The sequence below is a fragment of the Thermobrachium celere DSM 8682 genome (assembly GCF_000430995.1).
Classification (GTDB): Bacteria; Bacillota; Clostridia; order Clostridiales; family Caloramatoraceae; genus Thermobrachium; species Thermobrachium celere.
In genome coordinates, this window is sequence record NZ_HF952018.1 from 744,386 (window position 1) to 802,056 (window position 57,671).

The following is a 57,671-nucleotide window of genomic DNA, read 5'->3' on the forward strand; positions in this document are numbered from 1 at the left end:
TAGAATATGGTATAGAGGTATACTATACTCACCCTTATTCTTCCTTCGAAAGGGGTACTAATGAACGTCATAATGGTCTTATACGTCGTTTTATCCCTAAGGGTAAAAGCATCAAAGACTTATCTTTTGATACAATTCAAAGGATTCAAAATTGGATGAATAGGTTGCCACGTAAATTGCTAAATTACAAAACCCCAGAAAAATATTTTTATGAAGAACTATCGAAGATTGCTTAATCCCATATTTTGAATATTATAGATGTCGCTTGTGGTTTATCAAGGGTAAAGCTCCGCCTGCTACGCAGCCCTTGACAAACCCATGCACTCCATCTCCTGTTATTATTAAGATGGGCTTAAGGCTGATTTTGACTATTGTCAGTCCTATTCTACATGATTTTTCACAGGGGTGTTGCATTTAATATTGCAATTTAAGTACATAAAAAATGATAAATAGTTACTTGACATAAATTTTTATTTATTGTATATTAATGGGTAAATATAAAAAAGACGATGAAAGGGACGAGTAAACAAAGGATGTTTTACAGAGAGTGGGGGTAAGGTGAGAGCCCATAAACTTACTTTGTTGAAAATCACCCTTGAGTCGCAGGCTGAAATTCAGTAGGCCGAGCCGGTGTATGCCGTTATCTAAATGAGTTATAAAAATGGGTGGTACCGCGGACAGACCTTCGCCCCAGGGCACGGTCTGTCCTTTTTTATTGGAAATAATTGATAGGGGAGGTAATATAAATGGATTATAGTAAAACACTAAATCTTCCACAAACAGAGTTTGCTATGCGTGCAAACCTACCACAGAAGGAACCATTAATGCTAGAGGAATGGGATAACAAAAACATCTACAAACAGGCATTAGAAAAGAATAAAAATAAACCATCTTTTATATTACATGATGGTCCTCCATATGCAAACGGAGATATACATTTAGGACATACATTAAATAAAGTTTTAAAGGATATAATAGTTAGATATAAGACTATGAAGGGGTATTATACTCCATATGTTCCAGGTTGGGATACTCATGGTTTACCAATTGAGCTTCAAGCTATTAAAAAGCTAGGAATAAAGGTACATGATGTTGATCCTGTTAAGTTTAGAAAAATGTGTAAGGATTATGCATTAAGCCAAGTAGAAAGACAAAAGGAGCAGTTTAAGAGACTTGGAGTTATAGGAGATTTTGAAAATCCATATTTAACTTTAACTCCAGAATTTGAAGCAAAACAAATAGAAGTATTTGGTGAAATGGCTAAGAAGGGATATATATATAAAGGATTAAAGCCAGTTTACTGGTGTCCTTCATGTGAAACAGCCTTAGCAGAAGCTGAAATTGAATATTCAGACGAGACTTCAAATTCAATATATGTAAAGTTTAGAGTAAAGGACGACAAGGGTCTATTTAAGAATTTGAATGTTGATTTAAATAACATTTATTATGTAATCTGGACAACAACTACATGGACACTTCCTGCAAACCTTGCAATATGTTTAGGTCCAGAATTTGAATATGTATTAGCAAAATTTAATGATGAAGTATATGTTATAGCGAAGGAACTTCTAGAATCAGTAAAGAAGGCAGCTAACCTTGAAAATGAAGAGATTATTGCTACATTTAAGGGAAGTGAACTTGAAGGTCAAGTTTGCCATCATCCATTCTTTGATAGAGAATCCCTTGTAATTGTTGGAGAGCATGTAACTTTAGAATCAGGTACTGGATGTGTTCATACTGCCCCAGGACATGGTCAAGAAGACTTTGAAATAGGAATGAAGTATAAGCTTGATGTATTAAATCCTGTAGATGAGAAGGGTAGATTTACAGAGAAGGCTGGAAAATATCAAGGTTTAACATATAAAGAAGGAAATAAGGTAATTTTACAGGATTTAAAGGATTTAAACATGCTTTTAGCAGAACAGAAGATAACTCACTCATATCCACATTGTTGGAGATGTAAAAATCCTATTATATTTAGAGCAACAGAACAGTGGTTTGCTTCCATTGACGGTTTTAGAAAAGAAGCAGTTGAAGCAGTAAAGGATGTTGAATGGATACCAGCTTGGGGAGAAGATAGAATAGCAAGCATGGTTCAAGACAGAGGAGATTGGTGTATATCAAGACAAAGAATATGGGGTGTTCCAATTCCAATTTTCTACTGTGAAGACTGTGGAAAGGAATTGATAACAGAAGAGACAATTGCTAAGGTAGTTGAAATATTTAAAGAAAAGGGTTCAGATGCTTGGTTTGAAATGGATGCAAAGGATCTTCTACCAGAAGGAATTAAATGTGAATGTGGTGGAACAAGCTTTAGAAAAGAAAAGGATATAATGGACGTATGGTTTGATTCAGGTTCAAGCCATGCAGGAGTTCTTGAAACAAGAGATGATTTAAGCTGGCCAGCAGATATGTATCTTGAAGGAAATGACCAATATAGAGGTTGGTTCCAGTCATCACTATTAACAGCAGTTGCAACAAGAGGAAAAGCACCATATAGAACTGTTATAACTCACGGTATGGTTGTTGACGGTGAAGGAAAGAAGATGTCAAAGTCTTTAGGAAATGGTATTGACCCAATGGATGTTATTAAGGAATATGGTGCCGATGTATTAAGACTTTGGGTTTCATCAGCAGATTATAAGAGTGATGTAAGAATTTCCAAGGATATATTAAAGCAGTTATCAGAAGTTTATAGAAAGATAAGAAATACTGCAAGATACATGATAGGAAATCTATATGATTTTGATCCAAATAAGGATATGGTTGACTATAATGAAATGAATGAACTTGATAGATGGGCACTATTAAAGTTACAACACTTAACTAAGGAAGTTACAGAGGCTTATGAAAGATATGAATTCCACGTATTATATCATGCTATTCATAACTTCTGTGTTGTTGATATGAGTAACTTCTACTTAGATATAATTAAGGATAGATTATATACAGAAAAACCAGATTCAAAGGAAAGAAGAGCAGCACAGACAGTTATGTACAGAATACTAGTGGCACTTGTGAAGATGATAGCTCCTGTTCTTTCATTTACAGCAGATGAGATCTGGAAGTATATGCCACACATTGATGGAGAAAAGGTTGACAGTGTTCTATTATCAGATTGGCCAAAGGTATTAGAAGAATATGTTGATGAAGAACTTGAAAAGAGATGGGATAATATACTAGAAATAAGAGGCGAAGTATCAAAAGCACTAGAAATTGCAAGAAATAATAAATTAATAGGACACTCACTAAATGCAAAGGTTGAAATATATGCAGAAGGAGATACTTATAAGTTCTTAAATGAAGTAAGAGACTATCTACAAACTGTATTTATAGTATCAAAGGTAGAACTTTACGAAGGAATTAAGGAAGATTTAGAATACACATTTAGAAGTGAAGAAAATAAAGATTTAGCTGTAGTAGTTTCAGTAGCTCCTGGTGAAAAGTGTGAAAGATGTTGGGTATATAGTGAAACAGTTGGTCAGGATAGTGAACATCCAACATTATGTTCAAGATGTGTAAGTGTTTTAAAATAAAATATATTATTGTATAATAAGGATAGCATGTAAATGCTATCCTTATTTTTGAGGTGTTGTTATGAAGGAAATAAAGGTTAATGCTTTGAGCCCCTATAGTGTTATTGTTACGTCAACAAATTCACAGCTGAATTTTTGGTTAGAGCATAAAAAATTAAATAGACTATTTGTAATAACAGATGATAATGTAGATTTATTATATGGTGATTATTTTAATAGTATAAAGAGCAAAATAATAGGTAAGTATGTGCTTAAAGCTGGAGAAGAGAGCAAGAAAATAGAAACTGTATTAGATATTTACAGATGTCTTTTAAAACATAATATAGATAGAAAATGTACAATATTAGCCTTTGGTGGTGGTGTTGTAGGGGACATAACAGGGTTTGTTGCATCAACATTTAAAAGAGGTACAAATTTGGTATACATACCTACTACTTTGATAGCTCAAACAGATAGTAGCGTTGGTGGAAAGAATGGATTTAATTTAGATGGAATTAAGAATGTTATAGGCACATTTTATCAGCCTTCGCTTGTTTATGTAGATGTAAATCTTTTAAAAACTCTAGATGCTGATAATTTTAAAAATGGTATGGCTGAAGTTATAAAATATGGATTTGTATTAGATGACAATCTTTTTAGATATATAGAACAAAATAAAAGAGCAATTTTAGAGAGAGAAATAGATAAATTAAAATATATAGTAGCAGAGTGTATTAAATTGAAGGCGGCAGTTGTGGAAAAGGATGAGCTAGATTTAGGTGGAAGACATATTTTAAATTTTGGACATACGATAGGGCATGCTTTAGAAACCATAAGTAATTTTAAAATAATGCATGGAGAAGCAGTTGCATTAGGAATGGTTTATGAGAGCTATATAGCATTAAAGAGAAATTTAATTGATCAAGATTTACTTGAAAGGTTAATTAAAATACTGAAATATTTTGATTTGCAAACAACAGCCGATATTGAAAACTATAATGATTTTAAGCAGGCGATATTAAAGGATAAGAAAAATGTTGATAGTCTATTAAAAATTGTTTTGCCAGTAGGTTTAGGTCGTGCTATAATAACAACTGATGTTAAAGTTGATACAATTATACAAAATATGAAGGAATTAAGTAGGAGGTAGCTATGAGAATAGGTATTATAGGTGCTATGGATGAAGAAGTTATTAAAATAAAGGAATCAATGGAAGTAGAAAGAATAGAAAAGAAGGCCAATATGGAATTTTACATGGGAAAATTTTTAGGTAAAGAAGTTGTCGTTGTAAGAAGTGGAATAGGTAAGGTTAATGCTGCAGTATGTACTCAAATTTTAATTGATGATTTTAATGTGGATGCGGTAATTAATACTGGAATTGCAGGTGGAGTTTATAGCGAAATAAACGTTGGAGATGTGGTAGTATCAACAGATCTAGTTCATCATGATTTTGACACAACTGCATTTGGTTATGAAGTAGGCCAAATACCTAGAATGGAAGTATATTCATTTAAAGCTGATGAAAAACTTATTAATATTGCAATAAGAAGTGCAGAGGCTCTTAAAGATTTTAAAGTCTATAGTGGTAGAATTATTTCTGGAGATCAGTTTATAAATTCAAGAGAGAAGATTAGTTATTTTAGAGAAAAGTTTAATGCATATGCAGTTGAAATGGAAGGTGCAGCAATTGCACATGTATGCTACTTAAACAATGTTCCTTTTGTAGTTATAAGGTCAATATCAGATAAAGCTGATGGAAGTGCACATGTAGATTATCCAACTTTTATGAACAAAGCGATAGAAAATTCCATTGGTATATTATCTAACATGATAAGAGCAATGTAGGTGAAAATATGAAATTAAAAAGGGTTTTAAGAGATAAAAATACTGATGTTTTCCAAGAAAAGCCTTTAATAATTGCAGGACCTTGTAGTGTTGAAGATTACGACACAATGGAGGAAATAGCAGTAAACCTAAAAGAGTTAAATGTTGAATATTTAAGGGGAGGAGCTTTCAAGCCTAGGACCTCCCCATATAGTTTTCAAGGTTTAAAAGATGAAGGAATTGAGATTTTAAAGGACATAAAAAATAGATATGGTTTTAAGATTGTTTCAGAGGTACTAGATATAAGAGATATAGAATATATGATTGATGTTGTTGATGTATTACAGATAGGTACAAGGAATATGTACAACTATCCTTTGTTGAAGGAAGTTGGTCAAACTAAAAAAACAATTCTTTTAAAGAGAGCATTTAGTGCAACAATTGAAGAGTGGTTAAATGCTGCTGAGTATATTGCTCTTGAAGGAAACAGTGATATTATACTTTGTGAAAGAGGCATTAGAACCTTTGAAACATATACAAGAAATACATTAGATTTAAATGCAATACCAGTGGTTAAACAAAAAACAAAATTAAAGGTAGTGGTGGATCCAAGTCATGGAACTGGAAGAAGAGAACTTGTAAGACCAATGAGTAGAGCTGCAATTGCTGCAGGTGCAGATGGCCTAATTATAGAGGCACATATTGATCCTGATAGAGCATATTCAGATTCTGAGCAAACAATTGATCTAAAGGAATTAAAACTTATTATTGATGATGTAAATAGAATATATAGATGTATTAATAAAAAATAACTTTATATTAAAACCAAAACCCCAAGTTAAGGAATTAAAGCTTAACTTGGGGTTTTTTATTTTAATATTAAAGTCATAAGTAATATTATCATAAATGATATAGTGAATAATTTACAACATTCAATAAAAAATAAATGTATGGAGGGAATTATTATGGGAGAAGATAATAAAAAAACAGAAGAATTGTTAAATAAGATTTCAATACAGCTTGAAAAAGCAAGAATAGGAGATTATGTAGATCTTATGCAAAATCCATATAGAATGATAGCATTAAATTTCTTTTCAGGGGTTGCAAGAGGATTTGGGATTGCATTTGGTTTTACTATTTTAGGTGCATTTGTTATTTACTTTTTACAAAAGCTGGTGGTACTTAACTTGCCAATAATAGGAGGATTTGTAGCAGAGGTTGTAAAGTTAGTACAGCTAAATATTAAATAAGGAGATGATGATATGCAAAAGGATAAGTATGCTAAATATAAACAATTACTTTTGAAAAAGAAGGGGGACATATTACATACAATAAATCAGATGGAAGAGAATGGGGTAAAAGAAGGACAGAGGGAGGAATTGAGTGAACTATCAACAATTGATAATCATCCTGCGGATATGGCAACAGAAGTATTTGATAAAGAAAGAGGTTTTGCTCTTTTTGAAAATGAAAAGAGTATCTTGGCAAAAATAGATCAGTCGCTAAAAAATATGGAGGATGGAACCTATGGTTTATGTGAAATCTGTGGAGGAGAAATAGAAGAAGATAGGCTTGAAGTTATACCTTATGCTTCAACATGTAAGAATTGTATGAATGATAAACTTGGATATAGTACGTTTAAACCAGATAGGCCTGTAGAGGAAGAGGTATTAGGTTTCCCATTTGGAAGAAGTTTTAGAGATGTAAGTGATGAAAATGAATATGATGGAGAGGATGCTTGGCAGGAAGTAGGGAATTTCAATAGAATGAAGCATGCAAAGTTGAATTATGATGATGAACAAATTTCAGGTACAGTTGAGTGGGTTGAAAATATAAGCAATCAACAGTATAAAAATCAACTTCCATAAGAATAGTGTGGGCTGCATCTTTAAGGTGCAGCTTATTTTTTTTATTATTTTAACAATATATTATCATAATGAAATAAGCATTTGACAATAACCAAAATTAGGTGTATTATAGTTATAAGCAAATGCTAATAATATAATATGGAGGGGTCAAAATGATTAATCCAGACATTTTAGTAATAGGTGGTAGTGCAGGAGGTATTTTAACAGCAACTACTTCAAGAAGAATGTATCCAGATAAAAAGGTTGTTATGGTAAGAAAAAATAAGAGTGTTATGGTTCCATGTGGTATACCTTACATATTTGGAACATTAGATGATACTGCTAAAAATAGAATACCAGATGAGATGGTTAAAAATGCAGGTGTTGAACTTATAATAGATGAGGTATTAAACATAGATAAAGAAAACAAAGTGGCTAGATTAAAAGGTGGAGAAGAAATAAAGTTTGATAAATTAGTTTTAGCAACAGGATCACTACCTATAGTGCCTAAGTTTATAAATGGATATGATTTGGAAAATGTATTTCCTATTATTAAAGATGAGGAATACCTTGGAGATATATTAAATAGATTAAAGGAAATGAAGGATGTTGTAGTAATTGGTGGTGGATTTATAGGTGTTGAATTTGCAGAACAGCTAAAAATTAATGGCAAGAATGTTACATTGATTGAGGTTGCAGATAAAGTATTATGGCAAGCTTTTGATGATGAATATGCAGACATAGCACAACAAGAAATGATAAATAATGGCATTAATTTAAAAGTAGGAACAAAGGTTAAGGCTATTTTAGGAGATGGAAAGGTTGAAGAGGTTGAATTAGAAAATGGAGAAAAAATAAAAGCAGATGCTGTAATTTTAGGAATGGGTGTAGTTCCAAATACTGATCTTGCAAAACAGCTAGGCTTAAAATTAAATGAAAAAGGTGCAATTGTTGTTGATGAATACATGAGAACAAGCGAAAGGGATATATTTGCAGTTGGAGATTGTGCCGAAAAGAGATGCTTCTTTACTAATAAAAATGTTCCAATTTTATTAGCATCAACAGCTGCCATGGAAGCAAAGGTTGCAGCAACTAACCTTTATGGCATTAAGTTTGTAAGGGAAAATAGAGGAACTATAAGCGCATTTTCAACAAAGGTGTTTAATAAGACATTAGCAGCAGCAGGACTAACAGAACGTAGAGCAAAAGAAGAGGGATTTGACTATGTTATAGGTAAATTTGTAACTATGGATAAGCATCCAGGTTCACTACCAAATACAAATAAAATTGAATTAAAACTTATGTTTTCAAAAACTTCAGGGGTTTTAATTGGAGCACAAGTAGTAGGTGGAGAAAGTGTTGGCGAAATGATAAATATATTAAGCCTTGCAATACAAAAGGGATTAACTGCAAATGAGTTAAACACATTCCAAGTGGCAACACATCCACTATTAACATCTTCACCAATTGCTTATCCAATAAATGCAGCATCGCTTGATGCATTGACAAAAATTAATAGCAAATAAAGGAGATGTGAAGATGAGGGTAGTTATATCTGCTACAGGAAAAGATATTAATGATTTAATGGATGTAAGATTTGGAAGATGCAGATATTTTCAAATTCATGATACTGAAGCTGGAGAATTTAGAGTATTAGAAAATGAAGGACAAAAATCTGGTGGAGGAGCAGGAATTGCAGCTGCTCAACAAATTATAGATGAAGGAGTAGATGTAGTAATAACTGGTAGCTTAGGACCTAATGCCTTTGATTTAATAAATAAGGCAGGCATAAAGGCTTATAAGTGTAACGAAATGAGAATAAAAGAGGTTATTGATAAGTTTAAAAATGGAGAATTAGAAGAGATAAATATGGCAGGTCCAGCTCATCATGGTATGTGATTGGAGGTAATTGCCTTGAATATTGCAGTATTAAGTGGAAAAGGTGGAACGGGAAAGACCACCGTTTCCACTAATTTATCAATTGCTTTAAATGCAAACTATGTTGATTGTGATGTTGAGGAGCCAAATGGATTTTTGTTTTTAAAACCAAACATAGAGGATGTTAAAGAGGTAGAGGAAGAATATCCTGTTATAAATAAAGAGAAATGCGTTGGTTGTGGTATGTGTGTTAAAGCATGTAATTTTAATGCGCTTGCCAAGGTTAAGGATAACATACTTGTCTTTGATAAGCTATGTCACAGCTGTGGTGCATGTCAATATGTTTGTAAATTTGGAGCAGTAGAATATGCAAAAAGAGTTATTGGAAAAATAGAATGTGGTACCTCTTATGGTTTGAGTGTTAAACAAGGGATACTTAATATTGGAGAACCTATGGCTGTTCCAGTTATTAAGAAGTTGCTTAATTCTATTGATAGAAATGAATTGAATGTAATAGACTGTCCTCCTGGTACCTCCTGTAATGTTGTTAATACATTAAAGTATTCAGATTTTGCAGTTTTAGTAACTGAACCATCTAATTTTGGATTGCATGATTTAAAACTTGCTATTGAACTGGTTAAGAGTTTTAATATTCCCTTTGGAGTTGTAATTAATAAGGACAATGGAGAGGATAACATAATAAAAAAATATTGCAGGGATAATAGTATAAAGATTTTAGGCACTATACCCTTTAATAAGAAAACTGCAGAATTATATTCAAGAGGGGAAATTCTCTATTTTGATAACCAGCACAAAAATATTTTTGATGAATTGGTAAACAATATAAGGGAGGTGCTATCTTGGAATTAGTTATTTTAAGTGGGAAAGGAGGCACGGGTAAGACTACAATTGCAACTGCTCTTTCAGAACTGGCAAGGGATGTAATGAGGGTGGATTGCGATGTGGATGCACCTAACTTTTATTTATACTATAAGGGTGAAGATATAGAGAGAAATGATTTTATAGGTAGCAAAAAGGCTGTAATTGATAAAAATAAATGCGTAAAGTGTGGTAAATGTAAAGACGTATGTAGATTTGAAGCAATTGATTATATAAATGGTGAATTTACAGTAGATTCCTTTAGCTGTGAAGGTTGTGGCTTATGTAGTATAGCTTGTAATTTTAAGGCAATATCCTTAGAGGATGAGAAAACAGCAGATGTTTATATTACAAAGATAGAGAGTGGCTTACTATCAAGGGCTGAAATGGAAATAGGAGCTGATGGTTCAGGAAAGCTTATAACTCAGCTTAGAGAAAATGCAAAAAGATATAATAGGGAAAATAAGCTAACTATTATAGATGGTTCTCCAGGTATAGGATGTCCTGTTATATCTTCTATTACTGGAAGTAGTGCTGCATTAATTGTAACAGAGCCAACTAGATCTGGATTAGAAGATTTAAAACGAGTTTATTCTCTATGTAAACATTTTGGAATAAAGACATTTGTATGTATTAATAAATTTGACATAAATTTAGAAGTTACAGAGGATATTGAGGAATTTGCTAAGAATAACAATTTAATAATTGTGGGTAAAATACCCTTTGATGAGAAGGTTATGGAATCTATTAATAACTTAAGGCCTATAACCTATTATGAAGATAGTGTTGCTAATAAAGCCATAAGAAAAATGTGGGATAATTTAAAAGAAAAACTAAATTAAAGGAGGATATAGTATGAAGATAGCTGTAGCCTGTGAAGGAAAAAATGTTAGTGCTCATTTTGGACATTGTGAAGGATTTATGATATATAATGTGGAGGATAACAATATAGTAAATGCTGAATTTAGAGAGAATCCAGGACACAGACCAGGATTTTTACCAGTATATTTAAAGGATTTAGGAGTAGATGTTATAATAGCAGGGGGAATGGGAGAAACTGCACAGATGCTATTTAATGAAAATGGTATTGAAGTTATAGTTGGAGTTTCAGGTTTATGTGATGATGCAGTGTCAAAATATATTAAGGGAGAATTAAAATCTACTGGAAGCATATGTAGAGAACATCAGCATGCTGGACATTGTCATTAATTTTAATGTGATGTGATGTTACGATGGAGAGTTTAATTGAAAGATATAAAAAAATAATTGAAGAGGCAGGACAAATATTTACAAGACAAAAGAAAATAATATTAGAGACTATTTTAGATGCAAACAGACATATGTCAGCAAATGAAATCTATAATTTAGTAAAAAATAAGAATATAGGGCTTGCAACTGTATATAGAGCACTTAATTCCTTTACCGAGCTTGGTATATTAAAGGAGATGAAAGTAGATAATACCAGCTATTATGAACTAAAAATTTATAGTGGTAAAGTAATGCATGTGCATTTTAAATGTATTAATTGTAAAAATGTATTTGATTTAGATGATAAAAATTTAGTTTTAGAATATATTAAACTAAACAATTCAATTGAGAAGAAGTTTGGAGTTGAAATAAAAGATTCTGATATAATGCTCATAGGATTGTGTAGTGACTGTAGTAGAAAAAAAGGGAGTTGATAAAAAATCAACTCCCTTTTTTATAACTTATTATTGACATATGCCCAAAATAATTTTATAATTAAAGCGTAATGAACATATACCCAAAAAAGGAGGTTAATTGTATGCCAAGAAGAGATGGAACAGGTCCAGATGGAAGAGGACCAAGAACAGGAAGAGGATTAGGAAGATGTGGAAACAATAGAGCATCTCAAAACGAAGGAACTATGAGAGGCAGAGGATGTGGCAGATTTTGTAGAAGAAAAAATAACGAATAATAGGGGGAATACCCCCTATTATTTTTATTTAATTATAATATCAAATATTTTATGATAAAATATAAATTAAGTTTGAAAGGAGGGGTAGAATGCCAAGACCAAGAAAATTCAGGAGAGTGTGTTGTTTACCTAAAATAAGTGAATTTGGCCCAATTAATTTAAATAGAGAAAATGAAGTTATATATATGACTGTTGAGGAGTATGAAACCATTAGATTGATGGATCTAGAAGGTTTAAGTCAAGAAGAGACGGCTGAAAGAATGGGGGTTGGACGTTCAACAGTACAGAGAATATATGAAGAAGCAAGAAAGAAGGTTGCTGATTTTATTGTTAATGGTAAGGTTTTAAAAATTGAAGGTGGAGATTATAGTATTTGTGACTTTAATGAAAATAATGTAGGATGTAAAGTATGTAGGCGCAATGGAAAAAAGTATGGTTTTGGTAATAGAGTAGATTTTGAATAAAAGTAATAGACATATTTTGGCTTTTATTTTAAAATAATTAAATGTGAATATTATAAAATGGGGTGGATGTAGTGGAATTTGTTATAATAAGCTTATTAGTATTAATTGACCAGATAACAAAATATATTGCAAAAAATTATCTTATAATAAGGCAACCTATTAATATTTTAGAAGGATTTTTAAATTTAGTTTATGTTGAAAACAGAGGAGCTGCCTTTGGCATTTTTAGAGATAAAAAGATAATTTTAATAGGTTTTACTTCACTTGTAATAGTTGGACTTATATATTATCTATATAAAAATAAGGGAAAGGATAAAATAATTGATATTTGTCTTATTCTTGTTATAGCAGGTGCAATTGGTAATTTGATAGATAGAGTTTTTTTAAGCTATGTTGTTGATTTTATACATTTTTATATAAGAGATGTATTTGACTGGCCAGTATTCAATTTTGCGGATATATATGTTTCCATAGGTGCTGTGCTATTGTCTATAAAATTGATATTTTTTGATAAATAGAGGTGATAAGATAGATGCAGACTAAGTCAATGAATTTTGTAGTTGACGTTGACGATATAGGAAAGAGAATAGATGTTTATCTTGCTGAGATGATTGATAATATGTCTAGGTCTCAAATACAAAAGATAATAAATAACGGAAATGTTACTGTAAACGATAAGGTAGTTAAAAATAATTATAAATTAAAAGAGGATGATGAAATAGTTTTAAATTTACCTGAACCGGTGACTTTAAAGGTTGAACCAGAAAATATACCAATTGAAATAATGTATGAGGATGATGATATAGTTGTAGTAAATAAGCCTCAGGGGATGGTTGTTCATCCGGCACCAGGAAATTACTCTGGAACACTAGTTAATGCACTATTGTATCATTGTAAAAACTTATCATCAATAAATGGTGTAATTAGACCTGGTATAGTTCATAGAATTGATAAAGATACCTCTGGTGTTTTAGTTGTTGCAAAAAATGATTTAGCCCACAGAAGTTTGGCAGAACAAATAAAAGAACACTCTGTAAATAGAATTTATTTGGCCATAACAGAGGGTGTTATAAAGGAAGATGGAGGAACAATAAACAGACCTATTGCTAGACATCCAGTTGATAGAAAAAAGATGGCTATAGTTGAGGGTGGACGTGAAGCAATAACACATTTTAGAGTTTTAGAGAGGTTTAAAGAAAATACATATATTGAATGTAAGCTGGAAACAGGTAGAACGCATCAAATTCGTGTACATATGAGTTCAATAGGACATCCGTTAGTTGGAGATCCAGTTTATGGCTATAAAAAACAAAAATATAAATTGCAAGGGCAAGCTCTTCACGCGACTACATTAGGATTTATACATCCTACTAAAAAACAATATATGGAGTTTACAGCAACTCCACCAAGTTATTTTTTAGAGTTGTTAGAAAAATTAAGAAACAATAGTAAATAGGTGGTGAAAATATGCAGGTAAAGGCTAGGTTATTGGATGAAAACTCTATTAAAAGAACATTGATAAGATTATCCCACGAAATTATTGAAAAAAATAAGGGAGTTTCAGATGTCGCTTTAATTGGGATAAAGACAAGAGGTGTTCCTATAGCAAAGAGGATAGCAGAATATATAAAACAATTTGAAGGTGTTGAAGTTCCAGTTGGAGTCTTGGATATAACTTTATATAGAGATGACTTGACGGAAAAATACGAGGATCCAAAGTTAAATGAAACTAAAGTTGATTTTGACATAAAAGATAAAAAGGTAATATTGGTTGATGATGTTCTATTTACAGGAAGAACTGTAAGAGCAGCACTTGATGCTATAATGGATTTAGGAAGACCAAGACTAATACAGCTGGCTGTATTGGTGGATAGAGGACATAGAGAACTTCCAATTAGAGCAGATTATGTTGGAAAGAATGTTCCAACATCTTTATCTGAGATAGTTCATGTTCATCTAAAGGAAATAGATGGAGAAGATGTTGTACTTATTGCTGAAAAATAAACGTGTAAGGCTTAAAATATACAGATAACCCCATGAATGGATTTTAAGGCCTATGAGCTTAATCCATCATGGGGTTATATTATTTAACTCTTTTTAATTTCTCTATTTTATCAGAAGATGGTGTTACATATATTGTTTTATTTGTATAGTATATAACCATACCTGGTTTTGCACCATTTGGTTTTTTTACATTTTTTCTTTCTGTATAGTCAACAGGCACATTGGTTGAATTTTTAGCTTTACTATAGTATGCAGCAAGTAGTGCTCCTTCTAATAGTGCAGTGTCTGAAACAGTTCCATTTTTTGATTTAATAATTACATGGGAACCAGGTATATTTTTTGTGTGCATCCATATATCATTTTGAGATGCAAATTTTGTTGTTAAATAGTCATTTTGTATATTACTTTTACCAATATAAATATCATAACCATCGGATGAAATATAATGCATTGGCGAAGATGTAGTTTTTTTGTTAATTATTTTCTTTTTAATAAATCCATTTAAAATTAACTCATTTCTTATTTCTTCAATTGTTTCAGAATCAGTTGCATTTTCTAAATTAATTAGTACTGTTTCAAGATATTCTTTTTCTTGTTTAGCTTGGTTTAAGCTATTTCCTAGCATTTCATATGTATTTTTATCTTTATTGTATTTTTTGTAGTAATACTGAGACATTTCCACAGGTGAAAGCCCACTTATATATGGTATTTCAATAATACTTAAATTTTCATCGTAGTAGTTTTGTAAATAAACAGTATCATTATTTATATTAATGTTGTATTGATTTGCTAATATAAGCTCAGCATATAGTTTGTAAACTTCAAAGTCTTTGCATTCTTCTATTTTATTAATATAAGATTCAACTTTTTTATCTGCCTTCTCATAAAGTGATTCTACAAGTTTGTATAGGTCTTTATATTTCTGCTTCATTGTTATTTCAGAGCTTCTATTGAAGTAATAGGCATCAATCATTTCGCTTGGGGAAGTATAGTATGTTTTTTCGTCATTTTCCATAACATCAAATATGTAAAAATCCTTTGAACCTTTGTTGTTTGTAAAAATATTGCATTCTATAGAGTTTGATTTTATTTTAGCAATATAATAGAAGAATCTATTGGCTATATGTTCTAATTCATCTGAAGTTAGATCAGATACCAGTACATCTTTTTTATCTTTACAAACTAAGTCACAAAATACATTACTTATACCATAGAAATTATCAATTAAAGCTTTATTTAATTTTTTATTATTGTCATTCAAAATAATTTCAATAAAATTTTCCTTTGATATATCTAAAGGATTTACTTTAGTTTTTGTTGGAGGAAGTTGGTATGTTAATTTTGGTAATACCTGTCTTACAGAACTTATAGTGAAATCTATATGTTTAAGGGAATCAATTATCACATTTTCAGAATTAATAAGTATTATATTACTGTGTTTTCCCATAGTCTCAGCAATTAAATAATATATTTTTGGGTATCCAAGCTCATCTTTTATTTCAATTGTTATTTTAAGTATTCTATCTAGTGAAACCTGTTCTAAGTTTAAAATTCTTCCATTTTGTATATACTTTCTTAATACCATACAAAATGATGGAGGTTTTATAGGATTTTCTACACTTTGATCTGTTAAGTGAAATCTTGCTGCAGTTGGATTAATTGAAATTAAAAGCTTTTTAGATTTTTTTTCTTTCCTTAAAATGAGAATTATTTCTTCACTGTTGGGTTGGTATATTTTATCTATTTTGCTATTTATAAATTCATTTAATTCATTTATAATACTTTTGGTTACTAGTCCGTCAAATGGCATAATCCGACCTCCAGTAGACTTTTTTAAATAAGTATAACATAATATATTATAAAATGTAATAGTTATAGTGGGGTGATAATTATGAATTTTGTCAAAATGCATGGATTAGGAAATGATTTTATTATATTTGAAGCATTAGATAAGGTTAATTATGATTGGAATGAAATTGCAAAAAAAGTTTGTGATAGACATATAGGTATTGGAGCAGATGGAATACTAATTGTAGAGAATTCAGATATAGCCGATGTTAAAATGGTAATAATAAATTCAGATGGAAGTTATGCTGAAATGTGTGGGAATGGTTTGAGATGTTTTAGTAAATATGTTTATGAAAGAGGTATTGTAAAAAAAGAAATATTAAATATAGAAACTGGAGCTGGTGTACTTGAAGTTGTGCTTAAAATTGAAAATGGAATAGTTAAAGGTGTAAGGGTTAACATGGGCAAACCAATACTAGAAGAAGATAAAAACTTCTATAAATTGAACGTACTAGATAGGACATTTAATGCAACAACGATGATAATGGGAGTGCCCCACACAGTAATATATGTTGATGAAATTAAGGATGAAGATGTAATAAAATATGGACCAATTATAGAAAAAATGGAGATGTTTAAAAGGGGAACAAATGTTAATTTTGTTAAAATAATAGATGATAAACACATACAAGTAAGAACATGGGAAAGAGGAGCAGGATATACTTTAGCCTGTGGTACAGGAACTTGTGCAAGCGTAGTTGCTTCATATATTAACAACTTTACAGACAAAAATGTTATTGCACATTTAAAATTAGGAGATTTAAGAATAAACTATGAAGATTATGTTTATATGGAGGGACCTGCAGAATTTATCTGTGAAGGCAGAATACTATTGTGACATTAACAATTAAGATGAATATTATAATATTAAAGTAATTTTAGGAGAGTATTGTTTTGAAATTATCAAATAGGCTAAATAAAGTTCCTAAGTATATTTTTTCGAGATTAGACGAATTAAAGGCTAAGTACAAAGAGAAGGGAATTAAAGTAATTGATTTAAGTATTGGGGATCCCGATATTGAAACACCAGAATTTGTAGTTGATTTTTTGATTGAGTCACTAAAGAATCAAAATTATCATAAATATCCTCCATATGATGGTATTGAAGAACTAAAGATTTCAATCGCAAATTACTATAAGAGAAGATTTAATGTTGATTTAAATTATAAAGATGAGATTGCTGTGCTTATAGGATCAAAAGAGGGAATAGCCCATATGTTTTTAGCTCTTACTGATATAAATGATTATGTAATAATACCTGATCCAGCCTATCCAGTATATAGAGCAACTGCTAATATTGCTGGATGTAATGTTTACACAATGCCTCTTATAGCAAAAGAAAATTATTTACCTAATCTAGATAATATATATGATGAAGTTAAAAGAAAGGCAAAATTACTTGTAGTAAACTATCCTAATAATCCTACAGGTGCAGTTGCTGATGTTGAGTTTTTTAAAAAATTAATTGATTTTGGGAAACAAAATGATATTTTAATAGTAAACGATGCAGCGTATGCAGAGATTCTTGAAACTGGAAGAAAACCTGTAAGCATACTTCAGGTAGAAGGAGCAAAGGATATATCAATAGAATTTGGAAGTTTATCTAAAATTTTTAGTATGACAGGCTGGAGAGTTGGGTTTGTTGTAGGTAATAGAGAGGCTATTTCCAAGATAGTTTCAGTAAAATCTAATTTTGATTCTGGACAATTTATTCCTATACAGAAGGCAGCAGCCTATGCACTTGATTTTACAGATATTTATGTAGATTTTATAAATGATATATATAACGAAAGGCGAAAAATTGTTGTTGATGTTTTAAGATCAAAAAATCTAGAAGTATATGATTCTAAGGGAACATTTTATGTTTGGTTCAAGGTACCTCCAAATTATAATTCAGAAGAATTTTGTAGTTTGATTTTAGAAAGGGCACATGTGTTAATTACACCGGGAAATGCCTTTGGGGATAGAGGAGAAGGATATGCAAGAATTTCATTAACAAGCAGCACGAAAGAAATTAAACAGGCAATGGATAAAATAAATAATATCAATTTTTAATTAATCTCCTCCATAAAAATTGGAGGAGATTAATTAAAATATCTTGAAAAATTGTGTATACTTTAGATATAATAAGAAAGAATTAAAAAAATAAAGATTTAAGTTAGAAGGTGAAAACGTGGTAAAAAGTATGACGGGATACGGAAGAGGATATGCAGAATACAACAACAGAGCTTTTACTGTAGAGTTAAAATCAGTAAATAACAGGTATTTAGATGTTAATATTAGATATCCAAAACATCTAATGTCTCTTGAGGATAAAATAAGAAAGCATATCTCTACATATATCTCTAGAGGTAAAATTGATGTTTATATATCCCAAGATAAGTTTAGTAAAGAAGACATAGAAGTAAAACTTGATGAAAACATTGCAAGAGCCTACTGTGAAGCTTTTAGCATTATGAGTGAAAGGTTGAATTTAGAAAATGATATAACCGTTTCAAGACTGTCAAAATTTCAGGATGTATTAACTATTGAAAAAAGAGAAGAGGTAACTGAAGAAATTTGGAATGTTTTGAAGGAAGCGCTTGAAAAAGCATTGAATATGTTTATTGACATGAGGCAAAAAGAAGGTATAAAATTAAGCGAGGATTTGATACATAGATGTGAAAAAATAAGCAATTTGGTGGACAAAATAGAAGAAAGATCTGATTTGGTTGTTGAAGAATATAGAGAGAAGATATATCAAAGAGTATCTGAATTTTTAAAGGATGTAGCAGTAGATGAAGCAAGGCTTTTAAATGAGGTTGCTTTTTTTGCGGATAAGTGTAATATAACTGAAGAAATTGTAAGATTAAAAAGCCATATAAAACAGTTTCAAGATAGTCTTAATTTAAATGAACCAATAGGTAAAAAGCTTGATTTTATAGTTCAAGAAATGAATAGAGAAACTAATACTATTGGTTCAAAATCAAATGATTTAACTATTACAAATCTAGTGGTTGAAATTAAAAGTGAAATTGAAAAAATAAGAGAACAAATACAAAATATCGAATAGGAGGAACAGTGATGGCTATAAAGTTAATAAACATAGGATTTGGAAATATAGTATCAGCAAACAGAATAATAGCAATTGTAAGCCCTGAATCTGCACCAATTAAAAGAATTATACAAGAAGCAAGAGATAGAGGTATGTTAATTGATGCTACATATGGTAGAAGAACAAGAGCGGTTATTATAACAGATAGTGATCATGTAATATTATCTGCAGTTCAACCTGAAACTGTAGCACACAGATTATCAGCAAAAGATGAAGTAGACGTTATAGAAGAAACAGATGAATAAAGGAAGGGTATGCATATGAATAAGGGATTGTTAATTGTTATATCTGGTCCATCAGGTGCAGGGAAGGGGACTATATGTAAGGCTCTATTAGAAAAACATCCTGAGATAAAACTTTCTGTATCTTGTACAACAAGAAGTCCAAGACAGAATGAAGTAGAAGGTATAAATTATTATTTCATTACAAAGGAAAAATTTAAAGAGATGATTGAAAATGATGAGTTTTTGGAATATGCAGAGGTATATGATAACTATTATGGAACTCCTAAAGCAAATGTTGAACGTATATTAAATGAAGGAAATGACATAATATTAGAAATAGATATACAAGGCGCTCTTAAAGTTAAGGAAAAATATCCTGAGGGTGTATTTGTATTTATTATGCCTCCATCAATGGAGGAGCTAAAAAATAGAATTAAAAAGAGAGGATCAGAAACAGAAGAATCTCTTATAAAGAGATTTAAAGCAGCTTTCCAAGAAATTAATTATGTTGCAAATTATAATTATGTAATAGTAAATGATGTAGTAGAAGAAGCAGTAAAAAGACTAGAAGCAATAATTGTTGCAGAAAAATGTAGAGTTGATAGATTAAAAGGAAATTATATATTTTTGCAGGAGGGATTCTTAAATGACTAATAATACTAATATGATTAACCCATCTATAGTATCACTTTTACAAAGGGTTAGTGATAGATATTCTCTTGTTGTTGTTACTGCAAAAAGAGCAAGACAGCTTATAGATAAGGCAGAACCACTTGTTAAAGTAAATTCAAACAAGCCTGTTACAGTTGCAATAAATGAGATAAATCAAGGCAAGATTAAGTATGAGAGCTTAAAGTCTGGTATAAAATAATTGAGGTGTAATTATGTCCAAAAATGTTGTTTTAGGGGTATCAGGAGGAATTGCCTGCTATAAGGCTTTAGATATAGTAAGTAGGCTCAAAAAAAAGGGGATTAATGTATATGTTATTATGACAAAGGCGGCAACAGAATTTGTTGCTCCTTTAAGTTTTCAATCACTAAGTCAAAACTACGTTGTTGTTGATATGTTTGAAGATCCAAAAACATGGGAAGTAGAGCATATATCCTTAGCAGAAAGGGCAGATGTCTTTGTAATAGCACCTGCAACAGCAAATGTAATTGGTAAAATTGCAAATGGAATTGCAGATGACATGCTCACTACTACAGTTATGGCTACAAAGGCACCAGTTGTTATTGCTCCTGCAATGAATACAAATATGTATGAAAACAAAATTGTACAAAGAAATATTGAGTTTTTAAAATCAATGGGATACCATTTTATTGAGCCTGAATCAGGAAGGCTTGCGTGTGGTGCAGTAGGAAAGGGAAAACTTGCAGAACCAGAAAAAATAGTAGAATATATTGAGATGTTACTTCATGAAAACAAAGATTTAAAAGGTAAAAATATACTTATTACTGCTGGACCTACAAGAGAAGATATAGATCCAGTTAGATTTATTACAAATAGGTCTACAGGTAAGATGGGATATGCGATTGCAAAAGCAGCAAGGGATAGAGGAGCAAATGTTACATTAATTACTGGTCCAACCAATATAAATCCTCCATCCTTCATAGATGTTGTAAATGTCTATAGTGCTGAAGATATGTATAAGGCTGTCGAAGAGAGATATGATTCTTGTGATGTTTTAATAATGTCAGCGGCTGTTGCAGATTATAGGCCTAAGGTTAAAAGCGATGTTAAGATAAAAAAATCAGATGATGATTTAAAAATTGAACTTACAAGAAATAAAGATATACTGTTTGAACTTAAAGAAAGAAAAAGGAATCAAGTGGTAATTGGGTTTGCAGCAGAAACCAATGATCTTTTAGAAAATGCAATTAAAAAGATAAACAAGAAGAATCTAGATTATATTGTGGCTAATGATGTGACTATGAAGGATAGTGGCTTTGGAACAGAAACTAATACTGTAAAAATTATAGACAAGTTTGGTAATATTACTGATTATCCAAACTTACCAAAAGAAGAGGTTGCACACCATATACTTGATTTATTAGTTAAATAAGCAGACAAAAAGAGCGCATCTGCGCTTTTTTTGTATTCTATTATATGGAGGATAGTGTATGATAATAGCTTCTGTGTGTGTTGATAACCCCTCTAAAGAAATAGACAGGCTATTTGATTATGTTGTTCCAGAAAATTTAAAGGAACAAATAAAAATAGGAATGAGAGTTATTGTGCCATTTGGTACATCAAATAGACTTATACAAGCAGTTGTATTAGACATTAAAGAAGAACAAGAATGTGAGATTGTATATAAAGAGATTTATGATATTGCTGATGAAGAGGTTGTGCTATCTAATGATTTAATTCAACTTGCATACTTTATGAAAAAAAATTATTTTTGTACTTTAAGCGAAGCAATATTTTCTATTTTGCCTCCTGAAGTACATTTTAAAGAGCAAATTGAAGCAAGACTTATAAGTGAAAATTACGATGTATCTAAAAGAGAAGCAAAATTCTTATCGATGCTTTCTAGGGAGAAATATTTAAAGATTGATCTAAGCACAATTAATTTAAAGAGGTCTGACTTAATAAGTTTGAAAAATAGAGGGATAATAGATTTAAAAGTAGGAATCAGACAAAATACAAGTAAAAAGACTATAGAATTATGTAGATTAAAAGACTTGATAAAGGCAGATGAGATAATTAATAATAATAGACTAAAACAACAAAAAAGAGTTGTTGAGTATTTAATTGATAAAGGCAGTGAAGTAACGTTATCTCAAATAATAGAAGAATTAGAATGTACAAGAAGTGTTATAAAAGCTTTGGTAGACAAGGAAGTAGTTGAGATTATAGAGAAGGAAGTATATAGGGACGTAGCAGCAGACTATGTACATTATCCAAGACATTCACTAACTTTAACACAGAGAAAAGCTATTGAAGACATATTAAGTTCATATAAGAATGGCAGAAGGGTAACCTTAATAAGAGGAGTAACAGGGTGTGGAAAAACAGAAATATATTTAAATCTAGTAGAACATTTTTTAAATCAAGACTATGGTGCAATAGTTTTAGTTCCAGAGATTTCTCTTACTCCTCAGACAGTAGAGAGGTTTAAGGGAAGATTTGGTGATAAGGTTGCTATACTTCATAGTAGGCTTTCTGAAGGTGAAAGATATGATGAATGGAGAAGGATAAGTAGGGGAATAGCAAAGGTAGTTGTTGGAGCAAGATCTGCTGTGTTTGCTCCAATTGTAAATTTAAAGCTTATAATAATAGATGAAGAGCATGAGTATTCATACAAATCAGAATTAAATCCTAAGTATTTAACGAAGGATGTGGCTGAATTTAGAGTGAATCTATTGGATGGTTTGTTAGTATTAGGTTCCGCAACACCATCTATTGAGAGTTATTATAACGTTAGTAAAGGTCATTATAATCTTGTGGAGATTGATGAACGAATTGGTGATTCAACGTTACCTGAAGTGAAGATTGTTGATATGCGAAATGAATTGGCTTCAGGAAATAAATTAATTTTTAGTAGGGAACTATATAACTCAATAGAAGAAAATTTAAGAAACAATAAGCAAACTATTTTATTTTTAAATAGAAGGGGATATTCAACTTTTGTTTCATGTAGGCAGTGTGGTTATGTATGTAAATGCTCTAATTGTGATGTATCATTAACATATCATATATCTTCAAACACACTTGAATGCCACTATTGTGGCCAAAAGGTAAATGTTCCTAATTTATGTCCAAAATGTGGTAGTAAGTACATTAAATATTTTGGAGCAGGTACAGAAAAGATAGAGCAGGAAGTAAAAAGGTTATTTAGTGGTGCAAGAGTTATTAGAATGGATATGGATACAACAAGAAAAAAGGGAGAGCATGAAAGATTATATAGGCTTTTTAAAGAGCATAAGGCAGATATATTAATTGGAACACAGATGATAAGTAAGGGAATGGATTTTAAAAATGTAACTCTAGTTGGAGTAATTGCAGCAGATACAACCCTAAACCTTCCTGATTTTAGAGCGGCAGAGCGTACCTTTCAGCTTCTAGTACAGGTTGCTGGAAGGGCAGGAAGAGGAACAGATAAAGGCAAGGTTATAATCCAGACCTATGAGCCAGATCATTATAGTATTCAGCTTGCAGCTGTACAAAATTATAATGAGTTTTATAGAAAGGAAATAGAAATAAGAAGACTTTTAAACAATCCTCCTTTTACGGATTTAACATACTTTCTATTTACTTCAAATAGGGAGGATGAGTTGATAAAAGTATGTAAATTGATAGAGTATAATATTAAAAGGGTATTGCCTAAAGATTTTACTATATTAGGACCAACACCTAATTTTATATCAAAGATTAAGAATACGTACAGATGGAATATGGTTATCAAGGGGAATATAATTAATTATATTGAGTTAATTGATAAAATAATTTATGATAATACTAGATCAACTTCTGTAAAGTATTCAATAGACATAAATCCATATAGTTTAATCTAAGGAGTGATAAGGATGGCATTAAGACAAATAAGAAAAATTGGAGATGATGTTTTAAGAAAGGTTAGTAAACCTGTTACAAAATTTGATGAAAGGCTTAAGATACTTGTAGAGGATATGATAGATACAATGTATGAAGCAGATGGCGTTGGGCTTGCAGCTCCACAGGTAGGAATTCTAAAGAGGGTAATTGTAATTGATGTAGGAGAAGGACCAAAGGTTTATATAAACCCTGAAATAATCTATGAAGAAGGTGAACAGATAGACGAAGAGGGGTGCTTAAGCGTTCCAAATAGAAGAGGATTAGTAAAAAGACCTTATAAGGTAAGAGTTAAAGCTCAAGACTTAAATGGTAATGAATTTATTGAAGAAGGAGAGGAACTTTTAGCTCGTGCTTTTTGTCATGAGATAGATCATCTTAATGGTATATTATTTATTGACAAAATAGAGGAGCAGGGAGAGTGATTAAATGAAGGTTGTTTTTATGGGAACTCCTGATTTTGCAGTTCCTACACTTAAAAAATTGATTGAAAAACATGATGTTATTGCTGTTTTTACACAACCAGATAAACCTAAAGGGAGAGGTCAAAAGGTTCAGTATTCACCTGTTAAAGAAGTAGCTTTAGAATATGGTATACCTGTGCTACAACCTAATAGAATAAAAAAGGAAGTTGAATATATAGAAAAACTTAAAGAATTAAATCCTGATGTTTGTGTTGTAGTGGCATACGGTCAGATACTGCCAAAGGAAGTGTTGGATATACCAAAATATGGTTGTATAAATGTTCATGCTTCATTACTTCCTGAACTTAGAGGAGCAGCACCTATAAATTGGGCTATAATTAATGGAAACAAAATCACAGGAATTACAACAATGCAGATGGATGTTGGGTTAGATACTGGTGATATGCTATTAAAAAAAGAAGTTGAGATATTAGATACTGATACTGCAGGATCCCTTCATGATAAGCTTATGGTTGTTGGAGCAGAATTATTAATTGAAACATTAGATAAATTAGAAAAGGGAGAATTAACTCCTCAAAAGCAAGATGATTCTTTAGCAACATATGCACCAATGATGGATAAAGAATTAGGACATATTGATTGGAATAAAAGTGCAAGAGAGGTATTTAATTTGATAAGAGGGGTTACTCCTTGGCCAAGTGCATATTTTTATTATGATGATAAAATGATTAAAGTTTGGAGATGTGAACTGGTAGAAGGATTTACAAATGAAGTTGCAGGAAAAATTGTAGAAGTAAATAGGGATGGTGTTAAAGTATCCTGTAAAGAGGGTATAATAATACTAAAGGAAATACAGGAACAGGGTGGCAAAAGAATGGATATAGCAACATATTTAAATGGACATACTTTTGAGGTTGGCAAGGTATTAAAATAAGGGGGGATATTATGTACTATTATGACAGTACATTCATTGTGTTAATTCCAGCATTACTACTTTCCCTTTATGCTCAAGCAAAAATCCAATCAACTTATTCAAGATACTCAAGACAGTACTCAATGTCAGGCTTAACAGGAGCTGAGGCTGCTAGAAAGATATTAGATCTCAATGGGTTATATGATGTTGCTATAGAAGTGATTCCAGGTAATTTAACAGACCATTATGATCCAAGAAATAGAGTATTAAGATTGTCAAGGGAAGTATTTTATGGGAATTCAATTGCAGCAATAGGAGTTGCAGCACATGAGGCAGGTCATGCATTGCAACATAATAGGGGTTATGCACCATTAATCTTTAGAAATGCATTAGTTCCGGTTGCAAACATAGGGTCAAATTTATCTTGGATATTGATAATGCTGGGATTTATTATAAACAGCGTGGGTTTTATAAATCTAGGTATTTTATTATTTTCAGCAGTAGTACTATTTCAAGTTGTTACATTACCAGTAGAATTTAATGCAAGCTCACGAGCACTTACTCAGCTTGATAATTATAATATTTTATATGGTGAAGAGATATATAAGGCTAAAAGAGTTCTAAATGCAGCTGCTTTAACATATGTTGCAGCAACAATTATGGCTGTTTCACAGCTTTTAAGATTAATTTTATTAACTAGGGATTCTAGAGATTAAATTATGAAGGAAGTTTATCTTCCTTCATAATTTTATATAAAAATTGTGGAGGTAAATTATGAAGGATATAGCAAGGTACATAGCTGTAAAAACGCTTTGTGACATTGAAGAAGGGGCATATTCAAATATTAAGCTTAATCATTATTTTAAAAAATATGATATGAAGCCATTAGATAGAGCCTTTGCTGCAGAGATTGTATATGGTACATTAAGACATCTGATAAGAATAGATTATTTTATAAATAAATTTTCCACAATAAAGACAAACAAAATGTCCAAGTGGGTATTAAATTGTTTAAGAATTGCTGTATATCAAATTTTTTATATGGATAAGGTACCTGAATACGCAGCGATTAACGAATCAGTTGAAATAGTAAAAAATAAAGAAAGAAAAGCATCAGGTTTTGTAAATGGAATTTTAAGAAATATATTAAGAAATAAACAACAATTTTATGATATAAATGTGAAGGATAAAGTAAAGAAATTATCAATTGAGTATTCACATCCAGAATGGATGGTAAATATGTTCATAAAAGATTTTGGTGAAGATTTCACAAAAGACCTTCTTGCAGCAAATAACACAGTACCTAAATTGACAATAAGGGTAAATACTTTAAAAACTACAAAGTACGAATTAAAAGAGATTCTACAAAATAAAGGCATAAAGGTCAGTGATGGAGTTGTAGAGGAGGCCCTTATTCTAGAGGATTTTGCAAACATAGAGAAATCAGATGAGTTCAATAAAGGTTTATTTACTATTCAGGATGAGAGCTCAATGCTTCCTTCTAAAGTTTTAGATGCAAAACAAGGTATGAAGGTTTTAGATTTGTGCAGTGCTCCTGGTGGAAAAACAACACATATTGCACAATTAATGAACAATAATGGAGAGATTATAGCCTTTGATATTCATGAACATAAGTTAAAATTAATAAATGATAATGCAAAGAGACTTGGTATTAATATAATTAATGCAAAATTAAAGGATGCTCAAATATATATGGAGGAATATAAAGAATATGCAGATAGAGTTTTAGTTGATGCCCCATGCTCTGGTCTTGGACTTTTGAGAAAAAAACCAGAGATTAAATATAATATAGACAAAGGCGATATAGAACAATTAGCAAGAATACAAAAAAATATTTTAAACAATGCTGCAAAGTATGTTAAAAAAGATGGGTATATTGTATACAGTACATGTACATTAACTGTAGAAGAAAATGAAGAGGTTATAAAGGAATTTTTAAGAAATAACGATAATTTTATAATTGAAGATATAAATAATTATTTACCAGAAAAATTGAAAACTAATTTACCATATCTTAAAATATATCCTAATGTACATAAAATGGATGGGTTTTTTATTGCTAAATTAAAAAGAATAAGGTGATGCTATGATAGAGTTTAGAAGTTTAAGCCTAAAGGAATTGCAGGATGTTATTGTACAGAATGGAGAACCAAAGTTTAGAGCAAAGCAGATTTTTAAATGGATACATAAAGGCGTTGAGGACTTTAATAATATGACTGACCTATCTAAGAACTTAAGAGAAAAGCTTAATGGTTTAGGTTATATAAAAAATATGGAGGTTGCTCAAAAACAAGTATCAAAGATAGATGGAACAACTAAGTATTTATTAAAACTCAATGATGGGAATTTGATTGAATGTGTACTAATGAGGTATAATTATGGTAACTCCATATGTATTTCGACTCAGGCTGGATGCAGTATGGGATGTAAGTTTTGTGCTTCTACCATAGGAGGAAAAGTTAGAAATTTAACTCCAGGTGAAATGATAGGTCAAATATTGACGGTACAAAATGATATTAAAGAAAAGATTTCAAATGTTGTTTTAATGGGTACAGGAGAACCATTGGATAATTTTGATAATACAATAAAATTTTTAGAGCTTTTAAAGGAACCTGAAGGATTACATATAGGAATGAGACATATAACTATTTCAACCTGTGGTTTAGTTCCAGAAATAAAGAGGTTAGCAGATTTAAACTATCAAATTACACTTGCAATATCACTACATGCTCCAAATGATATAATAAGAAGACAGATAATGCCTATAGCTTATAGGTATCCTATGGAAGAGTTGCTTGAAGCCTCAAAATACTATATTGAAAAGACAGGTAGAAGAATTACTTTTGAATATACGATGATAGAAGGATTTAATGATAAAAAGGAACATGCTAAGGAACTTGCAGAAAAATTAAGGGGGCTTCTATGCCATGTTAATTTAATTCCTGTAAATACTGTTGTAGAAAGAGATTTAAAAAGATCAAATCAAGAGTCTATACTAAGATTTAAGAATATTTTAGAAGAAAATGGAATAGATACCACAATAAGGAGAGAGCTAGGCTCAGATATTGATGCCGCATGTGGTCAATTAAGAAGAAGATATCAAGAAGGTTAAAGAGGTGGTTTTGTGTATATTTTTTGCAAAACAGATATTGGTAAAAAGAGGGAATTAAATGAGGATTATGTGCTAGTTTTTAAATCTCCTAATTACCAACTATTAATTGTTGCTGATGGTATGGGTGGGCATAATGGTGGTGAAGTAGCTAGTGAAATTGCAGCTACTTCAATAAGGCAGTATATATTTGACAACTTTAGCAACACAGAAGATAAAACAGAATTATTAAGGGATGCTATTGTATTTGCCAATAAGGAAGTATACAGGATTTCACAACAAAATAATAAATTATCGGGAATGGGAACAACAGTTACCTGTTGTTTGCTAATTGGAAATAGGGCAATAGTTGGACATGTAGGAGATTCAAGGGCTTATCGAATAACAAAAGATTACATTATAAAGGTCACTGAAGACCATTCATTTGTACAACAGCTTATAAATAAGGGAACAATAACACAGGAGGAGGCAGCAAACCATCCACAGAAAAATGTGATAACAAGGGCAATAGGAGTAGATGAATACGTAATAGTAGATATAATTGATTTTGAATTAAAGGATGATGAAACAATTCTTTTATGTACAGATGGATTGACTAATTATATAAGTGAAGGTGAAATTAAGGACATAGTATTAAACGAGTCAGACCCTGTAAGAGTTTTAATTGATAAGGCAAATGAAAGAGGCGGTGCAGATAATATTTCTGTTATTGTTGCTCAAAAGGAGGTGGGGAAATGAATATAATAGGAACAACATTAGGAGGACGTTATTTAGTAATAGAACAGATTGGCGAAGGTGGAATGGCAACTGTCTATAAGGCTAAGGATCAGCTATTGAATAGATATGTTGCAGTAAAGATATTAAAGCATGAATTTACTCAAGATGATGAATTTATTAAAAAATTCAAAAGAGAATCTATAGCAGCTGCTAGCTTGACGCATCCTAATATTGTTTCAATATTTGATGTTGGAGAACAGGATAACATCTACTATATTGTTATGGAATACATACATGGGCAAACATTAAAGGATTTTATCAAGAAAAACGGGAAACTTGGATATAAGAGGGTTTTAGATATAACACTTCAAATTGCAATGGCTCTTGAACATGCACATAAAAATGGAGTTGTTCATAGAGATATTAAACCTCATAATATAGTTATAACAGAGGAAGGTACAATTAAAGTTACAGATTTTGGTATAGCAAGAGCATCAACAGTTTCAACTGTTACAAATACAAATAAGGTTTTAGGTTCAGTACATTATCTATCCCCAGAGCAGGCTAAGGGTGGATTTAGTGATCATAGGACAGATATTTATTCACTTGGTGTTGTTATGTATGAAATGCTAACAGGTAAGCTTCCATTTGATGCCGAAAGCCCTATATCTGTGGCCATCAAACATATTCAAGATGATTTTGTTGAGCCTATACAGATCGATTCATCTATACCAAAATCGGTAAACGATATAGTTAAAAAAGCTTTAGAGAAGGATATGTTTAAAAGATATCAAAGTGCTAAACAATTGATAGATGATTTAAATAAAGTAAAAGAAAATCCTGACACTTTAATAGACAATTTTGATGAAACACAATCAACTAGAATTATTGATGTTAAAGATGTTGATAAAGCTCTTAAGAAAAAGAGCAAAAGAAGGTTTGTAAAGCCAATATTTATAACCCTATCTCTGTTTGTTTTAGCCTTTTTAATTTATTATTTATACAATAATTATTTTACAGTAAAGGATGTTGAGGTTCCTAATTTAATAGGATTAACAGAAACAGAAGCAAGAGCAAAATTGGAGCCTTTAAAATTAAAACTTGAAGTTGAAGGAAAGGAATACAGCGACAAACCAGAAGGTTCAATAGTTAAGATGTATCCTGAGGATGGAATTAAAGTTAAGGAAGGTTCTACTATAAGGGTTAAATTAAGTGCAGGACAAAAAAAGGTTTTAGTTCCAGATTTAAAGGGCCTTGATATATTAGAAGCAGAAATATTGCTTAAAAACAATGGTTTAGTAAGAGGAAATATAGATAGAAAATACAGTGACACAGTTGATAGAAATAAAATTATGGATCAAGATCCAAAACCAAATACAGAGGTAATTGAAGGGTCTGAGGTTAGTATAGTTATAAGCGATGGTAAGGAAGAAAAGTTTACTAAGGTTCCAATCTTACTAGGTAGGACTATAGAAGAGGCAAGAGCATCTTTAACTGCAGCAAATTTAGTATTAGGGAATATAACTTATGGTTACGACTCAAAATATATAGAAAATGTAGTAATCTCACAGGATGTTGCAGCAGGTGTAACAGTAAAGGAAGGTACTATAATCAATATTGTTATTAACAAGAAAGAAGTAGAGCAGACACAACAAGAACAGCAAGGAAATACAAACAATCAATAGGGAGGTTATAGGATGCAGCAAGGCCGTATAGTAAGAGGCATTGCAGGATTTTATTATGTTAAATTAGATGATGGAAGCATTATTGAATGCAAGGCCAGAGGAAAATTTAGAAAGGATAAATTGTCTCCAATTGTTGGAGACAATGTTATTGTTGAGAAGATTGATGAAGAAAAAGGTGTAATTGATGAAATATTGCCAAGAAAAAATGAATTGATAAGACCTCAAGTTAGCAACATAGATCAAGCATTATTGGTTTTTGCATTAAGGGAACCTGATATAAGCCTTGAAGTTTTAGATAGGATACTAGTACTTACAGAATACAATAATATTGAGGCTGTTATATGCTTTAATAAGGCTGATCTTGATGTTGAAAATAAATTTGACTATTTAAGCAATATTTATGGTAAGATAGGTTATAGAGTTATAAAAACCAATGCAAAGACAGGAGAGGGAATTGAGGAGATAAAGGAAATATTAAAAAATAAAACTACAGTATTTGCTGGTCCTTCTGGTGTAGGGAAATCAACTATGTTTAATAAAGTTCAAAACAAAGTGATTATGCAGACAGGAGAGATAAGTAAAAAGGTAAGTAGAGGTAAACATACTACAAGACATGCCGAGCTAATTGATTTAGATGACAATACTTATTTAGTTGATACACCAGGCTTTTCGTTAATAGATTTATCCTTTATAGAACCTGATGAGCTTTATAGATATTTTAGGGAATTTAATGAATACAGTAGTGAATGTAGATTTACATCATGCCTGCATAATAAAGAAAAGGACTGCAGAGTTAAAGAAATGGTTGAAGAAGGAATAATATCAAAAGAAAGATATGAGAACTATATAAAGTTTTTAAATGAGTTACAACAAAATAGGAGGTACAAATGATGATCAAGATTGCACCATCAATTCTTTCGGCAGATTTTAGCAAACTACATGAAGAAATAAAAAAAGTTGAAGAAGCAGGAGCAGATTATCTTCATATCGATGTAATGGATGGACATTTTGTTCCTAATATTACAATAGGGGCACCAGTTGTTAAGGCCATAAGAAAACATAGCAATCTAACTTTTGATGTTCATTTAATGATTGAAAACCCTGATTTTTATATTGGAGATTTTGCTGAAGCAGGAGCAGATATTATTACCGTTCATGCAGAAGCATGTAGGCACTTAAATAGAACAATACAAAATATTAAAAGCTATGGGAAAAAGGTTGGAGTTGCATTAAATCCAGCAACACCTTTAAATGTTTTAGATTATTCTTTAGAATATATAGATATGGTATTGATTATGACAGTAAATCCAGGATTTGGAGGACAAAAGTTTATTCCTAATATGATTGAAAAAATAAAAAATCTAAAAACAATGATATGTTCAAGGGGATTGAATATAGATATAGAAGTAGATGGAGGAATTAAGTTAGATAATTATAAGCAAGTTGTGGAAGCTGGTGCAAATATATTGGTTGCAGGATCTGCTATATTTGAATCTGATGATATTAAGAAAACAACTCAAGAATTTAAGAAGTGGTGAAAAGATGAAGTCTGTTATAGTTGCCCATGGGTATAGTTCAAAAGATGCTTTAAAAAAAGAAATAGAGGATGCTGATTTGATTATATGCTCTGATGGTGGAGCAATTTATCTTATGGAAGAAGGATATTTACCAAATGTAATTATAGGTGATTTAGATTCCATAAATAGAGATGCCTATGAGTATTTTGTTGAAAAGGGAGTTAAAATTATTACTTATCCTAGAGAAAAGGATTTTAGTGATACTGAACTTTGTATAGACTATGCATTAAGTTTAGGTGCAAATAATATCTGTATTATAAGTGGAATAGGAAGTAGAATAGACCATAGCCTAATAAATATAAGCCTTTTATACAAAATATTAAAAAGAGGGGCATATGGATATATAGCAACTGATTCTGCTTATATATATTTATGTAATAAAGTTTTAGAAATTACAGGAAATGAAGGAGATGTAATTTCATTAGTACCATTGACTTTCAAAGTTAGTGGTATTAATACAAAAGGATTGAAATATTCTTTAGAGGATGGGACTATATATTTAGGACAGTCCATCGGGGTTTCAAATGAAATAATTAATGAAAAGTGCTCTATTGAAATAAAAGAGGGGCTTTTAGTTGTAGTTAAACAAAATATATTATAATTATTGTAAATAACCCACATATGATGCATATAATAGTATAAAGCATCTATGTGGGGTTTTTAATTATGAATTACAAATATAGAAGATGGATTTCTTATTTATTGATTATTCTAGGAATTGTTTTAATTATTTTATTTTTACCTGTGTGGATCTGGATGATTATAATTGGAATAATATTTATAATTGCAGGCATAAGATTTTATGATAATAATATTTAGGGGGTAAGTTGGTGAGTTATTTTAGGAAAATAAAAAGATATGTTATGATAAATATGTTTTAGGTTTAGTTCTTATATTTTTTGGATTAGGTCTCATTATGGCAATAATAGCACCGTGGTGGGTTTGGGTGTTAGTTGTTGGAGTTTGTATTATAATATATGGGGTAAGTAAAATTTGCTAAATTATTTTATTATAATAAAAAAATGTGCTTTAAAAAGCACATTTTTTTATAGAGCACGTTGTACTTTTCCTGAACGTAGGCATCTTGTACAAACATATATACGCTTAGTTTGACCATTTACAACAGCTCTTACTCTCTTTATGTTTGGAGCCCAAGTTCTGTTTGACTTACGGTGTGAGTGGCTGTATTGTGCACCAAATACTAGTCCTTTATTGCATATTTCGCATCTTCTTGACATGTATTACACCTCCTTTATGAAGTCGCTTGCTTTGACTGTAAATATTTTATCAAATATAAATAATTATTGCAACCAACCTGAACTATCCTATTACATTATATATTCATTTTTGTATTTTGTAAAGTGTTTTTACTTTACAGTTGATTAATTTTTAATTTATATGTCTTGAAGAAAAACTACATTTAATATAAAATTAGTAAAAGAGATATTAGTACTTTTTTGGGAGGTTTAAAAATGGCAATAAAAATAAACAATGATTATGGTTTTATAGAATATACAGATGAAGTTTTAGCAAACATTGCTGGGGCGGCTACAATGGAGTGTTATGGTGTTGTTGGCATGGCATCAAAAAGAGCAAGTGATGGTTTTTGGGAACTTTTAAAGAGAGAAAACTTAAGCAAAGGTGTTAAGATCATATCAGAAGAGGATGGTATTGTTGTAAACTTATACATTATAGTTGAATATGGAACTAAAATTTCAGTAATAGCAGATAATATTATACAAAAAGTAAAATATACTATCGAATCACTAACAGGAATAAATGTAAAAAAGGTCACAGTAAGCATTCAAGGAATAAGAGTGTAAGGTTAGGAGGTACAAACATTGAAGGTTAATATTATCGATGGGCATATTCTAAAAAACATGATTATTTCTGGTGCATATGAGCTAGAAAGAAACAAAGAAATGGTAAATAAATTAAATGTTTTCCCTGTGCCAGATGGTGATACAGGTACTAATATGTCTGCTACAATGATGTCTGCAATTACTGAACTTAATAAAATAAAAGAGGAAACTGTTAAAGCAGTAGTAGATGCAGCTTCTATGGGAACACTAATGGGAGCTAGAGGAAACTCAGGAGTTATTTTATCACAATTAATTAGAGGGTTTGCAAAATATTTAAAGGATAAAAATCAAATAAATACAAAAGATTTTGCCCTTGCTTTAAAAGAGGGAGTAGCAACTGCTTATAAGGCAGTTATGAAGCCAACAGAAGGTACAATATTAACAGTATCAAGGGAATCTGCAGAAAAGGCAATAGAATTTGCAAAACATACATCAGATTTTGAAGAATTCCTACATAAGCTTTGTATTGCAGCAGAAGAATCATTAAATAAAACTCCAAATATTTTGCCTGCTCTAAAACAAGCTAATGTTGTAGATGCAGGTGGAATGGGGCTTTTAATTATATATAAAGGAATGTTAAATTATATAAAGCTAGGTAAGATTGAAGAATTAAAAGAATTAGAAGTTCAAAAAGAACAGGATGTTCCTGCACAAGCCTTATTAAATACTGAAGATATTAAGTTTGCATATTGTACAGAATTTTTTATTAAAACAAAGGGTGCAAATCCTGATGACTTTAAGCACAAAATAGAAAACTATGGAGATTCAATGGTAGTTGTCGGTACAGAAGAATTAATTAAAGTTCATATTCATACAAACAATCCTGGTATTATTCTTGAGGAAGCATTAAAGATTGGGGAATTGATGAAAATTAAAATAGATAATATGAAGGAACAGCACAGACATATTGTAGAAGAAGAAACTACAAATGAAGTTGAATTAGAAGAGAATACATCACAAGAAGAAAAGGAATACGGTATTGTAACTGTTGCAATGGGTGATGGTATAACAAACATATTCAAAGATTTAGGAGTTGACTTTGTTATAGAAGGCGGTCAGACTATGAATCCAAGTACACAAGATATTCTGGCTGCTGTTAATAAAATAAATGCTAGAAATATATTTGTATTACCTAATAATAGCAACATAATTTTAGCTGCTGAACAGGCTAAAGAATTATCAGATAAAAATGTTTTTGTTGTACCAACAAAGAGTATACCTCAGGGTATTACTGCTTTAGTATCATTTGATTATGATGCAAAACCAGAGGAAAATTATGAAACTCTTTGCGAAGTAATAAAGGGTGTAAAGACAGGTCAAGTTACTTTTGCAGTTAGAGATACAGTGTTTAATGATGTAGAAGTTAAGGAAGGAAATAAGATTGCAATTGCAAATGGAAAACTGATAAAAGCATCTGAAGATCTTGAAGAGATTACACTAAGTTTAATAGATGAACTAGTGGACGACGAAAGCCAACTTATAACTATTTTCTATGGTAATGGAGTAAGTGAGGAAGAAGCACAAGAACTTCAAAATAAATTAGAGGAAAAATATAAAGATGTTGATATTACTATATATTATGGTGGACAACCACTTTACTATTATTTAATATCAGTTGAATAATTATTTTAAAACGCCATGGATGTAATGTTCATGGCGTTTTAAAGCAAGTAAGGGATGTGGTTTTATGGACATAAAGTATTTAAAGGGTGTTGGCCCAAAGAATGCTGAATATTTAAGGTCGTTAGGAATATATACAATAGAAGATATTTTTTATTACTTTCCAAGAGATTATGAAGATAGAGCAAATACTAAAAAAATAAGAGATTTAAAGGATGGAGAGATTGTTACACTTATTGCTGAAGTTGCTTTGATTAATGGAACAAGAAAAACTCAAACAGGCAAAAATTTAACTTCTATTGTGTTTAAGGATGATACAGGGTTTATTACTGGAATTTGGTTTAATCAGCCCTATATTAAAAAGACATTTAAAGTAGGAGAAAAGGTTTTATTATATGGAAAAGTGAATAGAAGATTTGCTGAGCTTCAAATGGTAGATCCAAAATATGAAAAAAACTTTGATAATAATGACGAGAATTCAGTTGGAATTTTACCGATTTATCCTTTAAATAAATATTTAAGTCAAAAAACTTTAAGAAATATAATAAAAAATGCATTAATTAATAAAAGAGAACTATTAAAAGAAATTTTACCTAAACGTATATTAGATGAATTTAATTTAGTTGATATTCAAACTGCTATTGATAATATACATTTTCCTAAAAATAAAGATATGTTAAATAAAAGTATATATAGATTAAAATTTGAAGAATTGTTTTTAATTCAGTTAGGTCTTCAATATTATAAAAAAAGTATAAATTCAGACTTATCTGCTTATAATATACCATTGTCGGGCAGATTAAAGGAGTTAAAGGAAAAATTACCGTTTGAATTAACTAATGCACAATCTAGAACGATTAGAGAGATTTTACTTGATATGAAAAAGAATAAACCAATGAATAGATTAGTTCAAGGTGATGTAGGATCAGGTAAGACTGTAATTGCAGCAATAGCAATGTTTAATTGTGCTGAAGCTGGATATCAAGCAGCAATGCTAGCTCCGACAGAAATTTTAGCAGAGCAACATTTTAGTTCCATAACATCCCTTCTAAAGGATTTTGATTTAAACATAGCACTTATAACAGGAAGTACAACAAAAAAACAAAAAGAAAAGATATTAACAGATTTGGCAAATGGAGAAATTGATATTATTATAGGAACTCATGCTCTGCTTCAAGAAAATGTTGAGTTTAAAAATTTAGCTCTTGTGGTAACAGATGAACAACATAGATTTGGAGTAAGACAAAGAGCAACACTTGTTTCTAAGGGACATAATCCACATGTTCTAGTTATGACAGCAACTCCAATTCCAAGAACATTGGCACTTTTTATGTATGGAGATATGGATATATCAATAATTAATGAGTTGCCCAAGGGTAGACAAAAGGTTGATACTTATTTTGTAAGAAGTACGATGAGGGAACGAGTATATAACTTTATTAAAAAGGAAGTTATGGAAGGAAGGCAAGCATATATTGTATGTCCTTTAGTTGAAGAATCTGAAAAAATAGAGGCAATTTCAGCAGAAGAAGCGTACGATTTTCTTGTAAATAATACATTTAATGGTAATGATAAAATAGTGGCAGTATTGCATGGTAAAATGTCAAATGAAGAAAAAGATTTCATAATGCAAAAATTTAAAGAAGGTGCTATAAAAGTACTAGTATCAACTACTGTTGTAGAAGTAGGTGTAAATGTTCCAAATGCAACTGTTATGGTTGTTGAGAATGCAGAAAGATTTGGACTTGCACAATTGCATCAGCTAAGAGGAAGAGTAGGCAGAGGAAGTCTAAAATCCTATTGTATCCTTATATCAGATGCTACAAATAAAGAAGCTATTGATAGATTAACAATAATGACTAAAACAAATGACGGTTTTGTTATATCTGAAAAGGATATGGAGCTTAGAGGAACAGGTGAACTTTTCGGTATGAGGCAGCATGGACTACCTGATTTGAAAATTGCAGATATATTTAAGGATATAGAAATATTAAAGACTACAAGAGATTTAGCTAGAAGATTAATAGAAGATAACATGTTAGAAAAGGATGAATTTGAACCTTTAAGAATCAAGATAGAATCTATGTTTAAAGAAAAAATAGACATTACGACATTTAATTAACAAATTTAGCACCTCCGTTAATTATTATCTCTAATTTCTAGATTAAAAATCTTATAATGGGTTAAATTAATAATAGAAAAACAAACAGGAGGTGCAGCAAATATGAAAAACAGAACATTAGTACCTGAAGCAAAGGCAGCATTAGAACAATTCAAATATGAGGTGGCAAATGAAATAGGAGTACAAGTACCAACATCAGGATATTGGGGAAATATGACATCAAGAGATTGTGGTTCAGTTGGTGGATATATGGTTAAGAAGATGGTAGAAGCTTACGAAAGAAATTTGGCAGGTAAATAACAATACAAAGAAAAGGGGTCTCTAAAATAGAGGCCCCTTTTCTTTTTTATATAAAAGATTATGTACATTGTAAGTAAAATTTCAGTTATAAAACAGCAACTTTAATGATTAAATTTTCAAAAATAAGTACTTAACTTTAGTTTTATGTATATCAAATTGATATATGATTAACAAAAATTAAATATATTCAAAAAATAAAGAAAAACGTAATTTAAAAGATTTGAATATAAAAAATAATGAAAAATAGCCTTTTTTAAACTTGATAAAATGAAGGAAATAATGCATAATATAAATAGAAGATTGCGAAAGCAAGAGGGGGTAATTTAAATGGTTAAAGTTAAAATGACACCTGCTGATTATGTAGCTCAAGTTATTGAAAATGTGAAGAAGAGAAATCCAAATGAACCAGAATTCTTACAAGCTGTTGAAGAAGTTTTACCATCATTAATACCTGTATTAGAAAAACATCCAGAATATATCGAAGAAAATCTTTTAGAGAGATTCTGTGAACCAGAAAGACAAGTAATGTTTAAAGTACCATGGGTGGACGATGAAGGTAATCTACATGTAAATAGAGGATTTAGAGTTCAATTCAATGGAGCAATTGGACCATATAAGGGAGGATTAAGATTCCATCCATCAGTTACTTTAAGCGTTATTAAGTTCTTAGGATTTGAACAAATTTTAAAGAATTCACTTACAGGACTACCAATAGGTGGAGGAAAAGGTGGATCTGATTTTGATCCAAGAGGAAAATCAGATGCAGAAATTATGAGATTCTGTCAAAGCTTTATGACAGAGCTATATAGACACATAGGACCAGATGTTGACGTGCCAGCTGGAGATATTGGTGTTGGTGCTAGAGAAATAGGATATCTATATGGACAATACAGAAGAATTAAAGGTGCATTTGAAAACGGGGTATTAACTGGTAAGGGATTATCATATGGTGGTAGCTTAATTAGACCAGAAGCAACAGGTTATGGTGTTACATACTTCTGTCAAGAAATGCTAAAGCATGATGGAGAAACATTTGAAGGCAAGACAGTTGCAGTTTCAGGATTTGGTAATGTTGCATGGGGTGCATGTAAAAAGGTTGCTGAATTAGGTGGTAAGGTTGTTACATTATCAGGACCAGATGGATATATTTACGATCCAGATGGAGTTGTAGGTGAAAAGATTGATTATCTATTAGAAATGAGAAATTCAGGAAGAGACAGAGTACAAGATTACGCAGAAAAGTTTGGTGTACAATTCTTCCCAGGACAAAAGCCATGGGGTGTTAAGGTTGACATAGTAATGCCATGTGCAACTCAAAACGATATTCACTTAGAACATGCTAAGCAAATAGTTGCAAATGGTGTTAAGTATGTATGTGAAGGTGCTAACATGCCATGTACAAATGAAGCACTACAATATTTCTTAGAAAACGGAGTAGTAGTTGGACCAGCTAAGGCTGCTAACGCAGGTGGTGTTGCTACTTCAGCATTAGAAATGTCACAAAACAGCATGAGAATGTCATGGACTGCAGAAGAAGTAGACCAAAAACTACATCAAATAATGGTAAATATCTACAATAATGTAGTTAAGGCAGCAGAAGATTATGGATTTGGATACAACCTAGTTGCTGGAGCAAATATTGCTGGATTTATTAAAGTTGCAGATGCAATGCATGCACAAGGTAACTATTAATTTTAAAAAAGAACCCTTTTATGGGTTCTTTTTTTATGTATTTTTAAAATTTATTAAAATGTGGTAAAATATAAAGGACTAACAATAAAAGGAGGCTGGATATGAGAATAATTACAGGAATAGCTAAAGGAAGAAGAATTAAAGCTCCAGAAGGCCTAAATACAAGACCAACTTCAGATAGAGTTAAAGAATCGATGTTCAACATACTATCCAATAGATATAGTTTCGAAAATGTATTAGATCTTTTTGCTGGAAGTGGTAATTTAGGATTAGAGGCTATAAGTAGAGGAGCAAAGAAATGTGTTTTTATTGAACAAAATAAAGAAGCATATAATACTTTGGTTGAAAATATAAAAAGCCTTAAGTTTGAAAATAATAGTGAATACTATAGGCAGGATGCATTTGTAGCATTAGAAATATTATCAAAGAGAGGCGAAAAATTTGATCTTATATTTCTCGATCCACCCTATGGTGAAGGATTAGTAGAACAATCAATAAGACTTATAGATAGTAAAGGGTTATTAAGGGATGGAGGAGTAATAGTATCTGAACAGGATGTAAATGATGTCTTGCCTGAGAATATAAATGAAATAAAAAGGATAAGATTAGAGAAATATGGGCGAACAACAGTAGCGTTTTGGAGTAAGGAGGATTAAAAATGGCAAAAATAGTAGTCTATCCAGGAAGTTTTGATCCTATTACAAATGGTCATTTAGATATAATTCAAAGAGCAGCTAAGATATTTGATAAAGTAATTGTAGCTGTTTTAGAAAATCCTGAAAAGAAAAACCCTCTATTTAGTGCAAATGAGAGGGTTGAATTGATAAAGAGAGTTGTAAATGGAATTGAAAATGTTGAGGTTGAAAGCTTTAAGGGTTTGCTAATTGACTTTATGAAGAAAAAGGAATCAAAGGTTATAATAAAAGGATTAAGAGCAGTATCTGATTTTGAATATGAGTTCCAAATGGCTCTTATGAATAACAAGCTTGATGAAAATATAGAAACACTATTTATGATGACAAGTAGCCAGTATTCTTATTTAAGTTCATCATCTGTAAAACAGGTTGCAATGTATGGAGGGTGTTTAAAAGGATTAGTACCTGAAGAAATAATAGAGGATATTAAAAATAAGTTTAAAAATAATTTTTAGAGTTTTGCCTAAAGAGTGAGATTGTATTTAAAATAAATATTAAAATTAGCATTCCAATTGAAGAAGTTAAATATATTGTATTGCAATTTAAATTTCTTTCAATTAAGAAGGCGCTTATATTTGCATATTTACATATGACGAAACATACTATTGAAGAGAATATTCCATGGCTTATTTTTGATAGTACATACTTTTTAAAATTAATATCACAGCCTTGAAGTACTCCTTTAACTTGATAAAGTATAGAAAGTCCACTAAAACTAAGTATAAAACTCAATAAAATAAGTTTATTTTGAATATTAGATGTTGATATCAATTTACAGCCATTTGATATTTCAAATATTGATTTTAATAAAGTTTCAATGTAGTATACGTCAACTTTAATTAAATTACTAATTGATGTTGCTAAAATAAAAAACAGTTTAACTCCATCAAAAAGATTTATTATTACAGAGAATAGTACTATGTAGCCTAATATTGTTCCCATCGTAACTAGAGAGTTTTTTATGGAGCTATTTAGGTTAATCTTTGATTCTTTTTTGCTTTTAACAAAATTATATTCCTTTTTAGTAGAGAAAAAGCTATAGAAAATACCATTTAAAATTGCACCTAAAATATGAGCAATATATAATAGATACCCATAATAACTGCTTTTAAGCATACCTGTGCCAACAGCTCCTATTATAAAGAGTGGCCCAGATGTACTACTGAAGGTTAATATCTTTTCCCCATCATTTGGGGAAATTTTTTTTGATTCAATTAATTCCCTGACAACTTTAGCTCCAGCAGGATATCCAGAAAATATGCTTATAATGAAAGCATATGCACCATAACCGGATGTTTTGAATATTTTATTTAGTGGTTTATTAAATAGGAAAGCTATATTTTCTGCAATTCCAACTGAGATCATTAAATCGTTAATAACGAAAAATGGGAAAAGAGATGGGAAAACAGTATATAAGAATAAGTTCAATCCTTCTTTTGCAGAATTTAAAGAAATAGATGGATATAAGGCTATTAAAACAAGTAGTGATAAAATTATAAGTTTTAATCCCAAGTTATTATATTTTTTGCTTATAAATAATATAAATGATATTGATATTAGTATAAAAAATATTATTTCCATAGCCACCTCTAAAACTTTTTTATTATAAATTATGATTTCGGGTGGTAGTATATGTATAAAAATTTAAAAATTGGTTTAGCCTTAGGTTCTGGGGCGTCTAGGGGGCTTGCACATATAGGAGTTATTGAGGTTTTGGAAAGTTATGGTATAATACCTGATGTAGTGTCTGGAAGTAGTATAGGAGCAGTTATAGGTGCTCTATATTGTAGTGGGTTTGATTTTAAGTATGCATCCCATTTATGTAAAGGATTAAACAAGAAGACATACATAGATGTTACTGTGCCTAGAATAGGGTTTGTAAAGGGAGATAAAATTAATGCTATTTTAAAACTATTAACAAGGGATAAGGATTTTAAAGATCTATCAAAAAAATTATTAGTTGTGGCTACCGATATAAAAAATAAAAAGCTAGTTGTTTTTGATGAAGGAAAGGTATATGAAGCCGTGAGGGCTAGTATATCAATTCCTGGCGTTTTTGTACCTGTCTTTAAAGACGATATGATATTAGTAGATGGAGGAGTGCTTGAAAGAGTGCCAGCTAAAATTTTAAAAGATTATGATGTAGACTATATTATAGGTGTTGACGTTGGATTTAATTTAAAAACTTCTAGTTGTAAAAGTATATTTCACGTGTTATATGAATCAATTGATTTAATGGAGAAAGAATTGTTTGAGGCAAAAAAACAAGAGGCAAATAAGCTGATTAGAGTGGATATAGAAGATGTTGACCCAATTGGTTTTGAACATGTTGATGAGACTATTGAAAAAGGGAGAGTGGCAGCCTTGAGGGTGATAGAAGAGATCATAGAAGAGCTTGAATTTAAGGCTGCCAATAAACAGGAGTTGATTTAAGGTCGGATTTTGATAACCTTTTTTCACCATTTAATGCAAGTGAGTATACATCATATGCATCAATATCTAGTTTAAGAAGATTATAATCATTCTTATTTGGATTTGTTATTATTGGTACTTTGGCGTTCTTTTTCATTAGTTTTATAAGTTGGCGTCCTTTGTCGTTAAACCCTAAAACTCTAATATAATTAGGATAATTGTTAATTTTATCATTTAAATCCTTTGTATGATTTAAAAGTATATTTATCAATATACGCTGTATTCTTGTTTGAGTATATCTTTTAGATTTGACTGTTTTTATTAATTCATATATGTCTTTAGTATCTTCAGAGGCTTGCTTTAATTTATTTTCAAGTCCCTCATTTACATCTATTATATTTTCTAATTTTTTAGTATCAGATGTTCTTAAAATATAAAATATAATGTCCTCAAAGTCTTTTAGACTTATGGGGGCATTTTTATTTTCTATTTGTTCTTTAATCATTTTATAACAAAAATCAGGCATAGATTTTTTAACTTCTTCATTCATAAAATTCTTTCTTATAGCAGTTGCACTAGATATGTTGCCTGTTAAATTTTTCTGATTGTATTTATTAACTATTCTTTTAATAGTATAGGGCTTAATTTTAGAGTTAATTTTTAAAATTGATTTGATATATTCAATTCCTAGTATATTATTTGAGTTATTTAAAATATTTTCTATATCAATATCATTTACATTTAGCAAATTGTGATATAATATATAATTGTTGAGAGCTTTTAGCCTAGCAGAAGGATAAGAATCACCAAGCTTTAAAAAGTTCTTTAAATAAGTTTTGTAATTGCTAGGTTCATAAACTAATATTTCTGCTATTTTATAAAGAGCTGAAATATCACCTATTTCGCTACCGAAGCAAATGTTATCTATTATGCCGGTTGCATCTAGTGTGGATACAGCGCCAAATGCAAAGCCTTCTGCACTTGATTTAGAATAGATTACAGGTAGTTCTATTACCAAGTCAACGCCAGAGTTAAGAGCCATTTTTGTTCTTACCCATTTGTCTACAAAGGATGGTTCACCGCGTTGAACAAATGGTCCACTCATAACGGCAACTAAGGCATCACAATTTGTTAGTTCTTTTGTTTTACTTATGTGGTACACATGGCCATTATGTAGTGGATTGTATTCTACAATTATACCTGTAACATTCATGATTTTACCTCCTAATTTATATGATAAATATATTATATTTACATTAAGATTATTTGTCACGCATTGTTATAAATATTGACAGTGCGTTTAAAAAAATATATACGAAAGGGGTATGCTTATGTCAATAATGCAAACTATTTGGGAAAAGGCAAGACAAGATAAAAAGAGAATTGTATTGCCAGAAGGTAGTGAAAAAAGAACAGTTAAGGCTGCAGAGATTATAAAGAAGGAAGGCTTAGCTGAAGTAGTACTTATTGGTAAGAGAGAAGAAATAGAAAATACAGCTAAAGAAGTAGGAGCAAACATAGAAGGAATAGAAATAATTGATCCAGTTACATCAGAAAAATTTGATACATATGCAGAGAAGTTTTATGAATTAAGAAAAAGCAAAGGTGTTACACTAGAACAAGCAAAAGAAATAATTAAGGATGAAATTTATTTTGGTACTATGATGGTTAAAATGAATGATGCAGATGGATTAGTTTCAGGTGCAATACATTCAACAGGAGATCTTTTAAGACCAGCTCTTCAAATAATTAAAACTGCACCAGGAATGTCAATAGTATCAAGTTGTTTTGTTATGGAAATACCAAATAAACAATATGGTGAAGATGGCTTAATGTTATTTGCAGACTGTGCAGTTAATCCAAATCCAACAGCTGAGGAATTAGCTTCAATTGCAATTGCAACAGCAAATACTGCAAAGGTTCTTTGTGGTATTGAACCTAGAATAGCTATGTTATCCTTCTCAACAAAGGGTAGTGCAAAACATGAATTAGTAGATAAGGTAATAAAGGCAACTGAAATTGCAAAGGAAAAAGCTCCTCATCTTATGATAGATGGAGAGTTACAATTAGATGCTGCTATAGTACCAAAGGTTGCTGAATTAAAGGCTCCAAACAGCACTGTTGCAGGTAAGGCAAATGTTTTAGTATTCCCAGATTTACAAGCAGGAAACATTGGATACAAGTTAGTTCAAAGATTAGCAGGAGCTGAAGCTATAGGACCAATTTGTCAAGGTTTTGCTGCACCTGTAAATGATTTATCAAGAGGTTGTAGCATAGAAGATATAGTTAATGTTGTTGCTATAACAGCTGTTCAAGCACAAGGAATCAATCTATAATAAAAAGCAAAAATATATAAAAGAAAGGGGATAAACCAATGAAGGTATTAGTTATTAACTGTGGAAGTTCATCATTAAAGTATCAGCTAATTAACATGGAAAATGAAAAGGTAATGGCTAAGGGACTTGTTGAAAGAATAGGATTAGAAGGATCCCAACTTAAGCATCAACCAGAAGGTATGGATAAGATAGTTATTGAAAAGCCTATGAAGGACCACAAGGATGCTATAAAGGTTGTTCTAGATGCACTTTTAGATGAAAATCATGGTGTAATTAAGGATATGAATGAAATATCAGCAGTTGGACATAGAGTAGTTCATGGAGGAGAAAAGTATTCAGGATCAGTTTTAATAACTGAAGATGTTATGAAGGTACTTGAAGAATGTACACATTTAGCACCACTACATAACCCACCAAACATAATAGGAATTAATGCTTGTAAGGATCTAATGCCTCAAACTCCAATGGTAGCAGTTTTTGATACAGCATTCCATCAAACTATGCCAAAGCATGCATACATATATCCACTACCATATGAATTATATGAAAAACATGGAATAAGAAGATATGGCTTCCATGGAACATCACATAGATATGTATCAAAGGTTGCAGCTGATCTTGTTGGTAAAGATATTAAGGAACTAAAGATTATAACTTGTCATTTAGGAAATGGTGCTAGTGTTGCTGCAATTGATGGTGGCAAGTCAATAGATACTAGCATGGGATTCACTCCACTTGAAGGTCTTGCTATGGGAACAAGATGTGGAGATATTGACCCAGCAATTGTAACTTTCCTACAAAAGGAAGAAAACTTAAGCTATGAAGAAGTTAACAATTTAATGAATAAAAAATCAGGAGTTCTTGGTATTTCAGGTGTAAGCAGTGACTTTAGAGATATTGAGAATGCTGCATTTGATGGCAATGAAAGAGCACAACTAGCACTTGATGTATTCCATTATAGAGTTAAGAAGTACATAGGTGCTTATACAGCTGCTATGGGTGGATTAGATGTACTAGTATTTACAGCTGGTCTTGGTGAAAATTCACCAGAAACAAGATATGAAATATGCAAGAATATGGAATATTTAGGAATTAAGATAGATGCTGAAAAGAATAAGGTAAGAGGAAAGGTGCAAGAAATATCAACTGAAGATTCAAGAGTTAAGGTATTTGTAATACCAACAAATGAAGAATTAATGATAGCTCGTGACACAGTAGAAATAGTTAATAATCTATAATTTAAAAATTCTATATGGCAAGAAAAATAGATTATTTTTCTTGCCATATCATAATTTTAACCTTGACTTTTCCAATACCAGCTTATATAATTAATTGTGGCACTTTGGTTGAGGTGATTTTATGAAAATAGATATTCAGGATTTACTTTCAGGTAAATCCAGTGTAATGGAAATTGATGAAAAAATAGAGTTAAGTACATTTGATTTTAACAAAAATGAGTATAAGTTTGATGGGCCCATACATATAAAGGGTAATATTACGAAGATTGAAGATGGTGTTATTTTTGTAGGTACAATAAATGCACAGGTTATAACAGTTTGTTCAAGGTGCCTTGAAGAAGTAAAACAGAATATGACAATTAGCTTTGAAGAAGAATTTACAAAATCCCATGAGGATTTGGGTTATCAAATAATGGAAACATTTATTGATATCACAAAGCTAATAGAAGACAACCTGTTATTGAATTTACCATTAAAAACATTATGCAGTGAATCCTGTAAAGGATTGTGCCCAGTTTGTGGCACAAATTTAAATAAATCAACTTGTAATTGTGAAACACAAACAATTGATCCAAGATTAGAAAAACTAAAAAACTTTTTTAACCGAGATTAAGGAGGTGTAACTATGGGTAATCCAGCCAGAAGACATTCAAAGTCAAGAAGAGATATGAGAAGAGCACAAACTTGGAAACTTTCAATGCCAGGGATGGTTGAGTGCCCACAATGCCATGAAATGAAACTTGCACATAGAGTATGTGGAAATTGTGGTTACTACAAAAATAGAGTAGTTGTAGAAAAATAAAGAAAGTCTCTTGCAGACTTTCTTTTTTTATTTATTAAAATTTACAGCCAGAATAAAAACTTGAATTTATTTCAAAAAATAGTATACTAAAGATATCAAAGAAAGGAGGGGTATTATGAAGGTTGTAATTGATGCAATGGGAGGAGATAAAGCTCCCTATGAGATAATAAAAGGAGCAGTTGATGCTGCAAGAGAATTAAATGTTGACTTAATACTAGTTGGAAAACAAGAGATAATACAGGAAGAATTAAAAAAGCATAATATAGACGGTTTAAATATAGAAGTGGTTAATGCTACTGAAATTATAGAAAATAATGAATCGCCTACAATGGCAATTAGGAGAAAAAAGGATTCATCACTTGTTGTTGCATTTAAACTTTTAAAGGAAGGCAAGGCAGATGCTTTAGTTTCTGCAGGAAGTACTGGTGCTATTTTGGCTGGAGGTATATTTTTATTAGGAAGAATAAATGGTATAGATAGAGCAGCACTAACTCCAGTTATTCCAGGTAAAAACGGTCCCTTTGTAATTGTGGATGCTGGAGCTAATGCAGATTGTAAGCCAAATAATTTACTTCAATTTGCTTTAATGGGAGAGGTATATGCAAATAAAGTTTTGGGAATTAATAATCCTAAAGTAGCCCTTGCAAATATAGGAGCTGAAGAAGAGAAGGGAAATGAATTAACTAAACAAAGCTATGGAATATTAAAGGAAAACATTAAGGGCTTTGTTGGTAATATTGAAGGCAGAGATATACCAAATGGTGACGTTCAGGTAGTAGTATGTGATGGATTTACAGGTAATATGATTTTAAAGGTATATGAGGGTGTTGCAGCTACTATATTTGATATTTTAAAAAGTGAAATTATGTCCTCAACAATGACTAAAATAGGTGGAATGCTTTTAAAACCTGTATTTAAAAAGTTTAAGAGGAAGTTCGATTATACAGAATATGGAGGAGCAATATTATTAGGTGTTGAGGGTTTAGTAATTAAGGCACATGGAAGTTCAAATGCAAAGGCTTTTAAAAATGCAATAAGGCAGGCTAAAAATGCATTTGATGGTAAAATACTTCAAGATATAAAGGAAGAGTTAAATAGGATTAATAGAGAATAATAATATATAAGTATTCATAATATAAGTTATAGTAGAAATAATTTATGTTGACTCTTTACATAATATGTAATATTATATAGTTGAGTTTGAAGAGAGGTGAACTTATGATATTCGAGAGAGTAAAGGAAAGAATTTCAGAAGTTTTAGGAATAGATCCTGAGGATATAACAATGGAATCATCATTTATTGATGATTTAGGAGCAGATTCACTAGATGTAGTTGAATTAATAATGGCTCTTGAAGATGAATTTGATTTAGAAATACCAGATGAAGAAGCAGAAAAAATTCAAACTGTTGGAGATGTTGTTGAGTACATAAAGGAAAATACTGATTATTAAAAATGGTCCCGATTTATTCGGGGCTTTTAACATATTTCATAAGTTAATTTTACTTTGGTAAGGTTAACTTATGGAATGTGACAAAAACCTTTCTAGGGGGCATTCTATGGATAAGATTAGGAAGAAACAATTAAAGCAGTTAGAAGGTATAATAGATGTTGATTTTGACAATATTGGATTATTAGATATAGCATTAACTCATAGCTCATATGCCAACCAATACAATTTAGGATATAATTCTCATAATGAAAGATTGGAATTTTTAGGCGATTCTGTGTTGAGTTTAATAGTTAGCGAATATTTATTTAAAAAGTTTAAAAATAAACATGAAGGTAAATTAACTAGAATAAGGGCTGCCGTTGTTTGTGAAGCCTCATTGGCAGATGTAGCTAGAAAATTAAGGCTAAATGAATTTTTAAGAATAGGAAAAGGTGAAGAACTAACTGGTGGAAGAGAGAAAGATTCACTTTTAGCTGACTGTTGTGAAGCTTTGATTGCAGCAATCTATTTAGATAGAGGTTATGATAGGGCAAAAAAATTTGTTATTAGAAATCTTGAGGAGAAGATAGAACTATACAGCAATGATATAAATTATAACGATTATAAATCAAAACTACAGGAGTATATACAAAGAGATATGAATAAAAAAATTATATACAAAGTAGCAAATGAATATGGTCCTGACCATAACAAGACGTTTGAGATAAACGTTTATTTAGATGATGTATTATATGGAAAAGGAATAGGAAAGAGCAAAAAAGAAGCTGAACAAAATGCAGCAAAGGAAGCTTTAAGAACATTAGGAGTTGAATAGGAACATGAAGCACTATATTATTCCAATATTTGTACCTCATAAAGGATGTCCTCATGATTGTATATTTTGCAATCAAAAAAAATAACTGGACAAATTAAAGATATAACTCCAGAGGATGCAGATAATATAATAAAACAGCATTTATCAACAATAAAAAGAGAAGATTCATATATTGAGGTATCCTTTTTTGGAGGAAGTTTTACAGCTATAGAGATAGACAAACAAAATGAACTTTTAGAAGTATCAAAAAAATATTTAGATATGGGTTTAATAGATGCAGTAAGATTGTCTACAAGACCGGATTATATAGATGATAATATTTTGACTAATTTAAAAAAATATGGAGTAAAAAATATCGAGTTAGGTGTACAGTCGATGGATGATGAAGTTTTAAAAAAACTGTGTAGGGGGCATACAAGCTTTGATGTTGTTAGAGCATCTATCTTAATTAAAAAATATGGATTTAATCTAGGATTACAAATGATGGTAGGGGCATATGGGGACACATATGAAAAGGATATATATACAGCAAATAAAATAGTTGAACTTAGGCCAAACTTTGTGAGGATTTATCCTACTTTAGTTATTAAGGATACTTATTTGGAAGTATTATATAAGAGTGGAATGTATAAACCTTTAGAATTAGATGAGGCAGTAAAAATTTGCAAAGAATTATATAAAATATTTTATAAAAATGAAATATACATATTAAGAATAGGTCTTCAGGCATCAGAGGAATTAACTTTGGGAAAAAGCGTTATAGCAGGGCCGTTTCATCCGGCCTTTAGAGAATTGGTTGAATCAAGCATTTTAAATGAAATGATATATAGCATAATAAAAAACGATTTTAGTGAAGCTTCAAATTTGGAATTGCAGGTTAACCAGCAGACATTGTCAAAAATTTATTCAGATAAAAAGAGATATTTTAACGACTTATTAAGACAAATTTCTAATAAAATTATAAAAATCAAACAAAACCAAGCTTTAAATACATTTGAAATCTTGTTAAAAACAAATGAAAAATGTAAAAAGATGTCGTTATTTGAATATATTATTTCACAATGTTAAGGAAGGATTTTCTTACTCCATATAGAATATTAAATTTATAAATGTATTTTGTCTATATGGAGGAGGAGTCGAACATGGAAGTTTTAAAGGTATCAGCTCAATCTCAACCAAAGGCTGTAGCAGGAGCTTTAGCAGCTACATTAAGAGAAAAGGCAAGTGCAGAAATTCAAGCGATAGGTGCAGGTGCTGTAAACCAAGCAATTAAAGCAATTGCAATAACAAGAGGTTTTGTTGCACCTAATGGTATAGACCTTGTTGTTATACCTGCTTTTTCAGAAGTAGAAATTGATGGTGAAGAAAGAACAGCTATAAAGTTTATAGTTGAACCTAGATAAAAGGCTTGGCATTTGCCAAGTCTTTTTACTTAAATCTATCTTTTTCTACTTTGCTTGACACCCATTTATATCAACAATTAAAATAAATATGATAATTATATATAAAAGCTTAAAAGCTTTTATAGAGAAAGGGTGTCTAGATTGTATTTAAAACGAATTGAGATGAAGGGATTTAAGTCGTTTGCTGATAAAATAGAATTGGATTTTAATAGTGGTATAACAGCAATTGTTGGCCCTAATGGAAGTGGTAAAAGTAACATATCAGATGCTATAAGATGGGTTTTAGGTGAGCAAAGTGCAAAAACCTTAAGAGGAGCAAAAATGGAGGATGTTATTTTTGCAGGAACGGAAACAAGAAAACCTCTAGGTTGTGCTGAAGTATCCCTTACTATAGATAATTCTGATAATATAATACCAATAGAGTATACAGAGATAACTGTAACAAGAAGGCTATATCGTTCAGGTGAAAGTGAATATTTAATAAATAATACCCCTTGTCGTTTAAAGGATATACAGGAAATATTTATGGATACTGGTATAGGGAAAGATGGGTATTCCTTGATTGGACAAGGTAGAGTGGATGAGATTCTAAGTACTCGTTCTGAAGATAGAAGAAACCTTTTTGAAGAGGCTGCAGGTATAGTTAAATATAAGACTAGAAAATTAGAGGCAGAAAGAAAATTAGAGAATACAAGACAGAACCTTGTAAGAATAGATGATATAATTTCAGAATTAGAGGGACAAATAGAACCTTTAAAACAACAATCAGAGGTAGCTAAAAAATATTTAGCGTATAGGGAAGAATTAAAAGAGTTAGAGATAAATTTAATATTGAATAACTATAGTGAAGCAAGAGATAGATACAAGAAGATAGAATTAGATTTAGAGGAGATGGAAAAATCTAAACAAGAAGAAGAAAATAGAAAACTAAAACTTAAAAATGAAGTCGCAAGTATAAAACAAGAGTTATATAAGGTTGATCAAGAAATAGAGAAAATTTCTGCAAATAGATTGGATTTAGAAAAAAATCAGGAAATTAAGCAGGGAGAAATAAAGGTTTTAAATGAAAGATATGCAAATTTCATAAATGAAATAGATAGGATTAAAAATGAAATATCAAATATAAGAGAATATATAAGTGAAATAGATGAAAGTATAGAAGCATTAGACCAAGATAATACTGAACTTTTAAGTGAAATTCAAAATATAAAACAAGAAATAGATAAGTTAGAAAAGGATTATAATAGTTTGAATAAAAAGTATATTCAAGTTGAAGGTGAAATAGAAGAAAAGAAATCTACTCTGCTTCAAATATTAAATGAAATTTCACAAGAAAAAAATAGGATTAATTCTTTTGAGATAACACTACAAAATTTTAATAGAAGAAGGGAACAATTAAATTTAATAAGAAATCAAAAGGAAGAAGATCTAAAGGCTGTAAAAAAAGAAAAAGAATCTAATGATAGCTCACTAAGAAATTTAAATGACAAAAAAAATAATTCTTTAGATTTATTAAATAGCGTTGTAGAACAGATAAATTTACTAGATAGTGAGGAAAAAAGATATACAGCAGAAAGAAATAATATAATTTCAGAATTAAAATCTAAAGAAGCTAGGTATAATGCTTTGGTTTCAATGGAAAATGAACTTGAAGGATTTAATAAGGCAACAAAATATATATTAACAAATTATAAAGAAAATGTAGGTGTATTAGGAGCAATATCAGATATTATTAAGGTTCCAAAGGGATATGAGACTGCTATAGAAATAGCTTTAGGTGCAGCTATCCAAAATATTGTTGTAAAGGATGAAAATATAGCTACAAAATTAATTGATATATTGAAGAAAAACAATATTGGAAGAGTTACATTTTATCCATTAACTACAGTAAGATATAAACCTATTACTTTAGATGAAAAAGTTAAAGTAATGGCTGGTTATTTAGGATTAGCCAATGAAATTGTATCTTATGACGAATTATATACTAACGTTGTTGGCAACATATTAGGTAGAATTATTATTTGTGATAACTTGGAAAATGCTAAAAGGCTTGCAAAGGAGATTGATTATTCATATAGAATTGTAACTCTTGAGGGTGATGTAATAAATGCAGGAGGTAGCTTTACGGGGGGAAGTGTAGGTAGAACGTCAGGAATTTTTACAAGAAAAAACGAGATTGAGGAACTAAAGGGCAATATTTATGTTTTAAATCAAAAAATAGGTGAGTTAGATACAAATATAAATAAAATCAAAGAAAGTATAAGTAATTATCATTTAAAAAGGAATCAGTTGGAATTAGAAATTAAAGAAGTAGAGCGTGAAATACAGATACTGTTAGGTAAACAGTTGTTTTATGAAAAACAAATTGAAGAAATAAATAAAAACATTATAGATATTGATATAGAATTAGAACAAATACAAATTGAAACAGATAAGCTAAATAAGCAATTAGAAGAAAAAAATAGCAATTTAACAACACTTGAAGAAAAACAAGAATATATACAAAAAAATATTGATGAAGTACAGTTGAGTATAAAGGACTTACAAGTAAATAGAGATGTTATATATAAAGAACTTACGGATAAACGAATTGTCTATGCTGAAAAGAATAAGATTTTGGAAGGGATAAATGAAAGAAGAAGACAGCTAGAAAAGGAAAAAAATAATTATAACAATAGAATAGTAAACTATGAACTTGAAATAGAAAACTTAAATAAAAAAATAGATCAAACAAAAGAAACTATAAAACAGAATTTAGTTGAGTTACAAAAATATGCTGAGGATATAATTAAAATAAAAGAGGAATATTATTCATTTGAACAGAAGAAAAAGGAGAATACAGATATATTACAATCAAAAGAAAAAGAAATTTCAGCAGTAGATGAAAATATAACATCAATAATTAACACCATCCATAAATTAGAATTATCTAAAAACAAATTAGAAAATGAAATGGAAGTATTAACTAATAAACTATGGGATGAATATGAAATTACTATCCCTCAAGCAATTAAGTACAAAAAGGATTTAGGAAACATATCAGAAATATCAAAAAAGGTTAATATACTAAAATCAAATATAAGAGCTTTAGGAGATGTAAATGTAAATTCTATAGAAGAATACAAAAGAGTAATAGAAAGATATAACTTCTTAAAGCAACAAAGAGAAGACTTAGTAAATGCAGAAAAGTCTCTTGTTGGTATAATAAATGATATGGTTGCAAAGATGACAGAGCAATTTAAATACAATTTTAGAATCATAAGAGAAAACTTCAATACAACCTTTAGGGAGTTGTTTGGAGGAGGATATGCAGATTTAAGGCTTGATGGGGAGGATGTTTTAAACTCAGGTATAGAAATAATTGTACAGCCACCAGGTAAAAAATTACAATCACTTTCTCTTCTATCAGGAGGAGAAAGAGGCCTTGCTGCAATAGCGCTTATATTTGCAATTTTAAAGATGAAGCCAACTCCATTCTGTGTACTTGATGAAATAGAAGCTGCACTAGATGATGCAAATGTAAATAGATATGCTGAATTCTTAAAGGGTTATTCAGAAAAAACTCAGTTTATAATAATAACTCACAGAAAGGGTTCAATGGCTGTTGCTGATACACTTTATGGAGTAACAATGGAGGAAAAGGGAGTTTCAAAGGTAGTTTCATTAAAATTAAAGGGAGGAAATTAATATGTCTTGGTTTGAAAAACTAAAACAAGGTCTTACAAAAACAAGAAATGTAATTAATGACAAGGTTGATGCTCTATTATCCTTTACAAAAACAATAGATGAAGAGCTTTATGAGGAACTTGAGGAGATTTTAATTACATCTGATGTTGGTGTAAATACTACTATGAAGATTATTGAACAATTAAGAAAGAAAGTTAAGGAAAATAGAGTTGATGATCCAGCTAAAGTTAAGGAGTTATTAAAACAAATTATCGCAGATATTTTAGATAATGAAAGTGAATCAGTCATTCCAAAATCTATACCTGCAGTATATATAGTGGTTGGTGTTAATGGAGTTGGTAAGACTACTTCAATTGGAAAGATGGCACACTATTTAAAGCAAAAAGGTTATAAGGTAATGTTAGCTGCAGCAGATACTTTTAGGGCAGCAGCTATTGATCAGTTGGAAGTTTGGGCAAGAAGAAGTGGAGTAGATATAATAAAGCATCAAGAGGGTGCAGATCCTGCCGCAGTTGTCTTTGATGCAATACAAGCAGCAAAGGCAAGAAAGGTAGATATATTAATTTGTGATACTGCTGGTAGACTTCATAATAAGAAGAATTTAATGGAGGAGCTAAGAAAAATAAATAGAATAATAGAGCGAGAATATCAAGAAGCATATAAGAGGACATTTTTAGTTCTAGATGCAACAACAGGGCAAAATGCATTAAATCAAGCTAAAGAGTTTATGAATGTTGCAAATGTTAATGGATTGATTTTGACTAAATTAGATGGTACTGCCAAGGGAGGCGTTGTTATTTCAATTGCAAATGAATTAAATATACCAGTTACAATGATAGGTGTTGGAGAAGGAATAGATGATTTACAGGAGTTTAATCCAAAGGAATTTGCCGATGCAATTTTATGATGTTAAGTAAAAATACTTGACACATTTAATTTATTTTGTTATTATCATTTAGGGATGTGCAATTATGGATAAGTTAAGCTATATTGTCTTATTATTAGATTTTTATAGAAATCTTTTAACTGAAAAACAAAGAGATATTATGTCAAGACATTACGAAGAGGATATGTCTTTGGCTGAAATAGCTGAAGAATATGGGATATCAAGGCAAGCAGTACATGATATAATAAAGAGAAGTGAAAAAATATTAATTGATTATGAAAATGAGCTAGGATTAGTCGACAGGTTTTTAAAACAAAAACAAGAGCTAATAAAGATAAAAGAACTTCTTAGTAAATATGAAGAAAATGAAGACATTAAAAAATCAATTGAAATTCTTAATAAGCTTTTAGATATATGATTGGGAGGTCATTTTATGGCTTTTGAAGGGCTTACGTCTAAGCTTCAAGAAACATTTAAAAAGTTAAGGGGTAAGGGTAAATTAACTGAAAAAGACGTAAAAGATGCAATGCGTGAAGTTAAATTAGCCCTTCTTGAAGCTGATGTTAATTATAAAGTAGTAAAAGATTTTATAAGCAGTGTTTCAGAAAGAGTAGTTGGAGCAGAGGTAATGGAGAGCTTAACTCCAGCTCAACAAGTCATTAAAATTGTTAATGACGAATTAATTAAATTAATGGGAAGCACCGAAAGTAAGTTAAGACATTCTAATACTCCTCCAACTGTAATCATGCTTGTAGGTCTACAGGGTGCAGGTAAGACAACTATGGCTGCTAAGTTGGCACTACATTTAAAGAAACATAATAAAAAGCCACTTCTTGTAGCAGCTGACGTGTATAGACCTGCAGCAATTAAACAGTTGCAAATACTTGGTAATCAGATAGATGTTCCAGTATTTAGTTTAGGCGATAAAGTAAATCCTGTTGATATAGCTAAGGCAGGAATAGAAAGTGCAAAAAAACAAGAACGTGATTATGTAATAATAGATACAGCAGGACGACTCCATATAGATGAAGAATTAATGCAGGAGTTAAAAAATATAAAGGAAGAGGTTAATCCTACTGAAATCTTATTAGTAGTTGATGCAATGACTGGTCAAGATGCGGTTAATGTTGCAGAACATTTTAATAACAATTTAAATATTACAGGTGTCATCTTGACTAAGTTAGATGGTGATACAAGAGGCGGTGCTGCAATATCAGTAAAGGCAGTTACTAATACGCCTATTAAGTTTGTAGGTACTGGTGAAAAGCTTAATGACTTTGAGATATTCTATCCTGATAGAATGGCCTCAAGAATACTAGGAATGGGAGATATTTTAAGCCTAATAGAAAAGGCACAAGAGGCTATAGATGAGAAAAAGGCTGCTGAACTTGAGAAAAAGATACTTAGCCAAGAGTTTACTCTTGAGGATTTCTTAGAACAAATGCAACAAATGAAAAAGATGGGGCCATTAAAGGATTTAATAAAAATGATACCTGGCGTAGATGTTTCTAAATTAGGTGATATGGAAGTTAATGAAAAAGAGCTTCTACATGCAGAAGCAATTATAAAGTCAATGACAAAGGAAGAGAGAAGAAATCCATCAATAATAAATGCTAGTAGAAAAAAGAGAATTGCTAAGGGTTCAGGAACAAGTATTCAAGAAGTAAATAAATTATTAAATGGGTTTGAACAGGCAAGAAAGATGATGAAACAGTTTGGAGATTTACAAAAAAATATGAAAAAAGGGAAATTTAAATTTCCTTTCTTTAAATAAATCTTGACAACAAGTATTGTAAGGAGGTGAAAATATGGCAGTAAAGATCAGATTAAGA

At 30.7% G+C, this 57,671-nt stretch carries 61 protein-coding genes, 2 pseudogenes and 1 other annotated feature (1 of these 64 cut by a window edge); of the genes and pseudogenes, 59 read left to right on the forward strand and 4 right to left on the reverse strand.

What is annotated here, in order from left to right; genetic code table 11:
* From TCEL_RS13440 to pyrR, 18 genes are all read left to right on the forward strand, one after another.
* Positions 1 to 236: IS30 family transposase (locus tag TCEL_RS13440; protein ID WP_156874048.1), on the forward strand; the 236-nt coding region annotated here is incomplete at its 5' end.
* Between the two features lie 264 nt (positions 237 to 500).
* Positions 501 to 696 (forward strand) — a binding site (T-box leader).
* 50 nt (positions 697 to 746) lie between these two features.
* Positions 747 to 3,536: an isoleucine--tRNA ligase gene (gene ileS, locus TCEL_RS04060; RefSeq protein ID WP_018661405.1), complete on the forward strand. Its 2,790-nt coding sequence runs from the start codon at positions 747 to 749 to the stop codon at positions 3,534 to 3,536.
* A 61-nt stretch (positions 3,537 to 3,597) separates the two neighbouring features.
* On the forward strand, positions 3,598 to 4,665 hold the full coding sequence (gene aroB / locus TCEL_RS04065; protein WP_018661407.1) for a 3-dehydroquinate synthase: 1,068 nt from the start codon (positions 3,598 to 3,600) through the stop codon (positions 4,663 to 4,665).
* Between the two features lie 2 nt (positions 4,666 to 4,667).
* Positions 4,668 to 5,360, forward strand: coding sequence for a 5'-methylthioadenosine/adenosylhomocysteine nucleosidase (locus TCEL_RS04070; protein WP_018661409.1), 693 nt, complete (start codon positions 4,668 to 4,670; stop codon positions 5,358 to 5,360).
* 8 nt (positions 5,361 to 5,368) lie between these two features.
* Positions 5,369 to 6,151 carry a 3-deoxy-7-phosphoheptulonate synthase gene (aroF, locus tag TCEL_RS04075; RefSeq protein WP_018661411.1) on the forward strand — a complete coding sequence of 261 codons (783 nt, stop codon included), beginning with the start codon at positions 5,369 to 5,371 and terminating at the stop codon, positions 6,149 to 6,151.
* 153 nt (positions 6,152 to 6,304) lie between these two features.
* Positions 6,305 to 6,589: a DUF5665 domain-containing protein gene (locus TCEL_RS04080; RefSeq protein ID WP_018661413.1), complete on the forward strand. Its 285-nt coding sequence runs from the start codon at positions 6,305 to 6,307 to the stop codon at positions 6,587 to 6,589.
* Positions 6,590 to 6,601: 12 nt separating this feature from the next.
* A complete protein-coding gene (locus TCEL_RS04085) occupies positions 6,602 to 7,207 on the forward strand; it encodes a TraR/DksA C4-type zinc finger protein (RefSeq protein WP_018661415.1) in 606 nt (201 codons plus the stop codon).
* Between the two features lie 152 nt (positions 7,208 to 7,359).
* Complete coding sequence (locus tag TCEL_RS04090; RefSeq protein ID WP_018661416.1) at positions 7,360 to 8,712, forward strand: FAD-dependent oxidoreductase; 1,353 nt, start codon at positions 7,360 to 7,362, stop codon at positions 8,710 to 8,712.
* A gap of 13 nt (positions 8,713 to 8,725) precedes the next feature.
* Positions 8,726 to 9,085 carry a NifB/NifX family molybdenum-iron cluster-binding protein gene (locus TCEL_RS04095; protein WP_018661418.1) on the forward strand — a complete coding sequence of 120 codons (360 nt, stop codon included), beginning with the start codon at positions 8,726 to 8,728 and terminating at the stop codon, positions 9,083 to 9,085.
* A gap of 15 nt (positions 9,086 to 9,100) precedes the next feature.
* Positions 9,101 to 9,934 (forward strand): P-loop NTPase, encoded by an 834-nt coding sequence (locus TCEL_RS04100; protein WP_018661420.1) that lies wholly within the window; start codon positions 9,101 to 9,103, stop codon positions 9,932 to 9,934.
* A complete protein-coding gene (locus TCEL_RS04105; protein WP_018661422.1) occupies positions 9,925 to 10,785 on the forward strand; it encodes an ATP-binding protein in 861 nt (286 codons plus the stop codon). Before TCEL_RS04100 ends, TCEL_RS04105 begins: the two co-directional genes overlap by 10 nt.
* Positions 10,786 to 10,798: 13 nt before the next feature.
* Complete coding sequence (locus TCEL_RS04110) at positions 10,799 to 11,152, forward strand: NifB/NifX family molybdenum-iron cluster-binding protein (RefSeq protein ID WP_018661424.1); 354 nt, start codon at positions 10,799 to 10,801, stop codon at positions 11,150 to 11,152.
* A gap of 23 nt (positions 11,153 to 11,175) precedes the next feature.
* Complete coding sequence (locus TCEL_RS04115; protein ID WP_018661427.1) at positions 11,176 to 11,625, forward strand: Fur family transcriptional regulator; 450 nt, start codon at positions 11,176 to 11,178, stop codon at positions 11,623 to 11,625.
* A 104-nt stretch (positions 11,626 to 11,729) separates the two neighbouring features.
* On the forward strand, positions 11,730 to 11,882 hold the full coding sequence (locus TCEL_RS13805) for a DUF5320 domain-containing protein (protein ID WP_018661429.1): 153 nt from the start codon (positions 11,730 to 11,732) through the stop codon (positions 11,880 to 11,882).
* An 89-nt stretch (positions 11,883 to 11,971) separates the two neighbouring features.
* Complete coding sequence (locus tag TCEL_RS04120) at positions 11,972 to 12,346, forward strand: DUF134 domain-containing protein (RefSeq protein ID WP_018661432.1); 375 nt, start codon at positions 11,972 to 11,974, stop codon at positions 12,344 to 12,346.
* Positions 12,347 to 12,417: 71 nt separating this feature from the next.
* The gene (lspA, locus tag TCEL_RS04125; protein WP_018661434.1) at positions 12,418 to 12,864 is read left to right on the forward strand and encodes a signal peptidase II; all 447 of its coding nucleotides are present in this window, start codon (positions 12,418 to 12,420) and stop codon (positions 12,862 to 12,864) included.
* Positions 12,865 to 12,878: 14 nt separating this feature from the next.
* Positions 12,879 to 13,802 carry an RluA family pseudouridine synthase gene (locus tag TCEL_RS04130; protein ID WP_018661436.1) on the forward strand — a complete coding sequence of 308 codons (924 nt, stop codon included), beginning with the start codon at positions 12,879 to 12,881 and terminating at the stop codon, positions 13,800 to 13,802.
* Positions 13,803 to 13,813: 11 nt separating this feature from the next.
* Positions 13,814 to 14,350, forward strand: coding sequence for a bifunctional pyr operon transcriptional regulator/uracil phosphoribosyltransferase PyrR (gene pyrR, locus TCEL_RS04135; RefSeq protein ID WP_018661438.1), 537 nt, complete (start codon positions 13,814 to 13,816; stop codon positions 14,348 to 14,350).
* Positions 14,351 to 14,429: 79 nt separating this feature from the next.
* Here pyrR and TCEL_RS04140 read toward each other — a convergent pair whose 3' ends face one another.
* The gene (locus TCEL_RS04140) at positions 14,430 to 16,160 is read right to left on the reverse strand and encodes an Rqc2 family fibronectin-binding protein (protein WP_018661439.1); all 1,731 of its coding nucleotides are present in this window, start codon (positions 16,158 to 16,160) and stop codon (positions 14,430 to 14,432) included.
* Between the two features lie 81 nt (positions 16,161 to 16,241).
* On the opposite strand from TCEL_RS04140, the gene dapF reads away from it, so the two are divergent.
* The 19 genes from dapF (at position 16,242) to TCEL_RS13445 (ending at position 33,337) form a co-directional block, all read left to right on the forward strand.
* Positions 16,242 to 17,036, forward strand: a complete 795-nt coding sequence (dapF, locus tag TCEL_RS04145; RefSeq protein WP_018661441.1) for a diaminopimelate epimerase — start codon at positions 16,242 to 16,244, stop codon at positions 17,034 to 17,036.
* Positions 17,037 to 17,092: 56 nt separating this feature from the next.
* Positions 17,093 to 18,253: an aminotransferase class I/II-fold pyridoxal phosphate-dependent enzyme gene (locus tag TCEL_RS04150; protein ID WP_018661443.1), complete on the forward strand. Its 1,161-nt coding sequence runs from the start codon at positions 17,093 to 17,095 to the stop codon at positions 18,251 to 18,253.
* Positions 18,254 to 18,371: 118 nt separating this feature from the next.
* Complete coding sequence (locus TCEL_RS04155; protein WP_018661445.1) at positions 18,372 to 19,250, forward strand: YicC/YloC family endoribonuclease; 879 nt, start codon at positions 18,372 to 18,374, stop codon at positions 19,248 to 19,250.
* An 11-nt stretch (positions 19,251 to 19,261) separates the two neighbouring features.
* Complete coding sequence (gene remA / locus TCEL_RS04160) at positions 19,262 to 19,537, forward strand: extracellular matrix/biofilm regulator RemA (protein ID WP_018661446.1); 276 nt, start codon at positions 19,262 to 19,264, stop codon at positions 19,535 to 19,537.
* Between the two features lie 15 nt (positions 19,538 to 19,552).
* Positions 19,553 to 20,170 (forward strand): guanylate kinase, encoded by a 618-nt coding sequence (gene gmk, locus TCEL_RS04165; protein ID WP_018661448.1) that lies wholly within the window; start codon positions 19,553 to 19,555, stop codon positions 20,168 to 20,170.
* Complete coding sequence (gene rpoZ, locus TCEL_RS04170) at positions 20,163 to 20,387, forward strand: DNA-directed RNA polymerase subunit omega (RefSeq protein WP_018661450.1); 225 nt, start codon at positions 20,163 to 20,165, stop codon at positions 20,385 to 20,387. Before gmk ends, rpoZ begins: the two co-directional genes overlap by 8 nt.
* A 13-nt stretch (positions 20,388 to 20,400) precedes the next feature.
* Positions 20,401 to 21,579, forward strand: a complete 1,179-nt coding sequence (gene coaBC, locus TCEL_RS04175) for a bifunctional phosphopantothenoylcysteine decarboxylase/phosphopantothenate--cysteine ligase CoaBC (RefSeq protein WP_018661452.1) — start codon at positions 20,401 to 20,403, stop codon at positions 21,577 to 21,579.
* A gap of 58 nt (positions 21,580 to 21,637) precedes the next feature.
* Entirely contained in the window at positions 21,638 to 24,034 is a 2,397-nt protein-coding gene (gene priA, locus TCEL_RS04180) for a primosomal protein N' (RefSeq protein ID WP_018661454.1), read from the forward strand.
* Positions 24,035 to 24,046: 12 nt separating this feature from the next.
* Positions 24,047 to 24,496 carry a peptide deformylase gene (def, locus tag TCEL_RS04185; protein WP_018661456.1) on the forward strand — a complete coding sequence of 150 codons (450 nt, stop codon included), beginning with the start codon at positions 24,047 to 24,049 and terminating at the stop codon, positions 24,494 to 24,496.
* 4 nt (positions 24,497 to 24,500) lie between these two features.
* Positions 24,501 to 25,430 carry a methionyl-tRNA formyltransferase gene (fmt, locus tag TCEL_RS04190; protein ID WP_018661457.1) on the forward strand — a complete coding sequence of 310 codons (930 nt, stop codon included), beginning with the start codon at positions 24,501 to 24,503 and terminating at the stop codon, positions 25,428 to 25,430.
* 11 nt (positions 25,431 to 25,441) lie between these two features.
* The gene (locus TCEL_RS04195) at positions 25,442 to 26,125 is read left to right on the forward strand and encodes a zinc metallopeptidase (protein ID WP_018661459.1); all 684 of its coding nucleotides are present in this window, start codon (positions 25,442 to 25,444) and stop codon (positions 26,123 to 26,125) included.
* Positions 26,126 to 26,183: 58 nt separating this feature from the next.
* A complete protein-coding gene (rsmB, locus tag TCEL_RS04200; RefSeq protein ID WP_018661462.1) occupies positions 26,184 to 27,512 on the forward strand; it encodes a 16S rRNA (cytosine(967)-C(5))-methyltransferase RsmB in 1,329 nt (442 codons plus the stop codon).
* A gap of 4 nt (positions 27,513 to 27,516) precedes the next feature.
* Complete coding sequence (gene rlmN / locus TCEL_RS04205; protein ID WP_018661463.1) at positions 27,517 to 28,542, forward strand: dual-specificity RNA methyltransferase RlmN; 1,026 nt, start codon at positions 27,517 to 27,519, stop codon at positions 28,540 to 28,542.
* A gap of 12 nt (positions 28,543 to 28,554) precedes the next feature.
* The gene (locus TCEL_RS04210; RefSeq protein ID WP_018661465.1) at positions 28,555 to 29,277 is read left to right on the forward strand and encodes a Stp1/IreP family PP2C-type Ser/Thr phosphatase; all 723 of its coding nucleotides are present in this window, start codon (positions 28,555 to 28,557) and stop codon (positions 29,275 to 29,277) included.
* On the forward strand, positions 29,274 to 30,941 hold the full coding sequence (gene pknB / locus TCEL_RS04215; RefSeq protein WP_018661467.1) for a Stk1 family PASTA domain-containing Ser/Thr kinase: 1,668 nt from the start codon (positions 29,274 to 29,276) through the stop codon (positions 30,939 to 30,941). Before TCEL_RS04210 ends, pknB begins: the two co-directional genes overlap by 4 nt.
* A 12-nt stretch (positions 30,942 to 30,953) precedes the next feature.
* On the forward strand, positions 30,954 to 31,832 hold the full coding sequence (rsgA, locus tag TCEL_RS04220; protein WP_018661469.1) for a ribosome small subunit-dependent GTPase A: 879 nt from the start codon (positions 30,954 to 30,956) through the stop codon (positions 31,830 to 31,832).
* Positions 31,832 to 32,479: a ribulose-phosphate 3-epimerase gene (gene rpe, locus TCEL_RS04225; protein WP_156874049.1), complete on the forward strand. Its 648-nt coding sequence runs from the start codon at positions 31,832 to 31,834 to the stop codon at positions 32,477 to 32,479. The genes rsgA and rpe overlap by 1 nt, the downstream gene beginning before the upstream one ends.
* Positions 32,439 to 33,119: a thiamine diphosphokinase gene (locus tag TCEL_RS04230; protein ID WP_084739298.1), complete on the forward strand. Its 681-nt coding sequence runs from the start codon at positions 32,439 to 32,441 to the stop codon at positions 33,117 to 33,119. The genes rpe and TCEL_RS04230 overlap by 41 nt, the downstream gene beginning before the upstream one ends.
* Positions 33,120 to 33,184: 65 nt before the next feature.
* Positions 33,185 to 33,337 carry a hypothetical protein gene (locus TCEL_RS13445; RefSeq protein ID WP_018661475.1) on the forward strand — a complete coding sequence of 51 codons (153 nt, stop codon included), beginning with the start codon at positions 33,185 to 33,187 and terminating at the stop codon, positions 33,335 to 33,337.
* A gap of 227 nt (positions 33,338 to 33,564) precedes the next feature.
* Here TCEL_RS13445 and rpmB read toward each other — a convergent pair whose 3' ends face one another.
* Positions 33,565 to 33,756, reverse strand: a complete 192-nt coding sequence (rpmB, locus tag TCEL_RS04235; RefSeq protein ID WP_018661477.1) for a 50S ribosomal protein L28 — start codon at positions 33,754 to 33,756, stop codon at positions 33,565 to 33,567.
* Between the two features lie 234 nt (positions 33,757 to 33,990).
* On the opposite strand from rpmB, the gene TCEL_RS04240 reads away from it, so the two are divergent.
* The 7 genes and pseudogenes from TCEL_RS04240 to coaD all read left to right on the forward strand — a co-directional run bounded on the left by TCEL_RS04240 (position 33,991) and on the right by coaD (position 41,264).
* Positions 33,991 to 34,341 (forward strand): Asp23/Gls24 family envelope stress response protein, encoded by a 351-nt coding sequence (locus TCEL_RS04240; protein WP_018661479.1) that lies wholly within the window; start codon positions 33,991 to 33,993, stop codon positions 34,339 to 34,341.
* 57 nt (positions 34,342 to 34,398) lie between these two features.
* Positions 34,399 to 36,003: a DAK2 domain-containing protein gene (locus TCEL_RS04245; protein WP_051150562.1), complete on the forward strand. Its 1,605-nt coding sequence runs from the start codon at positions 34,399 to 34,401 to the stop codon at positions 36,001 to 36,003.
* A 64-nt stretch (positions 36,004 to 36,067) separates the two neighbouring features.
* The gene (gene recG / locus TCEL_RS04250; RefSeq protein ID WP_018661483.1) at positions 36,068 to 38,122 is read left to right on the forward strand and encodes an ATP-dependent DNA helicase RecG; all 2,055 of its coding nucleotides are present in this window, start codon (positions 36,068 to 36,070) and stop codon (positions 38,120 to 38,122) included.
* A 102-nt stretch (positions 38,123 to 38,224) separates the two neighbouring features.
* Positions 38,225 to 38,422 (forward strand): alpha/beta-type small acid-soluble spore protein, encoded by a 198-nt coding sequence (locus TCEL_RS04255; protein WP_018661485.1) that lies wholly within the window; start codon positions 38,225 to 38,227, stop codon positions 38,420 to 38,422.
* A gap of 327 nt (positions 38,423 to 38,749) precedes the next feature.
* A complete protein-coding gene (gdhA, locus tag TCEL_RS04260) occupies positions 38,750 to 40,114 on the forward strand; it encodes an NADP-specific glutamate dehydrogenase (RefSeq protein WP_018661487.1) in 1,365 nt (454 codons plus the stop codon).
* Positions 40,115 to 40,206: 92 nt separating this feature from the next.
* Positions 40,207 to 40,770: pseudogene (gene rsmD, locus TCEL_RS04265) on the forward strand (16S rRNA (guanine(966)-N(2))-methyltransferase RsmD); the annotation flags it as partial.
* Positions 40,771 to 40,772: 2 nt separating this feature from the next.
* Complete coding sequence (coaD, locus tag TCEL_RS04270; RefSeq protein WP_018661491.1) at positions 40,773 to 41,264, forward strand: pantetheine-phosphate adenylyltransferase; 492 nt, start codon at positions 40,773 to 40,775, stop codon at positions 41,262 to 41,264.
* Here the strand turns inward: coaD and TCEL_RS04275 are convergent.
* A complete protein-coding gene (locus TCEL_RS04275; protein WP_018661493.1) occupies positions 41,248 to 42,390 on the reverse strand; it encodes a hypothetical protein in 1,143 nt (380 codons plus the stop codon). The two genes, coaD and TCEL_RS04275, sit on opposite strands and share 17 nt — an antisense overlap.
* Positions 42,391 to 42,441: 51 nt before the next feature.
* Between TCEL_RS04275 and TCEL_RS04280 the strand changes: the two genes are divergently transcribed.
* Positions 42,442 to 43,242: a patatin-like phospholipase family protein gene (locus TCEL_RS04280; protein ID WP_018661495.1), complete on the forward strand. Its 801-nt coding sequence runs from the start codon at positions 42,442 to 42,444 to the stop codon at positions 43,240 to 43,242.
* On the opposite strand, the gene TCEL_RS04285 is transcribed toward TCEL_RS04280, so the two are convergent.
* The gene (locus TCEL_RS04285) at positions 43,211 to 44,434 is read right to left on the reverse strand and encodes a nucleotidyltransferase (RefSeq protein ID WP_018661497.1); all 1,224 of its coding nucleotides are present in this window, start codon (positions 44,432 to 44,434) and stop codon (positions 43,211 to 43,213) included. The two genes, TCEL_RS04280 and TCEL_RS04285, sit on opposite strands and share 32 nt — an antisense overlap.
* A gap of 118 nt (positions 44,435 to 44,552) precedes the next feature.
* On the opposite strand from TCEL_RS04285, the gene pta reads away from it, so the two are divergent.
* The 14 genes and pseudogenes from pta to rpsP form a co-directional block, all read left to right on the forward strand.
* Positions 44,553 to 45,557, forward strand: a complete 1,005-nt coding sequence (gene pta / locus TCEL_RS04290; protein ID WP_018661499.1) for a phosphate acetyltransferase — start codon at positions 44,553 to 44,555, stop codon at positions 45,555 to 45,557.
* A gap of 38 nt (positions 45,558 to 45,595) precedes the next feature.
* Positions 45,596 to 46,795 (forward strand): acetate/propionate family kinase, encoded by a 1,200-nt coding sequence (locus tag TCEL_RS04295; RefSeq protein ID WP_018661501.1) that lies wholly within the window; start codon positions 45,596 to 45,598, stop codon positions 46,793 to 46,795.
* Between the two features lie 121 nt (positions 46,796 to 46,916).
* Positions 46,917 to 47,408 (forward strand): YceD family protein, encoded by a 492-nt coding sequence (locus TCEL_RS04300; RefSeq protein WP_018661503.1) that lies wholly within the window; start codon positions 46,917 to 46,919, stop codon positions 47,406 to 47,408.
* 12 nt (positions 47,409 to 47,420) lie between these two features.
* Positions 47,421 to 47,597: a 50S ribosomal protein L32 gene (rpmF, locus tag TCEL_RS04305; protein WP_018661505.1), complete on the forward strand. Its 177-nt coding sequence runs from the start codon at positions 47,421 to 47,423 to the stop codon at positions 47,595 to 47,597.
* Between the two features lie 115 nt (positions 47,598 to 47,712).
* The gene (gene plsX / locus TCEL_RS04310; protein ID WP_018661507.1) at positions 47,713 to 48,711 is read left to right on the forward strand and encodes a phosphate acyltransferase PlsX; all 999 of its coding nucleotides are present in this window, start codon (positions 47,713 to 47,715) and stop codon (positions 48,709 to 48,711) included.
* 104 nt (positions 48,712 to 48,815) lie between these two features.
* Positions 48,816 to 49,049: an acyl carrier protein gene (gene acpP, locus TCEL_RS04315; RefSeq protein ID WP_018661509.1), complete on the forward strand. Its 234-nt coding sequence runs from the start codon at positions 48,816 to 48,818 to the stop codon at positions 49,047 to 49,049.
* Positions 49,050 to 49,155: 106 nt separating this feature from the next.
* The gene (gene rnc / locus TCEL_RS04320) at positions 49,156 to 49,863 is read left to right on the forward strand and encodes a ribonuclease III (RefSeq protein ID WP_018661511.1); all 708 of its coding nucleotides are present in this window, start codon (positions 49,156 to 49,158) and stop codon (positions 49,861 to 49,863) included.
* 4 nt (positions 49,864 to 49,867) lie between these two features.
* Positions 49,868 to 50,931 (forward strand): annotated as a pseudogene (locus TCEL_RS04325) (elongator complex protein 3).
* 74 nt (positions 50,932 to 51,005) lie between these two features.
* Complete coding sequence (locus TCEL_RS04330; protein WP_018661514.1) at positions 51,006 to 51,266, forward strand: stage V sporulation protein S; 261 nt, start codon at positions 51,006 to 51,008, stop codon at positions 51,264 to 51,266.
* Between the two features lie 141 nt (positions 51,267 to 51,407).
* The gene (gene smc, locus TCEL_RS04335; RefSeq protein ID WP_018661516.1) at positions 51,408 to 54,953 is read left to right on the forward strand and encodes a chromosome segregation protein SMC; all 3,546 of its coding nucleotides are present in this window, start codon (positions 51,408 to 51,410) and stop codon (positions 54,951 to 54,953) included.
* A gap of 1 nt (position 54,954) precedes the next feature.
* On the forward strand, positions 54,955 to 55,860 hold the full coding sequence (gene ftsY / locus TCEL_RS04340) for a signal recognition particle-docking protein FtsY (RefSeq protein ID WP_018661518.1): 906 nt from the start codon (positions 54,955 to 54,957) through the stop codon (positions 55,858 to 55,860).
* A gap of 64 nt (positions 55,861 to 55,924) precedes the next feature.
* Entirely contained in the window at positions 55,925 to 56,257 is a 333-nt protein-coding gene (gene ylxM, locus TCEL_RS04345; protein ID WP_018661520.1) for a YlxM family DNA-binding protein, read from the forward strand.
* A gap of 15 nt (positions 56,258 to 56,272) precedes the next feature.
* Positions 56,273 to 57,613 carry a signal recognition particle protein gene (ffh, locus tag TCEL_RS04350; protein WP_018661522.1) on the forward strand — a complete coding sequence of 447 codons (1,341 nt, stop codon included), beginning with the start codon at positions 56,273 to 56,275 and terminating at the stop codon, positions 57,611 to 57,613.
* A 34-nt stretch (positions 57,614 to 57,647) separates the two neighbouring features.
* Positions 57,648 to 57,671: the 5' portion of a 30S ribosomal protein S16 gene (gene rpsP, locus TCEL_RS04355; protein WP_018661524.1), read on the forward strand. 222 nt of this gene lie beyond the right edge of the window; the window shows 24 of its 246 coding nt (coding positions 1-24); its start codon is at positions 57,648 to 57,650; the stop codon falls past the right edge of the window.

Coding starts and splice junctions, on each gene's coding strand:
- ileS (WP_018661405.1), top strand. CDS start 747: ATGGATTATAGTAAAACACTAAATCTTCCACAAACAGAGTTTGCTATG.
- aroB (WP_018661407.1), top strand. CDS start 3,598: ATGAAGGAAATAAAGGTTAATGCTTTGAGCCCCTATAGTGTTATTGTT.
- TCEL_RS04070 (WP_018661409.1), top strand. CDS start 4,668: ATGAGAATAGGTATTATAGGTGCTATGGATGAAGAAGTTATTAAAATA.
- aroF (WP_018661411.1), top strand. CDS start 5,369: ATGAAATTAAAAAGGGTTTTAAGAGATAAAAATACTGATGTTTTCCAA.
- TCEL_RS04080 (WP_018661413.1), top strand. CDS start 6,305: ATGGGAGAAGATAATAAAAAAACAGAAGAATTGTTAAATAAGATTTCA.
- TCEL_RS04085 (WP_018661415.1), top strand. CDS start 6,602: ATGCAAAAGGATAAGTATGCTAAATATAAACAATTACTTTTGAAAAAG.
- TCEL_RS04090 (WP_018661416.1), top strand. CDS start 7,360: ATGATTAATCCAGACATTTTAGTAATAGGTGGTAGTGCAGGAGGTATT.
- TCEL_RS04095 (WP_018661418.1), top strand. CDS start 8,726: ATGAGGGTAGTTATATCTGCTACAGGAAAAGATATTAATGATTTAATG.
- TCEL_RS04110 (WP_018661424.1), top strand. CDS start 10,799: ATGAAGATAGCTGTAGCCTGTGAAGGAAAAAATGTTAGTGCTCATTTT.
- TCEL_RS04115 (WP_018661427.1), top strand. CDS start 11,176: ATGGAGAGTTTAATTGAAAGATATAAAAAAATAATTGAAGAGGCAGGA.
- TCEL_RS13805 (WP_018661429.1), top strand. CDS start 11,730: ATGCCAAGAAGAGATGGAACAGGTCCAGATGGAAGAGGACCAAGAACA.
- TCEL_RS04120 (WP_018661432.1), top strand. CDS start 11,972: ATGCCAAGACCAAGAAAATTCAGGAGAGTGTGTTGTTTACCTAAAATA.
- TCEL_RS04130 (WP_018661436.1), top strand. CDS start 12,879: ATGCAGACTAAGTCAATGAATTTTGTAGTTGACGTTGACGATATAGGA.
- pyrR (WP_018661438.1), top strand. CDS start 13,814: ATGCAGGTAAAGGCTAGGTTATTGGATGAAAACTCTATTAAAAGAACA.
- TCEL_RS04140 (WP_018661439.1), bottom strand. CDS start 16,160: ATGCCATTTGACGGACTAGTAACCAAAAGTATTATAAATGAATTAAAT.
- dapF (WP_018661441.1), top strand. CDS start 16,242: ATGAATTTTGTCAAAATGCATGGATTAGGAAATGATTTTATTATATTT.
- remA (WP_018661446.1), top strand. CDS start 19,262: ATGGCTATAAAGTTAATAAACATAGGATTTGGAAATATAGTATCAGCA.
- gmk (WP_018661448.1), top strand. CDS start 19,553: ATGAATAAGGGATTGTTAATTGTTATATCTGGTCCATCAGGTGCAGGG.
- rpoZ (WP_018661450.1), top strand. CDS start 20,163: ATGACTAATAATACTAATATGATTAACCCATCTATAGTATCACTTTTA.
- coaBC (WP_018661452.1), top strand. CDS start 20,401: ATGTCCAAAAATGTTGTTTTAGGGGTATCAGGAGGAATTGCCTGCTAT.
- priA (WP_018661454.1), top strand. CDS start 21,638: ATGATAATAGCTTCTGTGTGTGTTGATAACCCCTCTAAAGAAATAGAC.
- def (WP_018661456.1), top strand. CDS start 24,047: ATGGCATTAAGACAAATAAGAAAAATTGGAGATGATGTTTTAAGAAAG.
- fmt (WP_018661457.1), top strand. CDS start 24,501: ATGAAGGTTGTTTTTATGGGAACTCCTGATTTTGCAGTTCCTACACTT.
- TCEL_RS04195 (WP_018661459.1), top strand. CDS start 25,442: ATGTACTATTATGACAGTACATTCATTGTGTTAATTCCAGCATTACTA.
- rsmB (WP_018661462.1), top strand. CDS start 26,184: ATGAAGGATATAGCAAGGTACATAGCTGTAAAAACGCTTTGTGACATT.
- rlmN (WP_018661463.1), top strand. CDS start 27,517: ATGATAGAGTTTAGAAGTTTAAGCCTAAAGGAATTGCAGGATGTTATT.
- pknB (WP_018661467.1), top strand. CDS start 29,274: ATGAATATAATAGGAACAACATTAGGAGGACGTTATTTAGTAATAGAA.
- rsgA (WP_018661469.1), top strand. CDS start 30,954: ATGCAGCAAGGCCGTATAGTAAGAGGCATTGCAGGATTTTATTATGTT.
- rpe (WP_156874049.1), top strand. CDS start 31,832: ATGATCAAGATTGCACCATCAATTCTTTCGGCAGATTTTAGCAAACTA.
- TCEL_RS04230 (WP_084739298.1), top strand. CDS start 32,439: ATGATATTAAGAAAACAACTCAAGAATTTAAGAAGTGGTGAAAAGATG.
- TCEL_RS13445 (WP_018661475.1), top strand. CDS start 33,185: ATGAATTACAAATATAGAAGATGGATTTCTTATTTATTGATTATTCTA.
- rpmB (WP_018661477.1), bottom strand. CDS start 33,756: ATGTCAAGAAGATGCGAAATATGCAATAAAGGACTAGTATTTGGTGCA.
- TCEL_RS04240 (WP_018661479.1), top strand. CDS start 33,991: ATGGCAATAAAAATAAACAATGATTATGGTTTTATAGAATATACAGAT.
- TCEL_RS04245 (WP_051150562.1), top strand. CDS start 34,399: ATGATTATTTCTGGTGCATATGAGCTAGAAAGAAACAAAGAAATGGTA.
- recG (WP_018661483.1), top strand. CDS start 36,068: ATGGACATAAAGTATTTAAAGGGTGTTGGCCCAAAGAATGCTGAATAT.
- TCEL_RS04255 (WP_018661485.1), top strand. CDS start 38,225: ATGAAAAACAGAACATTAGTACCTGAAGCAAAGGCAGCATTAGAACAA.
- gdhA (WP_018661487.1), top strand. CDS start 38,750: ATGGTTAAAGTTAAAATGACACCTGCTGATTATGTAGCTCAAGTTATT.
- coaD (WP_018661491.1), top strand. CDS start 40,773: ATGGCAAAAATAGTAGTCTATCCAGGAAGTTTTGATCCTATTACAAAT.
- TCEL_RS04275 (WP_018661493.1), bottom strand. CDS start 42,390: ATGGAAATAATATTTTTTATACTAATATCAATATCATTTATATTATTT.
- TCEL_RS04280 (WP_018661495.1), top strand. CDS start 42,442: ATGTATAAAAATTTAAAAATTGGTTTAGCCTTAGGTTCTGGGGCGTCT.
- TCEL_RS04285 (WP_018661497.1), bottom strand. CDS start 44,434: ATGAATGTTACAGGTATAATTGTAGAATACAATCCACTACATAATGGC.
- pta (WP_018661499.1), top strand. CDS start 44,553: ATGTCAATAATGCAAACTATTTGGGAAAAGGCAAGACAAGATAAAAAG.
- TCEL_RS04295 (WP_018661501.1), top strand. CDS start 45,596: ATGAAGGTATTAGTTATTAACTGTGGAAGTTCATCATTAAAGTATCAG.
- TCEL_RS04300 (WP_018661503.1), top strand. CDS start 46,917: ATGAAAATAGATATTCAGGATTTACTTTCAGGTAAATCCAGTGTAATG.
- rpmF (WP_018661505.1), top strand. CDS start 47,421: ATGGGTAATCCAGCCAGAAGACATTCAAAGTCAAGAAGAGATATGAGA.
- plsX (WP_018661507.1), top strand. CDS start 47,713: ATGAAGGTTGTAATTGATGCAATGGGAGGAGATAAAGCTCCCTATGAG.
- acpP (WP_018661509.1), top strand. CDS start 48,816: ATGATATTCGAGAGAGTAAAGGAAAGAATTTCAGAAGTTTTAGGAATA.
- rnc (WP_018661511.1), top strand. CDS start 49,156: ATGGATAAGATTAGGAAGAAACAATTAAAGCAGTTAGAAGGTATAATA.
- TCEL_RS04330 (WP_018661514.1), top strand. CDS start 51,006: ATGGAAGTTTTAAAGGTATCAGCTCAATCTCAACCAAAGGCTGTAGCA.
- ftsY (WP_018661518.1), top strand. CDS start 54,955: ATGTCTTGGTTTGAAAAACTAAAACAAGGTCTTACAAAAACAAGAAAT.
- ylxM (WP_018661520.1), top strand. CDS start 55,925: ATGGATAAGTTAAGCTATATTGTCTTATTATTAGATTTTTATAGAAAT.
- ffh (WP_018661522.1), top strand. CDS start 56,273: ATGGCTTTTGAAGGGCTTACGTCTAAGCTTCAAGAAACATTTAAAAAG.